The sequence below is a fragment of the Chelatococcus sp. HY11 genome (genome assembly GCF_018398335.1).
In the GTDB taxonomy this organism is placed as follows: Bacteria; Pseudomonadota; Alphaproteobacteria; order Rhizobiales; family Beijerinckiaceae; genus Chelatococcus.
Map to the genome: position 1 here is coordinate 4,303,375 of NZ_JAHBRX010000001.1, position 54,300 is coordinate 4,357,674.

Genomic DNA, 54,300 nt, shown 5'->3' on the forward strand with positions numbered 1-54,300 from the left:
TCGACCTTCTCGTCATCCTTGACGGGAACAGCCATGCCGGCCTCGATCATCCGCGTCGCCTCCTTGGTCGAGAAGCGATCCGTCTCCTCATTGGGAGACAGGGCGAAGTCAGTGCCGGCGATGCCGACGAGCATCTTGATCTTCATGGGGATCACCTCGGAAGGGGTTGGCGCCGCGATGTACGGCGCCAACGTTGGTTACGAAGCGGCGGTGATGAGGTGCTTCACCGCGGCAGTGTCGCCAAGCTCACCATCGAAGCGGATGAGGCCAGCGATGCCGAGATCCGGCCAAAAGCGCTCGCGAAGGACGCCAATGACGGGAGATCCGACCTTTCGGACGAAATACTTGCTGAAATCGCCAAAAAGCATGACCTTTTTGGCCGCTCCAAGCGAATCCATGTCGTCATTGATGCTGTAGCGGTAGCCAAGCAGGGTGCTGGGCTCGCCAGTGGTGATGTCCCCCATCTGCCAGAGATAATTACCCTGACCGTCCTTCAGCTTACGGATTGCCGCGAGGGTCGTATCCGCGAACATGAACCGGGACTTGGGAGAGCGCCGGTAGGCCGAATTCACCGAGTGAAGAAGATCGATGATCTCGTCGCTGGTGATCGCGGCGGTGGCGGCGGCGGTCTTGCCGAGGCTGGACGCCGTGACGATGCCGTTGGGGTCGCCAGTGCCGTCGCCGACCGTCAGCTCCTTGTTAGCCAGGCGGCCGAGGCGCTCACCGAGCAGGTCACCCAGCAGGGATTCGACGTTGAAGATCGAATCCTGCGCCAGCTCCATGGAGAAGCGGATGAACTCGGTGTCGTAGACGTAGGCGTCAAGGGACTTCTGCCCGAAGGTGACGTCCTTGCCGCCGTCGTCCGTGAGGGCCGTTGCTTCCGTATGCTTTTCAGCAGTGACGGCCGTGTCATCGACGGTCGGGATCTTGATCGGGTTGCCGCTCGACGTGTTGAGGACGGTGCAGATGTCCTCATCGTACATCGGCCCCCAGGCCTTCATCGTCTTGATGATGAAGCCGGCAAGCTCGGTCGGGACCGTGAAGCCGCCCGCGGTCGTCGTACCGGCCGTCTGAGCGCGAAACTCAGCCTTTGCCTCGGCGCCCCGGCGAAGAACGGCGCGCTCTTCCGAGTTCAGTTCGGACGGGTCGCCGCCAACCGCGAGGAACTTGTGGAATACCTGGCGATATTCCAGCGGGGTGCCGTCATCGGAGCCGCGGGCCTCCCCGTCACCGGGCGCCGGACGCATGCGGGCACGACGCTCCTCGTCACGCTTCTCGATCGCGGCAAGGGTCTCCTCGCGCTTGATACGAGCCTCGATCTGGTCATGCTCTGCCATCGCGGCGTCGTGCTGGCTCTCCAGCTCCTTGACGCGGGCCTCGTCCGTGGTGCCGTTGATCTGGTCGAGACGTTCGCGGGCCTCGGTGACAAGCTTCGCCTGCCGGTCCCGCAATTCCTTGATGCGATTGTCCATCGCCATCCTCCAATAAAAAAGCCCGCGCGAAGCGGGCCGGGTGTGCGGTTGGGCGGGGCTCAGGCCCGCGCTTTACTCCTCGACGTCAAGTCGAGGGTGACCTTCATGCCGAGGCGTCGAGCCGCGGCGTTGAAATTCTGCTGGCGGCGTTCCTTCCGGGCGGCGTCCAAGGATCTCATGGCGATCGACGTGCCGTCGTAGGCCGGTTCCGAGACGATCGACACCTCGTCCAAGATGACCTCACGAATGGTGCGGAGCGGCGTTTCGCCTGTCTCGTCCCACTCCTGTTTTGTCACGACGAAGCCGAAGGACATCCCGGAAATGTCGCCGCGCTCAATAAGGGTCCTGGCATCCCGGCCATCGGAGGTGTCCGGCAAGTCGATCTCGACAGCGAGGCCCTTCTCGTCTTCCCGAAGGCGTAGCGTGCCGGCCGATTTCCGACCGAGCACACGGCCGCGATCGTGTCCGAAGTAGGCGCGGACGTCCGACGATGCCAATGTCTTCTCAAAGGCGCCGCGCGTCAGCACTTCGCGGAAATGCCCCCCGATATCGGCGATCTCACCGAACACGGCAGCGTAGCCCGCCACTGTCATCTTGCCAGCATCGTCAGCGCGATGCTCGACGTCACGCACGAGCGAGCGGATTTCCGCTTCAGGCTGCTGCGGCATTCTGCTCTCCATTGTCGTCCAGAGGCGGCCCGCCGTTATCGCCAATCCCACGCTCGGGCTGTTGTCCCAAAACCACCGTGGCGCCCTGCACAAGAAGTTCGTCAGCGGCCGGGTTGCTATGCGCGGCACGCTCTTCAAGGGCGCGGGCTTCATTCGGCGTCATCTGCGCCGTCTGAACGGCACGGGCGATCGCCTCGATACGGGTCTTCAGATCACCGCGCATGATGCCGTCGAGGTTATGCCGCACATACCGCGAGCCGCGTCCACGCCCGAACAGCTTCAGGTTCATCTCGTCTTCGAGGGCGCCAGCCCAATGGCCGATGAGATGCTTGACGAGGTGCAGGTCCTGCTGTTCGGCGTTGGTGAAGGTCGCACGAGTGAGATCCTGCAGAAATACCGGGGGCAGCTGCCAAGCCCTGGCAAATTCCTCCACCTGGAAGCGGCGGGCATCGATCATCTGGCCTTTTGCCGGATCGAAACCGACAGGCTTCAGCTCGTAGCCTGGCGGGATCGCAAAAACGGGCTTGTCTGACTTCTTGGCGGCCTCGATCGCGCGCCAGGTGTCATCCATCGAACGCTTGATGCCATCAGCGCCAGCCGCAAGCGGACCCGTCAGAGCAAGCGGCGGCACACCTCCACCGGCAAAGAACTGGCTTCCGTAATCGTTCATCGCCAGAGCGAGCTGAATTGCCTTCGCGGCCATCTGGATCGGTCCATGATGCCCGGTCTGGTCATCCTTCAGCATGAACGCGACGTCGATGATGTCCTCTGCCGGGTACTCCTTGCCCTCGAACTGATAGACAAGCTTGAGACCGCGGCGCTTGATCGTGACCTTCTTCGCATTGATGGGCCAAATGTTCTCGACTGACGACCCGCTGCGCTCGATCCAGGCGAGCCCCCGCCCACCGGTGAACACCTGCTGCCAGAAATACTGCCGGAACTTAAAGCTGCCCATCTCCGGGTTCGGCGCGTCGCGCACGATCGTCTGAAGCTTGCCCCCGACCTTGACGGCGCCCTTGTCGGTGTCTCGATACGCGTGCAGCGGCAGGTAGGCCAGCGTCCGCGAGAGAAACGATACCGCCGCCAGCACCGCCGGCACCCGCAAGGCGCTGTCGATCGTGACGCTCGGCAGATTGGCTGACGACTGCCCGAAGAACGCGAGGAAGTTCTCTTCGCTAACTTTTACGGTCGGGTTCTCGATGCTCGCTGACCTCCACTCGGTCTGAACCGGTGGCGTCATGGGCTGTGAGCGGTTGAATGGCCACATCAGGCGGACACCAGGCTGAAGTTGGGATCGTCCCACGGTGATGTCATGATGACTTCCTCTTCGTGGGTCGCTGCCACGCTCATGGCCATTACCAGGGCGACCATTCCGTCAATGCGGCCTCGGCTCTTGGCCTTGGTCAGTTTCCGGTTTCCGGCTGGATCCGGCTGCACCACCGCGTTGGCGGCGCACATGGTCAGAACGGGGTGCATCCCGTGGACAAGACGCTCGTTCAAAAGCGCGGCCTCCAGGTCGCGAAGCGCTGGGCTCATCGACTGGAAGCCTTGGCCGAACTCAACGAATCGGGCCTCGATCTCGGCATCGCTGAAACCTGACTTGACCAGCCAAGGCTTGAGGTGCCGGAAGTTCCACCGGTCGAAGGCGATCTGGCGGACGTCGTAGAGGTCGCAGACGTGGCGCAGATGCTCGGCGACGAACTCGTAATCGACAGTCCGACCGGGCGCTGTCTGGAGGAAGCCCTGATCACGCCACACGTCATACGGAACGCGGTCTTTTCGGGCCTTCTCTCTCAGGTTCTCACCCGGTAACCAGAACGTCGGGCGGACGTGCCACTTGCCTTTCGATGGCGCCACCATGACGAAAGCCGTCAAGTCGGTCGTCTCCGATAGATCGAGGCCACCGAACACCGGAAGCCCTTCGAAATCAGCAACGCCGTCGCCCGCATTCGCCTGCCACACCGGGCGCGACACGAACGGCGCGAACATCTCGACGCGCCGGTTAAGGACAAGGTTCTCGAATTCCGGTTGCCGAGATGGCTGGCGCCTGGCGTCTTCCGCCATGGCCAACACTTCCACCTCGTTCTGGAAGTCGCCGAAAGCCGGGTTGGCTGCCCTGATGGCTTCCTCGCTGAATGTGTCCGCCGTCTCTGGCGCCGAGTACAAGAACAAGCGCACCCGAGGGTCTGCCTCGGTCCTGGCATCGTCGATCAGCACGGACAGAAGATCCGCATCAGTCGGCGCCTGCGTCGAGATGATGATCGAGAGCGGGTCACTCTGCGCGGCGGTCGCCGTCTCAAGCGCCTCGTACAGCTCCGACTTCGGCCCCTTCACCTGGCCAAGCTCGTCATGCACCGTGAACACGGGTGATAGCCCGTATGCGGTCGTAGCATCAGCCGACAAGGCTCGATAGATCGTGCCGAGTTCAGCGCATAGCAGCTGCTTGCTCGATTGGACTGGGTTCACATAGGCGCTGAGCGTCGGCGACAGGCGCACCATCTTGGCAGCCAGGTTGAACAGAATGCCCGCCTGCTCACGTGATTGAGCCGCGCTGTACAGCTGGGAATTCGGTTTCGCCTCTGGCCCGCACAGATGGAGCAGCAGAAGGAAGGCACTGAGCGCCGTCTTGCCGTTCTTACGGCCGAAGCTGATGATCGCGCGACGCGTCGGCTGGTCGTAGATGCCGCGAATGATATCGCGCTGCCACTCCCGGAGCTTGACCGGCTTCCCGACAAGGCGCCCCTCCGGCACCCGGCAATGTTCCTCTATCCATGCAATGTTGCGCTCGGCACGTGTCCGAACGGGTTTGGCCTTTACACGTCTTGCCACGGTGGCTTCATCGTCGTGGGCTTGCGTGCCTGTTCAGCGCGAACCGTTGCCTGCTGGCTGATGCGCATGCGCGTGGCAAGCGACGAGATGGCCCGCGATTGCTCCTCCTCCGATCGAAGGAGATCGCGATATTCCTTCACGTCGATATCCTCGGATGTCTCCAGCTTGTTGAGCAGCTGGGCGAGGCGTCGGGCTCGAACAACATGGCGGCAATATTGCGCCAGCATCCCGTGCGTCTCGCGGGGGAACCAGTCAACCGGCATGCGATTGACCACCGCCCACCACTCATCTGCCTGCTCGTCAGTCAGATCGTATGGGGCATCAGGACGCTCGATGGTCTCGATCGTCGGGATCGAGGCAACGGCCAATGACGCCGCCGGAACTCGGCCGCGTTTCGCCATGTGAAACCTTTTTTATACGGGTTTTGCTCAAGTCGGGGCCCCAGTCGGTCGGCGCCCCGGAAATGTTGCAAAAATGACCCGCCCCCTACCGCACCGCAACATCGACCGTTGTGCGGCGCAACATGACCCATTTTGACACGCCATAGATGGTTTCAGACGAAATGATCGGAAATGATTCAAAATGACACGATCAAATCGGTTGCGTCTGTAACTATCTCGAAGCCGGGGTCGGCCCGAACTCGGCACGTGGTTATGTGCGGTTCCACGGGTGATCGGCCGCGAGGGGCCTGCCGTTCACATCGTTGCCGATCGCGTAGCCTCGCATCTCTTCAGCCTTGACGATGCTGTCGTGACAGGCCTTGCACACGCTCTGATGGTTCGTCGGGTCGATGAACAGTGTCCAGTCGCCCTTGTGAGGCTTGACGTGGTTGACCGTGTCAGCCGGGGTGATGATGCCTCGCTGGTCGCATCGCTCGCACAGGGGCTTGCGTCTCAGCTGGTGTGCTCTCAGTCCCGTCTCAGGGTGACGCCATGCGGGGAGGCTGTACCAGGCTCGCCATGGTTGTTCGGCCCTGCGCTTCGCATCGTGCTCACGCTTGCGGCGAAGGCGCTGGTGATCAGAGGTCATGGGCCTCGATGGCAGTCCGAACCCGAGCGGCGACGAATGCGTCCCAACCGCTGTAATCCTCGAAACGGCGATACCACGCATCCTCAGCCTCGGTCAGTGTCTCGACCTTGGCCGCTCGACGGATGCGCTTCGTAAAGCCCCGCTTGATCTGGGGCAGGTTCCGCGGCCGGTTGTAGCAATGGCGGGTGCGGGTCAGGTAGTCGACCTCGTCGCCGTTAGTCAGCGGCTCGCGATGGCCCATCATTTCAGCCAGCCTGCCCACCACATGAGGCCCATCGTTGGGAGGATGGCGAGCCAGAGCACCACGCCAATGACCGACAGGATCTGACCGAGCACAACCATCGTGATGATGACGCCTTGCTTCATGTCCGTCCCCATAGCTCAGCCCATGCTCGATAGGTGGAGTGCCACCAGAGGGCGATGACGACAGCGTGCATTGGTTGCGGCCCTCGGGGTCGAACTATTGGGGCCGCGCGTACCCATGGTTTTGTAAGTGCCTGTCAAGATAGGCTGCGATTAACTGGATCCGCTCTTTCACAGCCAACGGCTTGTCACCAAGCATCCCGATCGCAACATTGCACGGCGAACAAAGGATCCCTCTCACTACACTCGTCTCGTGGCAATGGTCGACAACGAGCGGGGAACGTGCGCCGCATGCCTCGCAGCAACCGCCGCTACGGCTTTTCGCATTGATCACTTGGGAGACGGGGACGCGAAGACGGTTTGCTATAACCCTGTCCGGGTTGTCGCGCTTCCACTTGTTCGATGATCGTACCTGCTTCTCACGATTGGCCGGATACCAGACCGACTTCACATAAGCATTGTGGCACGCCTTGCACTTTGAGTGCCGTCCATCCGGAGACGCAGCTTTACGGGAGAAGGCTTCCAACGGATGTTGCAGCTTGCAGGAGCAGCATACCTTCATATGCAGCTCCAGGCAGTTAGACCGGGCAGCCCACCGGGGCTTGTGACCGCAGAAACTCACCCAATTTTCGTACACGAATATTCTTGACGCTTACCTATTTTTCGTGTACAAAAAATACATGATGATCACTTACGACGAAGCCAAGCGGCAGACCAACCTCAGAAAGCACGGGCTCGACTTTGCCGACCTCGATGTCGAGTTCTTCGCTTCGTCCATGGTGATCCCGGCAAAAGCTGGCCGCTTCATGGCTATCGGAGAATTCCGGGGCGAGATCATCATCGCCGTGGTGTTTCGCCCCCTCGGTTCGGAAGCGCTGTCGGTTATCTCGATGCGGTCGGCAAGCCGGAAGGAAAGGAGCATCCTATGACGAAGCGAACCAAGCACATCACCGATGTGGAAGAAGCCCGGATCCAGCGGCAGATCGCCAGCGATCCCGATGCACCCGAAGCAACCGACGAGCAGCTTGCTCAAGCCAAGCCGTTTGCGAAGGCTTTCCCGGACCTGATGGACAGCATCAAGCGTGCTCGGGGACGGCCAAGGGTCGCCGCACCGAAGGAGGCGGTGACCTTGCGCCTTGATCCCGCTACCGTCGCCCGGTTCAAAGCGGCCGGGAAAGACTGGCGGGTCAAAATGTCAGAGCTGCTGGAAAAGGCCAACGTCTAGGCCCGAAACGACAACGCCCGGAGCCGCATGAAGCGATCCGGGCGCAAAAATCCAAGTTCCTGATTTGTACCAATCTCGGTCGACCGTGTCAAGCGGCCTCGCTATCGCTTGATCCAAGCTCCCGCGCGGCACGCAACAGGCCATGTCGGGGGCCGGCAACGCCGCGATGTTCTGCCACCTCCCGCAACGCCTCGATCAAGCGGGCGGTCACGATCGCCTCTGCTGACTTTTGCCAGCGCGGCTTTCCGCCATCGGTCGTGATTACCGTCCGGCCCCATATCGCTGCGACTTCGGCGATAGCCTGCCCCTGACCCACGATCGACGTCAGCAACAAGTATCCCTCGCGCCGCACCACAGGCAGGATCGCTCGAAGATCGCGGCTGGCCTGCATCGTCGAATCGGAAAGGGGATCGCTGAAGCCGCCACCGTCAACCGGCTCTTTGGTCGGATCGAAGGCCGTCAGCGGGCCGATGGAAGCGCGCTCGTACACGGCCCGAAACCATTGGCCCGCCTCATACTCGGCATCGTCGATGCGGCGCCGTGATTTCAGGATCTCAAGCGGGCTCTCGCGGACGTTGATGGTGACGCGGAGGCGCTTGTCAGGTTCGTATGGATCCTTGACGTCCTTGTGCCCGATCTCGATACGGCCGTCGTTCCCGTGCAGATCCTCGCGGCGATGGCGACGACGGCGCATCGTGTTCGCCTCGTCCTTGCGCTCGCGGTTCAGCCTCGCGGTGGCGCCCTGGATGCGCTCGGCAAGACGATCCGCACCCCGCGCATAGGCGGACAGGGGCGCATATCGGTTCACCGCGCGCTTGGCCTTCGTGAGCAGCCGGAAGGCACGGGCGTGCAGGGCCTCATGCTTGACGGCGCGGTCATGATGCCCCTTCGCGCGGGCACGCTCGGCAGCAAGCCGGTGCCGGTCTGCGCTGCGCTCCCAGCGTTCCGCCTTCGCTTCTGCCTCTGCCTTGCGCTCATGGACTGTCTTCAAGCTGCTGCCCTTTCCATCATGAGAACGTCGTTCCAGTCGGTGCCGATGTCGCGGGGGATCTCGACAGACACGTCACGGCCGCTGTCCGCGAGGCGCCTTGCCAGAGAGAAGGCCATGTTCTGGCCCGCGTATTTCAGGTCGTTATCCCCGAAGATCACGATGCGCTTTGCCTCTTCAGGCGGCTGCCAGCCCGCTAGCTTCCCGGCATCCAAGGCAGACCAGACAGGCATGTTGAACAGGATCGATGCGGACAAGGCTGTCTCGATCCCCTCGGCTATCCCGAGCGTGTCGGTAAACTCGGCAAGCCGCACAGCCCCGCCATGGGGCGCCTGTCCCGGCATGAGCTTGCGCGGTGGCTCAACAGGCGCTTTCCGTCCGTCAAGCGTCAGGTATGTCCGGTGAAGCGTGCCGTTCTTCCCATCGACGGCGGCAGAAACAACCGCCACCATCCCCGGGTACAGGGTGCCGGCATCCGATGAGTGGAACATTTCTGTCACCGATCGGAGGCACGACGGGAACTCTTCCAGTGCGATTCCACGGGCTCTCAAGTACCGATCGACGTGGTCGCCGCGCTTGACCTCGGTCGTCGCCTTCCAAAGCTTGACGCTGGCATCGCGGCTTTCCTTGTCGTCGCGCTTTTGCTTGAACTCCTGCACCGGAATATCGCCGAGGATGGAGTCGATCTCATCGGCCGTCTGGCGGAAATCCCAGCCCTTAACCAGCATGACGAGGTTAGCGCCGTCTCCTGCCTCGCATTTCGAGCAGATGTAGGTTCCACGGCCGTCCTTGTTGTCGAAGCGGAACCTGTCCTTGCCGCCACAGATGGGACAGGGGCAGTGCTTGCCGGTCAGGAACTCAGGTGACACGCCCAGCTTCGGGAGGATGCCCAGCCACTTGCCGCGAGCCCGATCTCTGAATGTGGCCATGCTCATGCGGCAGCTCCACGTTCGGCGAGCTTCCGGCCCATGGACTTCCTGATGTTGTAGGATTTCACCCAGTTCAACACGGTGTTGCAGGGCTCCTGCGGCCTTACATCGTTGAGACGGGGGTCCTTCGGCTTCACGCCGAATTTCTCCACGTAGGCGTAGTAAGCCCAGCCGCCCTTGTATCCCCGACGCTCGGCATAGCCTTTGAGTTGGGCGTAGAAGCTGATCTTCTCGGCCATGGTGGCTTCCGTCTTCGATTTCGCCTTGCCGCGCGACGACAGCTCGATCAGCTCACCCGGCGCACATTCGATCTGGGATTGCCGTTGAGGGGCGAAGCCGCAGCTCGGGCAGACATGAACCTTCGCCGGCTTGAGGAAGGTGCAGCTCGGGCATTCTTTCGGCAGCGCCTCCGGCCTTTCTTCGCGCGTCGATCCCGACGACTTCTTCGGATCACCGTTGTCCAGATGCTCGTGGCGGATGTCCGTGACGAAGCCGAGCTTCAGGGTGGTGTCGCTGTGATCGAGAATCAGGCAGTCAGCCTTGCCTTCGGCCGTGCGCAGACCGCGCCCGATGATCTGGACGTAGAGCATTTCCGACTTGGTCGGACGGGCAAGGATGATGCACCGGACATCCCAGTCGATGCCGGTGGTAAGGCACCCGACGTTGCAGACGACCTGAATGTTGCCAGCATGGAAATCAGCTTCGACCTTCTCTCGATCTTCGATTTCGGTCCTTCCGTCGATGTAGCCGGTGCGAACGCCAGCAGCCTCGAAACGAGCCTGTAGCTTTTGGGCGTGAGCACGGTCGACACCGAAGCACAGGGTCGGACGATTCTCGCCACGCTCAAGCCAGGTCTGAACGATGTCGGCGGTGAGGGAGCCCTTATCCATCGCCTCGGATAGCTGACCCTCGTGGTAGTCGCCCGCGATAGTCTTCACGCCGGTCAGGTCGGGATGCGACGGCGCGAAGACGCGGAATGGCGACAGGTAGCCGCGCTCGATCAGGTCGCCGGTCGTCGCGGCGATGATGAGATCGTCGTAGTGCTTACCGAGGCCCCGCGCCCAGGGCGTGGCTGATAGCCCGATGAACGGGACCTTCTGCCAGTCCGCGTCATTCATCCACCGCCGGTACAGGTCATGCATGACGTGCGCCTCGTCGATGACCACCACGTCAGCGGCAGGCAACTGGCGGTTCCTCAACGTCTGGACGCTCGCGATCTGGATGGGCTGTGAAGGGTCGGTCCGTGGGTGGCTCGCTTGGATCACGCCGATCCCGGTAAGCCCCTCCTTCTCGAAGGCCTCAAGGGTCTGGTTGATGAGCGAAATCTGGGGGGCGCAGAAAACGACGCGGTTCCCTTTTCTCCGCGCACCATCGACGACAGCCGTCGCGAGAAGCGTCTTTCCAAAACCTGTCGGCGCTTGGAGCATGATGCGCTTGTTCCCTGCCATCAGGGACTGCCGCATCAACGCCAGCGCGCTCACCTGGTGGTCGTAGAGCGGCCTCATGCCCGCACCTCGATCTGCTCAGCGTCGCCGATGGAAGATCCCCAGCCAGAGGAAGCGAGGCCACCCGCCACCACCCGAAGCACCGGACGTCCGAGCCCTGCCTCTCGCGTACGTGGAGCCTCTTCCTGAAACGTCAGTTCCTCTTCTTGGCTAGGGTGTTTGTATATTTCCTGTAGTTTTCCCTGGCACTCCACTGCCGGGGGGTGCGGCACTACACTGCCGGTTACGGATTTCGCTGCCACCGGCACTGCACTGCCGGTTACGACGGGACGGGTAACCTTCCGGAGATCACCGCGACAGACATCGAACGTCTTGTCCAAGGCCAACGTAATCCGATCGGAGAGGCGACCCTTGTTCCCCGCGTTCCGTTGTTCCCTCGTAATGACGCCGAGCCGGGTCAGGACGGCGAGCGACTGTCGGACCTGTCGATCCTTCAGGCCAAGGTCCCGGGCGATGGTCGCCTGACTGACATAGGTCGATCCATCATTGCCGACGCGAGCGGCCAAGGCATTTAAGAGAGCATGGAGATGGGGGGCGCCGACTTTTTGTTGTCGTGCCCAGATCATGGCGGCGCCGCTCATACTTGCGCCTCACTTGCCTTTAGAGGCATAGCGCTGCATCGCCTCAATCAGCGAAGCCATGTTCTGGCGCGCCACAAAGATGCGCTGCTCCCCCATGTGCTGGCAGTCTTGGACTAGCGTGAACCCCTCTGTGTACACTTCGATCGCGATCGATTGCTGATGAGGCAGAATCTCGGTCTGCCCGCTGTCCGTGCTCATGTGAAATCCTTTGCTAGGATGCTTGCTGGACTGGCACCGGCTCGATGCCTTCAACCCACGCGCGGGCGCGGCGGTCGTTGATCTCTTCTTCGTAGGCAAGCACGACACGCTCCCGCTCAACGATGCGGGCCTGTAGCTGCTCGACCTGCCATCGAAGGGTCAGGATCTCGCGGCGCGCGCGTTCGGCGTCGGTGATCTTCGGATCAGATGCCCATGTTCCGGCCGCCGTCGAGATAGCCGCGTTCATGGCATCGCCAAGGGTGACGAATTCGCCTTCACGCGCGTGGCGCGCGTTGTGACACGGGGCCGCCATCAGGCGGTTACCCCGATCTCAGCACCGGGCGCGTCAAAGACGTCCGGGCAAAGTCTCCACTTTGGTATTGAGCCGTTGGTCGCTCGGTGTATGGCAGCAGCCAAGCGAGGCGACACGCGGCCCGCACGCTTTGCCTTCCAGATGGCAGCCTGCGACACGCCGCAAGCTAGTGCCAGCTTTGATTCTGAGCCCCGTATCGCGATGGCGGCGCGGATAAGTTCGTCCTGTTTCATGTCGGCCGTTAACCACTACTTTGAGTTTCGGTTTCCACAACTACCATATTCCGATATCGGTACGCAACTGGCTGTTGTAAAGGTTGTCGCCATGAAGTGGTTCGAGAAAATCCGCGAGCGCCGTATGGAGCTTGGCCTGTCGCAGGCCGAGCTTGCGCGGAAGGTGCGCATGTCGCAGGCATCGATCGACAAGATCGAGCGGGGGCGGGTTGAGCGTCCGAGGAAGCTCCCCGACCTCGTTGCTGTGCTCGGTATCGATCCGAAGGATATTGAAGCAGGGGGCGCCGAGTGGTTCGGCTTGGTGGCCCCGGCCTACCAACCAGGGCCTCCGGTGCATTCGGTCCCTTCGGGATCGATACCGGTCTTCGCCGCCGATGCAGAATTCGTCGCGCTACCCGCGCCACTGGATCGCGCAATAGAATTTATACCAGCATCACCGGGGATTCCCGCGCTTCCGGACGCCTATGCGTTGATGGTGGTCAGCGATGAAATGTTTCCTGCTTACCGAGCCGGCGACATAATCCTTATAAATCCTCGGCTTCCGCCCATCAGAGGCACCGACGTCGCCGTCTACGCGCGAGCGCACGGGAAACAGTCGTACAGCGCTATCATCGCCCGGTTTGAGAGACCGAGACAAGACGCTTACGTCTTGCATCAGTATAATCGGCCGAATGAAGACGAGGAAGATGAGGCGGACGATATGCGGCCTCTGATGGGCCTCACGTTCCCGGTCTTGAAGGCAAATGTGATAGCGGTCCACCGCGTAGTGGCGCGCATTATTCGATAGTGACGTAATTTGGTTGTTGACTATTAACCACCTTTGGATTTAAAACTTCTCCATCGCCACCCGATGGAGGCCGCCTTGTTCTCTCCCCAAACGATCACCGATGAGCCCACGCCAGCCGGCATCGGCCATCGGGAGCTTTGCTACCGCTACGCCGCCTTCCTGCATTCGGAGCTGCGCATGCTCCAGTACGAGATGGGGCTCGGGCGGTTCGTCCCGGCTGACAGTGTCGTCTTCGACGTCACCGAGCAGACGCCACCGAGTACCAGGGCGCTGGACGTTCTCTCCACGGCCGGTGTGTCTCTGGAGCCAGCGGAAGACTGGGATTTCGCGGATGCGCCGCTATGACCGGCCGCGATCAGACGCTCGCGAGCCTCTATGAAAAGCTCTCGCGCGAGCTTGCGACATTCGAGAGCAACCCGGACATGTCCGATGATGAGGGTGACGCGATCATGGGTCGGGTCCACGTCCTTGAGAAGGCGATCGTCAAAGAGCCGGCCGACACAATGAGCGGCTTCATGATCAAGCTGGCTGCCTTCGAGGAAGATATCGCAGAGCAGCTGAATGGCAGCGGCCTGCCGGAGCTGTTCTTCGCCGACCTCTGCAGAACTGTCCGTCGGCTTCACGGACAGGGTTTCGCTCCCCAAACGTAGCCTTGGTAAGTGTTTCCAACCCGACAAGCTGTCGCGAAGGAAACACATACCGCCAACCCGAATAAATGCTTCCCTCGCGACAACGTTGCCGCGACGCCAACACTTAAGGGCATATAGATGAGCCGAGGTCCGGGCCGAATTGAGCAGGCCATCGCCAAGACATTTGAGGACCACCAGGAAGAGACATTCGACGTCGAGGAGCTCGCACGCATCGTCTATCCCGGCATCAACCGAATTGAAAAGAAGCACCGCGTAGCCGTGCTCAGGGCCGCGCGTAAGGTCGCTTGGCGGATGAACTGGTCATACTGGTACCAGGAGGTCCCGAGCGCGCCCGCCGTGTTCGGCAACTTGCTAAATGTCAGATCCTACGGCCTCGCCATGGTCAGGTCGCAATATCGCTGGCGGCCGACCACGCTGGACCAGCACCGCGCACGCGTCGACGATCCGAAATCACACGATTCCCGATGGGCGTGGATCCAGCCGGGCGGTTCGTGGTGGCTCCACGTCGAGATCAACAAGGCCAAGGCCAACGGCGACGACGATCGCGCGGCCGATCTCAAGCGGCAGCTTAACCGGAGCCTTGTCCCGCAATTCATCCGTGCTGGCCTACGCCCGCCACCCGAGATCATGGAGAACGCAAAGTGAGTAGATCCCGGCCATACCACGGCAGGGCGCCACTGACCCGCTCTTGCGGCCGGCCGATCGATCCCGCTGTTCTGGAACTCGCACGAGCCCTTGCGCGGGCGGATGCCAGACGCGAATATGCCAACCAGCGAGAGCAAGCAGAACGAGCGCACCAAGCTGATGGGACAGGCAAGTAGACACGCAGCAATCTACGCGCGTTTTTCCAGCGATCTTCAGAAGGACCGCTCGATTGACGATCAGATTTCGCTTGCCAGGGCGTATTGCTCACGAAATGGGCTGTCCGTTGTCCGGGAATATTCCGACCGAGCTCGGTCCGGCGCCTCGCTGTTCGGCCGCGAGGGGCTCGAAGCCCTTATGCGCGACGCGAAAGGCGGGCTGTTCGATGTCGTCGTGGTTGAGGCACTAGACCGCCTGTCGCGAGACCAGGAAGATCTGGCAGGGATCTGGAAGCGCCTTCGTTTCATCGGCGTCGAGGTGGTGGCGGTGCACGAGGGCACGGCCGACGCGGTGCAGATCGGAGTGCGGGGCCTATTGGGCTCACTCTTTCTTGCGGATCTTGCCCATAAGGTTCGGCGGGGCCAATCTGGAATCGTGCGTGAAGGTCGCCATGCTGGTGGAAAAGCTTATGGATATCGCCCTGTTGCCGGCAAGCCAGGCGAGATGGAAATCGTACCGGATGAAGCGGACGTGGTGCGCCGCATTTTCACCGAGTATGCAGGAGGCAGGACGCCGCGCGACATTGCCGCCGGGCTCAACCGAGATCGCATAGCGCCGCCGCGTGGGCAGGTATGGAACGCCTCGACGATCAACGGCAACATGGCCCGTGGCTACGGCATCATCTTGAACGATATCTATGCCGGTAAGCTCGTTTGGAACCGGGTCCGAATGATTAAGGACCCCGACACTGGCAAGCGTGTCTCCAGGCCAAACCCTGAAAGCGAATGGCTCACGGCTGACGTGCCTCACTTGCGCATCGTGGAACAGGATCTTGTCGACGTTGCGCGGACACGAAAGCTGAAACGGTCCCATACACCAGCATCTCACAGACAGAAGCCAAAGCATCTCCTGTCCGGCCTGCTTAAGTGTGGGGAATGCGGATCCGGTATGCGTGTCCATGACAAGGACCGAGGGCGCCTTAGGGTGCGCTGCTCGCGCCACGTCGAAAGCGGTTCGTGCACAAATGGCCGCCGCTACTATGCCGACATAATCGAGAAGACCGTTGTCGAAGGCCTACGCGATGAAATGCGTGATCCACAGGTGATCGCGGAGTACGTCGCCACCTTCCACGCCGAGATGAAGAGGCTTTCCGCTTCCAGCCGGCGCAACCGGTCCGCCATCGAGCGAAAGCTTGGCGAGACCAAACGAGCGATGGACAGGATCATAGACGCTATCGCCGATGGATCTGTGCCGGCGGCGATGGTGTCGGACAGGTTGAGGGACCTGGAGGCTGACAAGCGGCGCTTTGAAGCTGACCTCGCCTTGGCCGACCAGGAAGACCAGGTGATCGCTCTGCACCCTGGCGTCCTGTCACGCTATGGCCAGCACCTCGACGACTTGGCGGCCAGCCTTGCCACCTCACTTCGGGATGATGAGGCCGGGCTTGAAGCGTTTCGATCATTAGTGGATAGCGTCGTAGTGCAGCCAAGCCGCCCCGGTGAGAACCTAACTGTCGATATCAAAGGAAGGCTATCAGCGTTGCTGGAACGCGATGTGTTCCCATCTGTTCGCGTTGCGGGGGTGCAGATGGTAGCGGAGGAGGGACTCGAACCCCCGACACGCGGATTATGATGCAACTATAAGTACTTATTCTTCAACGGCTTGATATAGACGTGTTGCACGCGTGTTGCATCAGCCGATCAACTTGCTTTCAACATTCTGGAGTACCGCGCGATCCTCGTCCAGGGTTGAGATCGCATAAGCGTATATTTGCATCGTCGTCGAGATATTGGCGTGCCCTAGCATTCTCTGCAATGCTTTCACGTCCATTCCCTCGCGCGCCAGGAGCGCTGCCGCGGAATGGCGGAGCGCGTGCAGCCCAAATTTGCCCTTCGCGACCTTGATCGGGTTCCCGTCCTTGTCCTCTCCGTCGACATATCGAACGACACGCGCGAGGACCTGTACGGGGCCTATCACGCGATTCGTCCAGTTGGCCAAGCTCTCTACCTTGCCCGCGCCGGTCGGGAAAACGAGATCGTCGTCCTTCTTGAAGGTGCTCCGCATCTTGTGCTCACGGAGCAAGGCGACAACCCCCGGCGTCAACGGGATGTCCCGAATTGCGGCAGCGGTCTTGGGAGCCCCTATAGCGTTGTATCGGTCGGCACGCTGGCGAATGTGCATCGCTCCGGCCTTCAGATCCACATCTTGCCAGCGAAGGCCGCGCAGCTCCGAAGCTCGGGCGCCGCTGAATAGGGCCGTGAAGATGAGGGCCCTGTGCGCCTCTGGAGCCACCTTGAGAATCGCTTTCAGCTCCGCTTGCGTCGGCCACTGCTTGGCTTCCTGGCCGCGTCGGGTTGAAGAGAGCTTCACCTCGCGCACGGGATTATAAGCGATCAACCCGCGCCGGGCGGCTTCGCTCACAATTGCTCCCAAGCTCGCGAGGATCTTCTTTTGCAGGGCAAGCGATCGGCCTTCGCGGAGGTTGTCGGCAAAGGAGTGCACCCCGGGGATTGTGAGCTTCGCGAGCTTGGTGCCACCGATCAGCGGCTTTATGTGAAGGTCAACGTGCTGCCGGTATTGTGCGGTTGTGGATGCCTCCAGGCCTTTCCGTTCGGCACGCTCAAGCCAGAGATCAGCTACCTCGCTGATCGTCAGGGAATCGCTTTCCGCGACGTGTAGCCCGAGTTGTACCTCCCGCTTTGCCTTCGTGAGCCAGGCGTCGGCGTCCTTTCGGCGATCGAACTGCTTCGCTCGCCTCTTGCCGCCAACGTCTCGGTAGTCTGCCAGCCAGCGGATTTCACCGCTGGGCAGGGTTCGCTTTCGGATTGTTGCCATCGTACCCCCTTGAAAAATATTGATGTGATGAGGGAGAAAGCAGGGTATCTAGATTTTATCGGGAACGATAGCAGAAAAAGCGCTTGACGTTCATCTGCGATGATTGCATATAAAAAGGACCGAAGCGATGGCACTCCTAACCGAACTTGTGAAGGCGATCGCAACGGTTGAGGGAATTGAAGAATCGTTCGTAACTGGCGTGGCCCGCTACCTTCGGGAGGCAGGGCTTATTAGCCAGGCTGGGCGCGGGCGTGGCGCGGCTAAGATGACCTATGCTGATGCCACGGCTTTACTTATTGGGGTGAATGCAACCTCAATGGCTAAGGATGCAGAGAATGTGGTTTCTGCATTTCGATCGCTTACTCGCACTTCCGAGAGTAATATTAAATCGGGCAATATCAGTATCAGCTCTTCCATCCCATTAAACGCGTCTTTTAGCAGTGCTCTTGAGCGTTTACTGATGATGGCGACGCCAAAGGCCGGCGATCCATTCCATTTTAATGAGCTTCAGCAGCAAATGAACAGCTCTTCTGAATGGCAAGGTGTGCCTACTTATGATGAAGTTGTCGAAATCACAGACAGGACATCGCTCATTGAAGTGGAATTCGAGCGACCTATAGCTAAGGCGTCGATTTGGCACTTGGCACGGGAAAGCGGCCATAGCGATCTCAATGAATATCGGCGTGGTTACGTCGTGAAGGATAAGCTTATTTTTGAATGTGCACGAAGCGACATTCAATTACACCGATCTGACCGCAGAGATACGTCATCATTTACGAACAAGACTATCTTTGCTGTCGTAGCAGCCCTGCTGAAATAAGCCATAGGTGAAGTAATGGAACATGACACACCGCGCCGCGATGGTGCGAACGGCGGAGCTTTGCCCGCGCTGAGCGATGACCTGCTCAACGGTGCCAAGGCAATCGCACAATTCATGTACGGGGAAGCGACGATCACGGCACAGAGGCGTGTCTATCACGCGGCTGAACACCTTGGAATGCCGACGTTTCGTATCGGAAAGACGATCTGCTCACGCCGCTCGACAATCCTCCGGTGGATCGAAGAGCAAGAACGCCGGTCGTCGGCGGCATGAGGCTCATGTGGCCGATGATCCGTCCTCGACGGCCTCTTTCACGAGCTGGAAGCTCGATATCCTGAACGGAATGGCATGCGATGACCGGATCACGGCCGTTCAATTCCGTATAGCATTCCGGGTAATGCAGGCCATCAACTCCGAAACCCGCATCGGGATCATCGGAGACGATACGATCCGGGATGAAGTTCCGGGGTGCAAGAGCCGCTTCACCTGCAACGAGACCCGCAAGCAATTGTCGCTTCTCGGCTGGTGGACCGTAGAGCCAGGACGCGGCGGAAAAGCCTCCCGATACCGCTTCAGCGATGCGCCGATAAACGCCATCCTGGACCGTCTTATAGAGGCACGCGACAAACGAATGGAGGGGCGTAAGGCTCGTCGACTGGCCCCCCAGATGAGAAAAGACGCGGTCCCATTACCACGTCCCAAGCGATCAGTAGACGTGGTTGTAGAACCACGTCCTAACAGAAGAGACGTGGTCCTAGAACCACGTAAGCCGAGGGGGGATGTGGTTGTAGAACCACCTTGCAACGTGGTCCTAGAACCACGTGTACACCTTATAGGTACACCTTCACTTTCAGAGCTACCAGTGGAGAATAGAGCTATGGCGCACGCACGCGCGAGGACGATTACGCCACTCCCTCCTCAAGGCAACGACGCGGGCCAGCAGCTCGCGCTTCTCGCAGGAGATGGCAGCTTCAATCGTGGCATGGACCTTTGCATGAAGCTCACGAGCTTCCGGGCCTGGCGACAGCGACTGGCTGAGCAAGGGCTGACTGAGGATGAGGTTTCCGAATTCCTGCAGGAGATCGAGAGGGCGGCTTGATGGCGAACGTCCATACATTTCGAAAGTCGGATGTCCCGGGTAATGACGAGGCGATCAACCGGCAGGATATCGTCAGGAGCCTCCATGACGCTCTGAATGGAGCACTGCGAGGGATCGATCAAATACCGATCTTTATGCGCGAAGCGTTCAAGCACCGCGTCTGGGAATGTGACCGGATCTTCGCAGGCGGCACGAAGCAGCCACCTATCAGCTTCCATGAGTTCGTCCACCTTCCATATCCTGTTGGCCTCGAAAGCACCTATGACACCGTCCGCCGCTTCCTCGTGACCGACGCTGCAACGCTGGCGTTGTGGGATAAGGCCGTGGCTGGGGTGCGGAAGCAAGGTGCCCGGACCGACCTCGTTGACAATGTACACGATGTCTCAACATCGCGCCCTGCCGGCAACTCCTCCCAATCCGCCATCCGCCGCCTCCGCAAAGCTTCCGAGTCCGGCGATGCCAAAGCGGTGGACCTTCTCGCCAAGGTCGAAGCTGGCGATGTGAAGCCAAACCGCGCTGCTATCGAGATGGGATGGCGGTCGAAGACAATCACCGTCGTCGATGACGCTGAGAAGATCCTGGACGAAGCGATCAAGCGGATCGGCCGTGTTGGCTGCATTGAGAAAATCGCCACTGGCATGACCACTGCCGAGCGTGATGTTATTGGCGAGACACTCACCGTTAAGCTGGTCGAAGATCTCAAGAAAAAGCTGAAAGCGGCAAATGATGCGGTCGAGAAAGCCCGCGACAAGAGAAGTAAGATCGAAGGTGATCTCGCGGTCACTCAGCGGATGTTGGCAGATGCCCGCGAGGATCGCGATAGATTTAGGAACGATCTTTCGGAGGCTCAGAGCAAAATCGCTTACCTAGAGCGCCTTCACCACGCCGGCCGGTAGTGGCGCTGTGGCAGTTCTTTCCGTGCCTCAGGGGCCTTCGGAGGCCTCCCACGTTTTGGGCGTGCTCTCAAGTTCTCCGGCGCTGAGAGCGTGCGAAGGTCGAGAAATTCCCCGTAACGGCTCACGAATTGCCTGACGCCTTCGGGGTCCCATGCGAGCTTGCCCATGGTCTTGATGGGCGCCGGTATGAGCCCGCGCTTCACAGCCAGGCGAAGCGACGCAGCGCACATCCCCGTTGCGATAGTGACGCGCCAAGTTGGCCAAACGACCGCTGTGGATAATTCATCGCTCTTTGCAGATGGTAGCATGTTTTCGCAATTCATCGCAGGTGGTATCAAATAATCGACAAGCGTAAATCAGGTGATGTCGGGCATATTTGCTTGACGAATGGAAAGATGGTACCGGATTTATTCAGCGAATCAGGCTGGATTTAATTTCAGTGAAATGGTTTTGGCAGAAAAATAGACCGAACGAGCAGCGATCGCTTGCGACGCCGTCTCCTTTGCTGCTCGAAATATTCGGCTCCAAGCCGACCGCCGCAGGAGTGTCCGTCTCTGCCACGACAGCCTTGCGCAGCCCGACCACGCTCGCGGCCTGCCGTGCTATTTCTGAATCGGTCGGATCTCTGCCATTTCACCTATTCCGTCGCGGCAACAGCGGAGCCCGAGAGCGAGACACGGATCATCCTGCTGCCGCGCTTCTGGCTGGCGATTGGTGCCCGTGGGCCGGCGGCGTTGAGACGCGCACCGCGCTCCAGCTCGACGGGCTTCTCCATGGCGCAGGCTATGCGCTTGTCATCCGCGTGAATGGACAGCCACGCGAGCTTCACCGGCTCATCCCTACCAGCGTGACCCGAGACACCACAGGGCCGGAGCCGCGCTTCCGCGTGCAGGACGGCAGCGTAGAGAAAATCTACCGTTGGCAGGATATCCTCTACCTGCCGACCCCTGGCAGCGCCGATGGCCGGCTCGTTTGCCTGATCGATCTCTGTCGCGAGGCCATCGCGCTTGATCTGGTGATGGCGGAACACCAAGCGCGCATCTTTGCGAACGGTGGCAGGCCGTCAGGTATTCTGAGCTTGCCCGGCAGTCTCGCCGGGGCTGCTGTTGAGCGCATTAGAAAGTCCTGGAAAAAGGCCTTCGGCGGGGAGCGTAGCGGCGACACAGCGGTTCTAGAGGCTGGGATCGACTTTAAGCCGCTCACATTCAGCAGCGTCGATCTCCAGTTCATTGATCTGCGCCGGCTAGCCGTTCAAGAGATCGCCCGCGCCTTCAAGGTGCCGGGCACCCTGATTGGCGATCTCGACCGCGCGACCTGGCGCAACGTCGAAGAGCTGATGCGCCAGTACATTCAGACCTGCCTGATGCCTTGGACAGAGATTTGGCAGTCGGCCTTGGAGCGCGCGCTTCTGACGCAGGAAGAACGCAGCGAGCTCTTCGTCGAGGCCGTCTTTGACGACATGTTGCGCGGCGACCTTGCAGCCCGCTTTACGGCCTATCGGCAGGCCAGCGGCGGGAGCTGGCTGACGCCGAACGAAATTCGCAGCTTCGACAATCGCCCGCCTATCGCTGGCGGCGATGAACTGATCCGGCAAGCCGGACAGGGCGGCGCGACCGAGCCGGAAGGAGCCGCAGCATGACACGCGAAACCCCTGACTTGTTAGCATCGGAGGTTCGCTTCGCTGTCGACGAGGCCGCGGGCACGCTTGAAGGCTATGCGGTCGTGTGGGACGATCATGTTCCGACTTTCAACGAAACCGTGCGGCGGGGTGCCTTCAGTCGCTCCCTTGTCGAGCACGGCCGGGCCGGCACCCGGCCGGTCATGTTGTGGGCGCACAATCCCCGCGAAATCGTCGGCGTGTGGACATCGGTCTCCGAAGACGAACGCGGCCTGAAGGTCGTGGGCCGGCTGATCACCGAGACGAGCCGCGGCGCGGAGGCGCGGGCCCTGCTGCTGGCTGGCGGTCTGTCCGGCCTCTCGATCGGCTTCTCTGTCCGCAAGGCTGAGCGCGACACACGAGGCGTCCGCGTCATCACGGATGCGGACCTCGCAGAGATCTCCCTCGTTGCTTTCCCCGCCTCGCCACGAGCGCGGGTCGTGTCCGTGCGAAGCGCGGGCGCAGCGGCCTTGACCGAGGCGGCCCGCCGCGCCGCACTTTCCATCAGGGGAACGACACGATGAAGCATATGCTTCCTCTTGAACTGCGATCGGCTGATCCGATCGAAACGCGCAACGAAGGCGGCGATGACATCGCTGCTGCCGTCCAGGCTGTCGATGAGCTCCGGTCCGCTGTCGACCAGCACCGGACCACCACGGACCAGCGCATCACGACCGAGTTGCGCAGCATCACCGAGCGGCTGGACGCGATCGACCTGCGCACCCAGCGCCCGGGCGGTGGCACCGCGACGACGGACGCCGCGGCCGCAGAGGTCCGGGAGGCCTTCGGAACCTATATCCGCCTTGGCAACCAGACCCCTGCCGAGGAGCTGCGCGCGCTCACTGTTTCGTCAGATCCGCAGGCCGGCTATCTGGCGCCGCCGGAGACGGTGAACGAGTTCATCCGTGACCTCGTGGAGTTCTCACCGATCCGTTCTGTGGCCTCGGTGCGCACCACCTCAGCACCCTCAGTCCGATATCCGCGCCGCGCCTCGATCACGTCAGCCCAATGGGAAGACGAATTGGAGGAGAGCGAGGAATCGACGGTCGGCTTCGGCATGCTGGAAGTGCCGGCCCACAAGCTCACAACCCACATTGATATCTCGAATGAGTTGCTGAGCGATAGCGCAGGGCAGGCTGAAGCGGAAGTGCGCCTCGCCCTTGCGGAGGATTTCGGCAGGGCGGAAGCACAGGCCTACGTCAACGGCAGCGGCTCCAAGCAGCCCGAAGGCCTGATGACGAATGCTGAGATCCAGCACACGGTGAACGGCAGCGCGACGGCAGTCAGCCCGGACAAGCTGATTGAACCGCTCTACGCGCTTCCGCCCTCCTATCGTAATGCACCTGGCGCCCGATGGGCGATGAACGGCAATACGCTTGCGGCTGTTCGCCAGCTTAGGGACGGCGCCGGCCTTTACCTCTGGCAGCCGAGTTACCAGGCGGGCCAGCCCGAAATGCTGCTCGGCAAGCCGGTGCTCGAAATGGTCGACCTGCCCGACATTGGCGCCGGCAAGTTTCCGATCATCTTTGGCGACTTCAGCGCGTACCGCATCATCGACCGGCTGAGCCTGTCGGTTCTGTCGGACCCCTACACGCAAGCGCGCCGGGGCGTCACGCGCATCCATGCGACGCGGCGCACGGGAGGCCGCGTGCTCCAGGCGGCGCGCTTCCGCAAGCTCAAGACGGCCACGAGCTGAGCCCCAGCACAGAAAGGACACCACGACAATGATGCGCGATCTTGCATCGAATATCGCTGTGCGGCCGGTCATCGTGCCAGCAGCCAACGCCGACCTCGGCAGCACGCCGTTGGTCGGAACCGTCATCGATGGGCTGGGCTTCAATAGCCTGGTCTACGCCATCGTCCTCGGCACTCTGTCGGACGCTGACGCCAGCTATACCGTCGCGATCGAAGAATCAGACGCCGCCGGCACCGGCTTCACGGCGGTTGACGACAAGTATTTGACCGGGACCGAGGCGGTGGCCGGCTTCGACTTCACCGACGATGGCGAAACCCGGAAGCTCGGATACCGAGGTTCCAAGCGCTACACGCGCCTCACCATCACGCCGACCGGCGCCGACAGCGGCAACAGCCCGATTGCGGCCATTGCGATCCTCGGCAACCCTGCTGTCGCTCCTGTCACCTGATCAGCCTGCGCTCCCATGAGGGCGGGCCGGGGCGTCCAATAACGATAGGCGGGATCGGCGCGCGGGCAAAGTTCTTGAGCCGTCAATCTCACCATCCCCGGCAATTGATTTCAGTGGTGGAGCCATGAAGCGCACGCCGAAAATCTGTTCATGCGGCCGTCTCCTCGCACCTGGCGCGGTGTGCCAGTGCCGGGCCGCGCGGAAGCGTGACGCGGATGCACGGCGGCCGAATGCGCGGCAGCGCGGCTATGACGGCGAATGGCAGGCGGTGCGCGCTCTGTTCCTTGCTGCTCATCCCATGTGCTGCCAGCCCGGCTGCACGGCGCGGGCGACCGAGGTTGATCACGTCATCAGCGTGCGGCAGCGACCTGACTTGAGGCTTTCATGGTCGAACCTGAGGCCGTTCTGCAAGCCGCATCATTCCGCTCGCACTGCCCGTGAGCAAGCTTTCGGGCGAGGAACACGATAATGGCCATTGCCCTTTCCAGCCTCCGGGTTTCAGCTGATCTGGACGCCAGCGGCTATGCCCGCGGGATGAAAGAGAAGACCGACGCTGATGCGGCGGGCGTGCGATCCTCCCAGCAAGTTGGGCAGGCCCTGGCGCAGCAAGACGCAGCATTGGGCAAGGCCGACAAGACTGTTTCCAGCCTCAGCCGCCAGTACATCGAGGGCTATTCCAAAGCCTCGCAGATGGAAAAGGCGATCAAGCAGCTCGGTTCCGCGCTGGATCGCGGGGCAATATCGGGCGAACGTGCTGAAGCGACCTATGCAGGCATCACCCGGAAATATGGCACGATGGCCAACGCGGCGGCGATCGCGTCCCGTGGTCATACTCAGCTCGCCAGCGTCGTCACCACGGTGAATGCGCGCCTCGCTGTGCAGGCAGGATCTGCCGATGCGGCATCGGCGGCCCTGTCGCGGTCGGCTGAGCGCACGCGGGCCGCAGCCGCGGCAAACGACAACATCGGCCGGAGCTTCAATCAGGTATTGATGGCTGCTCAGGCTGCGGTGCCCGGGCTCGATCGCTTCAGCATGGGCCTATCCGGCATTGGCGGGCTTGTCGGTGGTGTGGCGGCAGTTGCCGGGGCGGTTGCGGTCGCCGGTGGCGCAATTGCTGCCGCTGGTGACCAGTACACGCGATACGGCAACCTGTTGCAGGCGGCGGGCGTATCTGCTCAGCAGCTTGGCGACCGCCAACAGATGCTCGTCGACCTGGCGCTGAACACCCGCACCGCGCTCGAGCCGACCGTGACCTTGTATGCCGGCCTGTCGCGCTCGACCCAGGAGCTCGGCAAGACGCAGCAGGACGTTGCGCGCGCTACCGAGACAATCAACAAGGCCTTCAAGCTTGGCGGCGTGTCGGCGGAATCAGCGGCGGGCGCAATCCTCCAGCTTAACCAGGCGATGGCGGCCGGCGCCTTGCGCGGTGATGAGCTGAACAGCGTGCTTGAAGGTGCGCCACCGCTCGCCCGGCTGATCGCCAAGGAATTCGGCGTCGGCATTGGCGAGTTGAAGAAGCTCGGGGAGGAAGGCCGTCTCTCCGCTTCCCGCGTCTTCGACGCGATTGTGAAGGGCTCCGATGACATTGACAGCGCCTTCCGTGGCAGCAAGGTCACGATGAAGGATGCTGCCACCAATGGTGTTACCGCCTTCACCGAACTTGGCGCGGCGCTCGACCAGGTGCTTGGCATCTCGGCAAGCGTGGCGGGCGCCCTGTCCGCGATAGCCAATGAAGTCCATCGGATTGCGGCAGGCGTCAGGGCGATGCCTGGCGATATTGAGCTGAAGAAAATCCAGGGGCTTCTCAACCAGGCGAAGGAATCACAATCGCCGGCCGGCCGTGTCACGCAGGGCCTCGCGGCAGCGGGCGGCCTCTGGGGTGCTGATCTCTCAGGTGCGCAGGCCGCGGCTGAAGCTGATCGCCTTATTCAGCAACGTATTCGCGGCATGCTTGGCGTGCTTCCGGAGGTGAAGGATTTCCGCAGGGAGCTTGAGGAGCTGCCGACTAAGACCATCGATGCTATAGCCCGCCCGACTGAAGGCCTCGACGACATCAGCCGGAATATCGACCGCACCTTTGCTCCGATCAAGAAGCTTGCCGATGCCAATCGGGAGCTTGAGAAGACCAGTCAGGATGCTGTCCGCAACGGGTTGCGGCCGTTCGATCGGGCTGTATCGGATGCCCAAAAGAGCCTTGAGGCCCGCAAGAAGACGGCCGATGAGATGCGGGCCGCGGGCGTCGCTGAGGCTGACGTCAATATTTACCTAGCCAAGAGCCAGAAAACCTACGCTCAAGAGGTGGCGAACGCCACGGCGGCGGCAGCCAAGAGCGGATCGGCCCGTTCGGCCGCCAATCGTACAACCTCGGATTCCTACGACCGGCTTCTTGATCGGCTGCATAAGAGCAATGCCGATATGCAGATCGAGCTTGCGACGATCGGCGCTAGCACCGAAGAGGTGCTGAAGCTCAAGACCGCCCGAGAATTGGAGCGGGAGGCGATTGCCAGCAAGCGGCCCCTCACGGCGGACATGCTTCGCCAGATCGATGAAGAGGCCGGCCGTTATGCCCGGCTGAAGACTGAGATTGACGAAACCCGCCGCGCTCAGGACGCGCTCAACGATGCGCAGAATGCTCTCGGTGAGATGGGTGTGGACATTCTCAAGAGCCTCACTCAGGGCGCCGGCTCATTCGCCGAAGCCTTGGGCCGCGCCAGTTCCTCGCTTCAGGACATGCTGATCAACGCTGCCTTTATCGGTCAAGGCCCGCTCGCTGGCCTCTTTGGCATGCAGGCGAACCAGCAGGGGCAGACGGGCGGCGTCTTCGGCATGCTGATGGGCAATGACATCAAGGCCTTCCGCTCGGCTGTCTCCGACGGGACCCGGGCCGGACTGAAGGGCTTTGCCAATGATGCGGCGTCGAGCGGCGACGGCAGCAATCCTGCCTTCTCACTGTTCGGCATGTCCGGCAAGCAGCTCCTGCAAGGTGTGGTCGGCGTCGCTGCAATAGCTAGTTCGTACAGCATGGGACAACAGGCCGGCTCACCCATGATGGGAGCGGCCTCCGGCGCCTTGTCCGGTGGCCTGGGCGGCGCCTCACTCGCAACCGCGATCTTGGGCGCGAGCGCAATGGCGGGGCCGGTTGGATGGGCGATCGCCGGCGCGGCAGCGCTCATTGGAGGCGGTGCCGGTGCCTATGGCGGCCCAACTCAAAGAAAGAAGGATCGAGACCATGTCCGCGCTCAATATCGTCGTGAGTACGCAGCGCGCCTGGCTGCTTAGCGACTCCTCCATATACGATGCTGAAGGCGTCCTCACCAGATTCGACCGGAAGGCCATTCCCATTGAGAGTTGGAATGGTGTGGTTTCTTCGCGCGGTCATATATGGGGCATCGTCGCTGCCTTTGTTGTAGCTGAGCGTTTTCCGTCCTTCGATGCCTTCATTGCGCAGAGCGCGCCGCTCATCGAGCGGGAGCACCGCGCCGCCGTGCAGCGCGGCGAGTTACATGGGCAGACGATCATTAGCATCAGGGCCCTTGGATGGAGCGAACAAGTCGACAGGCCGCGCTCGTATACCCTGACATCGCCAAGCCCGCTCAGCGAAGACCCTTCCTATGTGTGGATTGATGACCTCGACGGCGACGTGAGCGGATATGTCTTTGGCCCGGGCCTGTCGTTGGCTGATGACTGGCGCCTCCATCGCGAGGGGCTGGAGCCGGGTAAAGACTGGCAGCCCGAAATCTTCGATCCGGTCCGGCACGGCATCCCGTTGATGGAAGCCCAGCGGCGCCAGCTCACGGCCCCTCGCGTCTTCCCGCGCCCCTTCCATTGCGTCGGCGGTGAGATCTGGTGTTCGACCGTTACGCGCGAGGGCGTGGAGCAAGAGGTCATCCACGAATGGCCTGACGAAGTCGGATTGCCGATTGAGCCCGAGGCCGACACCAAGGCCGCCCGCCTTCCTATCGTCGCACCGTCCTTCGTCAAGCGGAAGGATGAGGCGCTCTGGATCGAGCAATATCGACGCGGTGAGATCGGGCCGGACCTCTTGCCGCCCCGCCCCGCTGCCGCCCCGCTCAACCGCCAGCAGCGCCGCGCATTGGCGAGGGCCGGCCGATGAGCAGCGCCGCGCTTCGTCTGATCCGGGCCGCCGGCCGTGAGCATGGCCGGCAGGTTGCCGTCTTCGTCATGCGCCATTGCATTGCCGAGCGCCCGCCTAAAGAGTGGGATGTTCACCTCAAGGCGTTCTGGGAGGTGCACACCTGCATCGAGATGCCCAAGAAGGTGGCTGCGCTGAAGGAGCTCGGCGCCACCGACGATGAAACGCAGGCCTTCTGCGATGCCTCCTTCCGCGCTCTCACGAACACCATCGACAAGACGGCTGCCATGCTTGCCGAGGTCAATGTCAAGGCCAAGGCGGGGGGAGGTCAGAAACTTTGCGAAGGGGGGCAGGGACCGGCGGGGGGCTCTCGCGTGGGACACCCGGATGATTTTCCCTCGGCAGGATAAGGAAAAAATGAAGGCCATGGACGGGCTCACGTTGCTCACGCCGCCATCTGGCGAGGTCGTCGGCATCGACGAAATCAAGGCTCACCTCGACATCAAGAACGATGCGCGGGCGGATTTACTCGCCTCGCTCGCCAAAGCGGCGACCGCGAGCCTCGACGGTATCGGCGGCCTTCTCGGTCGCGCGTTGCTGCCCCAGCGGTGGCGGCTCGACCTCGATTGCTTCCCCTGTGAGATCATTTTGCCGCTGCCGCCGATCAAGGCGGTGGAAAGCGTCAGCTATGTGCCGCCCTCGGGCGGTATCAACGCCACCCTGCCGACAAGCGAATATCAGGTGATCGGCAGCGACAAGGCGCGGATTATTCCCGCCTTTGGCCATCAATGGCCGGCAACGCGATGTTATCCCGCATCGGTGTCCGTCACCTTTGAGTGCGGCTACGCCGATGCCGCGGCCGTGCCGGAGCCTATCCGCGAGGCGATCCTGCTCATGGTGGGGCAGCTCTACCTGCTTGCCGACAAGAGCGCGGACATGCGGAGCAGTGAAATCGACGGCGTGGGAAAGTGGGAATATTTGGATCCGCGTACGGTATCGAACATGTCGCGGGACATCGTGAATTCCCTTCTCATGCCCTATCGGCAGATGGCTTTCTGAGGGGCGGGGATGGCGAAGGTTGTCGCGTTGAGAGGCCGCAAGCGGAAGGGGCCGCCGCCACCGGCCTGGCTTACCGATGAGGTCGCGCGCACCGAGTGGCTGAAGCTCGCGGCGGGCCTCGCTGAGCGGGGCATTCTCACCGACGTGACGGAAACGACCTTCGCGGAATATTGCAGCACGGTCGCACTGATCCGGCGCATGGATGAGGCTTTGCAGAGCGAGCCGCTCATGATCACGGGCCGGGATGGCATTCCCAAGCCGCATCCGCTGATCGGCGGGCGCAACAAGGCTTCCGCTCAAATGCTCCAGCTTGGCAAGCGGCTCGGCATCATCGGCAATGGCGATGCCAGCCCGCCAAAGGCCGGCAAGGGCGATCCCTATAGCTCACTGGGGATCGAATGATGACGGCGCCGGCATGGGTATTCGACGATAGCCCGATTCCTGACCCTGACGGCAGGGCTGCGCGCGTGCTCACCTTCTCTGAGCTTCTGCGGCACCCGAAATCGGAGGCCGCGGGGCAGCGGCTGGTGCTCACGCGCTGGCAGCGGCGTATCTTGAGCCGGATCTATGGTCCGTCCGATGACGCGGGCCGGCGCCAGGTGCGCACCGTGTTCCTGATGCTGCCGCGCGGCAACCGCAAGACCTCGCTCGCCAGCGTGATCGCCCTGGCGCATACTATTGGTCCGGAGCAGGTGCCGGCCGGGCAGGTTATTTCGGCCGCCTCCGATCGGTCGCAGGCCCGCATTGCCTTCGACGAGGCCAAGGAATCGGTGCTTCTCGACGAGCGCATTCATAAAGCCTGCCGCGTCCGCGACACGAAAAGCCGGATCGAGCACCCGAAATCCCGATCGGTCTATCAGGCCATCAGCGCGGACGGCGATGCGCAGCACGGCAAGACGCCAACCGTGGTGCTCGCGGACGAGGTGCATGTGTGGAAGGGCTATGAGCTCTGGAGCGCCCTGAAAACCGGCCTCTCGAAGGTGCCCGGCAGCCTTCTCATCGTCACCACGACCATGGGACCCGAGGAGGGCGTCAACCCGCTGTTCGATGAGCTCTACGCCTATGCGTTGAAAGTCGCGGCCGGTGAGATCGATGATCCATCCTTCCTCCCGATTCTCTTCTCGGCTCCCGATCATCTCGCTTGGGATGACGAAGAGGGCTGGCGCCTTGCCAATCCCGGCCTAGTCGAAGGCGATTTCCCCGACCTGCCATCCCTGCATGACGAGGTGCGCCTTGCTCGTGAGATCCCGCGCATGCGGATCGAATTCGAGCGGCTCCACCTCAACCGGCGGCCGAAGACGAGCGCCACGGGCGGCTTGATCGATATGGCGGTGTTCGATGAATGCCGCGAGGCGATCGATCCCGCCGACCTGGAGGGCGAAGCTTGTTGGATCGGGCTCGACATGAGCCGGACCTACGACCTCACCGCCATCGTCGTCTGCTTCCGCCGCGGGGAAGACTTCCTCATCCTGCCGTTTCCGATCCTGCCGGAAACAGCGTTGCGCAAGCGCCAGGCTGAAACCAGCCTGCCTATGCGCCAATGGGAGAGAGACCAGCATCTCACCGTGCTACCCGGCGATATCATCGGGGATGACGCGATCGAGGCGAAGCTTCGCGAGCTGAATGCGCTCTACGACGTGCAAAGCATCGCCTATGATCCGAAATTCGCGGTGCGCCTGGCCTCCCGGCTCGCTGAGGATGACCTTCCCATGGTGGAGTTTCCCCAGCTTCGCAGCTTGCTGGGACCGGCCTATGCCATCCTGCAACGCCTCTTCATCGCCCGCCGCATTCGCCATGACGGCTCCCCCGTTCTCCGCTGGAACATACAGAGCGCCCATGTCGATATCTCGGACGGCACCTCGCTGCCCTTCATCCGCAAGACCAAAAGCAAGGGTTCGGTTGACCTCATCGTGGCGGCGGCCATGGCCGTGTCGCAGGCTGAGGCGGGCGAGAGCAACGCCTTGCGCATCTATGAGACTGAGCGCCCGGACGGGCTGCTATTCCTATGAGGTCGCCCATGCTCCCGCTTCACGAGCGCAGCTTTCGCCGGCCGGAGGTTGCCGCAATCCTTGGCGTGACTGAGCCCGTGGTCGGGCATCTCGTGCGTATTGCTCTCGATCCTGGCGAGGGGCAAGGCCGCTATCGTCGCTATAGCTTCCGGGAGCTCGTGCAACTGGCGGTGACGCGGGCTCTATCCCGCTCGGAGATCTCGCCAGCCGGCGCCGGCAAGGCCGTTATCGAGACGATCGCGGCCATCATCAGCATTCACCACCTCGAGCAAGGCCAAGCCCTGCGCCTCTATGACCTCAGCCGGCCGCTTTGGGTGGCGCTTGCCATGGGCCGCGATGGTGACGCGGAGGTGATCCATATCGATGCCAGCCGCTCGCTCGACGCATTCGATGAGCTGCCGACCGTCAGCGTTCTTCTCGACGTGGCCCGCCTCGGGCGTTGGCTTGCGGAGAGGATCGCGCTGATGGACGAGCGCAGGGCCGCGTGAGGCACGGAACGCAATTCTACGTTCCGTGTGCGATATCAAGGGCTTGCCCGTGAGCGCAATTTTGCGCCGTTCGAAATCAATGACTTGCAGCCACCCTTTGACGCGGCTCATACCGTTTTGTCGTTCCGGATGAAGTTGACGCCGGCTTTCCCGAAGGTTGAGTGATTTTCTTCGCCACCTTCATGAGCGGACCGCTCACGCGCATGGAATGCCCGGACACGGCGCCTTGCGCGTACACTTCCACCAACACGTTCGCATCACGAACGATTTTAGCCTTAACGACTCGGACAAGGCTAAAATCAAGATCGTGGCGATACATCCAGTGAGCGACCTCAGCCCAATCCCAAAGCGGGCTCTCCGTCGTGACGCGTGCAACTGGGGGAGGAAAGTTAGACCCCCGCTTGCCCGTGGTGTAATGAGAAACAGCGCTTCGCGTGAGGCTCGCGCGACTAGCAATTTCTGATGTACTTACTAAGTTGTCGGGCTCAATGCGTTCCGCTCGCGCGCCTGCTTTCATTACATCCCTTATTGCCGTGATCACGGCAGAAATAAATGTCTTAGCTTCTCTCGAAAAATCGAGAACAATAGCCCCTTTTTGAATTGATATAGTCGCGTCACCGCAGCCAGCCTCATAAAAGCGGTCCTCGAAATCCGCTGCTTCCGGATCGAGGCCAGAGGCGATGATAGTGAATTCATGCGTTTGCATCGTCCCCCTCCTCATGGTCACATTTATCAACGGTGCGTTTAATGGCCTTAGCGTGATTGAATGGGTTCGTTGGCGTCGAATAGACAGAAATCCGGCATCCCTCTCTTGTGGCGTGTGCACAGAAAAGCCTACCCCAACAGTGATTTTCGCCTTTTACGAACCGCCATCCTTTGCCCTCGGCATAAGCAACAGCTTCCTCAACGTGCTTGTCAGGATGTCGTGGCCGTTTCGCCATGTTATAACCGATGCCCCCCGGTGTGTAAACATATGTCAACACGTAGCACGCTGCATAAATGGTCGCAGCGTGCGATCCCTCACCCGTCGTTCTCCGCGCTCAGCTCGTCCGGCTTCAGGCCTTCCGCCGAATGCGCGATGCGCTGCCGCGCGGCGGCGAGCTGGAGATGATAATCAGCTGCCAATGGGGCGCTTAGCGTCGTTTCCAGATCGCACACCATAGCCGAGAGAACACGGCGTTCAGCGTCACCTGCCACATGGCTGAGCTCTCGCCTATCTAAAACCTGGCTGAGAAATTCAAAGAGAACCAACGCCTCATCCGATGTCAGTGCTAGGTGCACGGATGGCCCAGGCTGATCTCCATTGGTCATGCGTCGCTCCTCAGCCTCACCCCTGGCCCGCCTGTCGATGTCTCCCCGTCAGCGAGGAAGACGACGCCAGCGGCCTCAAGGGCATGGCGAATAGCGTCAACGGTGCGCTCTTTGAGTTCCTCGCCCGCTTCCAAACGGGTGATGGTGTTCGTGCTGACCTTCGCGAGGTCGGCTAGCTCTCGAACGCCTAGACCAAGGCCGGCGCGTGCCATCTTGCATTGAGCTGGTGTCATTTCGCTACCTTATCATATTTTCGACTTTACGTAGCGAAAATATGCGTTATCATTAACACACAGTAGCGAAATCAATTCACAGAAGCAATCTCAATGCCGAACCGTACCGTTCCGGCAGCCGCCCGAGGCTTGCCCAAATTCCTGATGCCCGAAGAAACGCCAGCGGAGGCCATGGAGGCTGACGGGGCGAAATATGCCACCGGTCTAGCAGGGCAACGAAAGAAGCCGCGCGGCATGCCTGACGACAGCCGCAAACGGTATGCCGTGAGCTCGGTGGATCTGGAGGCCACGCTTTGCGACCTGTGTCACGTGACACGACTCGTTGAGATGCTGACGATCGAGCGTGAGCGCTTCGAAGGGGACGCTCAGAACGAAGCTGCCATCATCTGGAGCGCGCTCCAGGCCAACGGGCTGGCCCGTAAGGCCTTGGTGCTGTTCTCCCAGCTCCGGGAGGCGCGGCCATGACGAGCGAGCCCAAATATGACGGCCCCGGCTATTATGAGATTGCCCAATGGGGGAGCCCAAGCTTCATCGCCTATGTCCGACCCTGTGTGTACAGGCGGGCGGGCTATCCCGATGAACCCGGGCTGGAGCTATTCGCGAGCGAAGGCCAGGAGGCGGGGCTTCAACTGCCGAGGAGGACGGTCGAGCGGGGCGTCGTCAGAAAGTTGGGGCGATGAGGCGCCCCATTTCGGCTGCCTTTCTCCCAAGAACGCATAGCGAACAAATGTCGCCTTTCGTGTTGCACCGGTGTTGCGTGGAGGAGCGGACACCCCTCCGTAACGTATTGAAAAATATGGTAGTGCGTTGCAGGAGCCTGCAACACGCTTTTTCGGCCTTTCAGGCAATGAAAAACCCGCCAAACCATTGATTTGGCGGGTGAATTGGTTGGTAGCGGAGAAGGGACTCGAACCCCTGACACGCGGATTATGATTCCGCTGCTCTAACCAGCTGAGCTACTCCGCCAAACGATGCATCCGCATCGACGCGGATGCGATATAAGGAAGGGGCGGGGTGGCTGTCAATCGCTTGGTGGGGGAAAAGTTGGGACAGTCGGGCGGGGAGCCCGCAGGGATGGCCAGCGCGGGTCTGAATGAGGGTCCATGGATTTGCCGACGGGCGAGGAATAACTCTCTGAGGTCCGAGTTCCATCGTATCTCACATCACGAGGCACGCGCATGCTCAAAGATTGCGCGCGCCGCTTTGCCGGCCTGCCGGAAATTTTCCCCCTATTGGCAGAGGGTTGGCGGGTATTCGCCGCGCCCCGCAGGCCGCTCTGGCAGGGGTGATGCCCAAAATCCCGCCGGCATGCGCATGCGGCTTGATCATCGCATTTCATGATATCGAATGCCCGGATTTATAATTGGACGCTTTTTCTTGATCGATCCACAGTTGAAGCCGGATGGAAGCTACCGGATCTTGCTGCGGATTGATCAATGGCCTGTGCTCAAACACATGATGTCGAAGTTGTCAGTGATGAACGCGAGGCGCTTGATCCCGTTCATCTGCAGATTCTCTGGAATAGACTGATCTCGATCATGGATGAGGCGGATGTCGCGCTCCTCCATTCGGCCTTTTCGACTATCGTCGCGGACTCCCGTGACTATGCGGTTATTTTGCTGGACAGGCACGCGCGGTCGATCGCCCAGGCACAGATCTGTGTGCCCGCCTTCACTTGCTCCCTGCCGAGCGCCGCACGCACCATGCTGCAGCAGTTTCCGGCCGAGACCTTGAAGCCCGGTGACGTGCTGTTCACCAATGACCCGTGGATCTGCCACGGCCATCTGCCCGACTTCTACGTCATCAAGCCGATCTTCCACGGCAGCGAGATCGTGGCCTATTACGCGGCTGCCGCCCATGTCTCGGATGTCGGCGGGCGGATGGATGAGCTCATCGCCCGCGACGTCTATGAGGAGGGAATCCGCCTTCCTCCCTGCAAGATCTACGAGGCCGGCCAGCCCAACCGGCCGATCATGAACGTCATCGCGGCCAACACCCGCCACCCACGGCTGGTGCTGGGCGACCTCGGCGCGATGACCGGAGCGGCGACGGTTGTCGAGGAGCGGATCGGTCAGTTCATCGCCGACTATGGAGTGAACGCACTGGACGGGGTCGCGGAGCAGATCCTGTCACGCTCCGCGCGGGCCATGCATGATGCCATCGCGGCACTGCCGGATGGAGACTACCCATACGAAATCGAATGTGATGGCTTCCGCAAGCCGACGCGGATCAAGCTCAATCTCCAGGTGCGCGGCGACGCCATGGTCCTGGACTACACCGGTTCGGATGATCAGCGCGCCGATGCTTCCATCAACTGCGTGCTGAACGTCACCCACGCCCATTCGATGTTCGCCGTGAAATGCGCGCTCGTTCCCAATGTTCCCAACAACGAGGGGTTGTTCGGGCCGGTGACCACCGTGGCGCCGGAGGGCTCTATCCTGAATGCCCGGTTCCCTGCGCCGGTGCGCGCTCGGTCGATGACGAGCTTTCATCTGCACAACGCCATCTTTGGCGCGCTCAGGCCCTTCGTGCCGGACCGTGTCCAGGCGGGGTCGGGCTCCTTCTGGTGGATGACCTGCTCTGGGCGCGATGCCGCGAACGAGCCGTTCTCGGTGCATGTGCTGCCTAATGGCGGAACCGGCGCGGTCCAGGGCAAGGATGGTTTCCCGACCATGGCCTTCCCCGGCAATGGCAGCCTCACGCCCATCGAAATCATCGAGAATCGCGCGCCCCTCGTCGTCACCGAACGCTCGATGGCTCCGGATTCGGGCGGCGCGGGTGAATTCCGCGGTGGGCTCGGGCAGGTGATCCGCGTTCGCACCCTGCGCGGCCCGGCCAATCTCACGCTACGCCCGGACAAGGTGGTCTTTCCGCCGCCAGGCCTCGATGGCGGACTGCCCGGCGGCAAGGGAGAGTTCCTCATCGATGGCGAACAGGCCCCCTTCGAGCCCTTCACGCTGCAGGAGGGGCAGGAGTTGACGCTGAAACTGCCCGGCGGCGGTGGCTACGGCGATCCCGCGCGGCGCGATCCGGCCGCGCTGGCCGCCGACATTCGCAAGGGCTTCGTCAGCCGTGGGAAGGCGGAAGAGCTTTACGGCGTCGTTCCGGAGGCCGAGTGAATACCATGACCAAGACATTGCGCCTCGGCTTCGATATCGGCGGCACATTCACGGATTTCGTTCTGCTTGATCCGGCAACCGGCCGGCAGAGCATCGCGAAATGCCTCACGACCCCACACGATCCGGCGGAAGGTGTGCGCCAGGGGCTCTCCGAGCTCTTCGGCAATGCGGATGTCGATGCCGACGCCCTGGAGATCGCGGTTCACGCCACGACTCTGATCACCAATGCGCTTATCGAGCGCCGCGGCGCGCGTACGGCGCTCATCGCGACAGCCGGCTTCCGTGATACCGTCGAGATGGCCACCGAGCTTCGCTACGATAATTACGACGTGCGGATGGATATGCCGACGCCGCTGGCGGACCGCGATCTGCGCTTCGACGTGGCGGAACGGCTGGACCGTGACGGAAACGTGCTGGTGCCGCTGGACGAGGACGCCGTGCGCGCCCTGGCGAAGACGCTCGCCGCCGAGAAGGTCGAGGCCGTCGCCATCGTCTATCTGCACGCCTTCCGCAATGCGGCGCACGAGCGCCGGACGGCGGAGATCCTCAGGGAGGAATTGCCGGATCTCCTGATCAGCTGCTCGAGCACGGTTTCACCGGAAATCCGCGAATATGAGCGCAGCATGACCACGCTGGCGAACGCCTATGTGCAGCCGATCGTTGGTCACTATCTCGATGCGACGACGGAGACGCTGCGCGAGCGGGGTTACGAGCGGCCGCTCCACATCATGGTGTCGTCGGGCGGCGTGTCCAGCGCCGAGACGGTGAAGCAGCTGCCGATCCGCATGCTGGAATCAGGCCCGACGGCCGGCGTGCTAGCCGCGATCGAATATGGCCGGCGCATGGGCATGCCCAATCTCGTGACGTTCGACATGGGCGGCACGACAGCCAAGATCGGCCTGGTCATCAATCACGAGGCCAAGAAGTCCAATGTATTCGAGGTGGGGCGGGTCTCGCGCTTCCAGAAGGGCAGCGGCCTGCCCATCCGCATCCCGGTGGTGGAGCTGATCGAGATCGGCGCGGGAGGCGGCAGCATCGCCCAGGTCGATGGTCTTGGCCTTCTGGCGGTCGGCCCGCGCAGCGCCGGCTCGGCGCCCGGGCCGGCCTGCTACGGGCGCGGCGGCAGGGCGCCCACCGTGACCGATGCCAATCTGGTGCTCGGCTATCTCAATCCCGACAATTTCCTCGGCGGCGACATGAAGCTCGATGCCGGCGCGGCCTGGGGCGCTGTCGAGACCGGGTTGAGCCGGCCTCTCGGCATGAGCGTCGAGCGCTGCGCGGAAGGCGTATTCCGCGTCGTCAACGAGAACATGCTGGCGGCCTGCAAGGTGCACATCGCCGAGCGTGGTGAAGATCCCCGCAACTTCTACCTGTTCTCCTTCGGCGGGGCAGGGCCGGTCCATGCCTACGAGCTGGCGCGGGCGCTGGGGATGAAGGGCGTGGTGGTGCCGCCAGGGGCGGGGGCTGCCTCGGCCTATGGTCTCGTTGCCAGTTCGGTGGCCTTTGATCTCGCCCGCTCGCATGTCACGAGCCTGGACAAGGCCGATTGGTCCAGCGTGATTGCCGTCTATGACGACATGCGCCAGGAGGGCATCGCCATTCTGGCGGAGGCGGGCATCGGTGATGATGATGCTCCCGTCATTCGCCGCTTCATGGATTTGCGCCATCTCGGCCAGGGCCGTGAGGTCGCGGTTGAGATTGACGAGGCCACGTTCGCGGCGGGCGACCTCCAAGGCATGGCTCAGGCGTTCTATGCCGCGCACCGTCTGCGCTACGGTCATGCCCATGACCACCTGCCTGTCGAGCTCATCACCTGCCGCATGACTATCTCGGGACCAGCCGTTCTGCAGGCGGGAGGAGCTGAGCCACATCCCGCTACGCCAGCGGCAGCGCCCGAGGTCAAGGGCAATCGCCCGGTCTTTTTCCCCGAACTCGGCCGCTATGTGGAGACGGCGGTCTATGACCGCGCCCAGCTCGCACCCGGCGCGAGCTTTACGGGGCCGGCGGTGATCGAGGAACGGGAATGCACGATCGTCGCCGGCCCGTCGGCCTCGGTGCGCATCGATCCGCATGGGGCGATTTTCCTCGACCTGAAGCAGGCCAAGGGAACGCGCTGACGCGGCCTAAGGCAACCACGGCAAAGAAGCAAAAGGGGAACAGGCATGAAGATAAACAGGCGTACCTTTAATGCGGCGCTTGCCGGGCAGGCGTTGATGGCAGCGATCCTCGGGCGTGGCTCATCCGCCATGGCTCTGCCGGCGGGTACCTTGACCGTCGCGCAAGGCTTCGATCCGGTTTCCCTGTGGCCGAATTTCTCGACCACGCAGGAACAGATCAACGTTGGCAGCGCGATCGTCGAGTCGTTGTTCTGGGTGGACCCCAAAACCGGCAAGACCGAGCCGGTGCTCGCCGAGAGCTACGAGCTGACGGATCCCAAGACGGTCAAGATCGTGCTTCGGAAGGGCGTTAAATATACGAATGGCGAAGATTTCAACGCGGACGCGGTCGTCAATACGTTCAAAATATTCACGGACGTCAAGATAACGCCTGCCTATGGCCGTTATGCCGCGCCAATCGACCGCGCCGAGAAGCAGGATGACCATACGGTCATGCTCTATCTCAAGCACCCGTATCCCGCGCTACACCTCATCCTCAGCCAGATCTTCATTGTGCCGCCGAAGTATTGGGCCGAAGCTGGCGGAGCCGAGGGCTTCGGCAGGAAGCCGATCGGCACCGGCCCTTATGTGCTGACGGAATGGGTGCGAGACAATCGCATCGTGATGGATGCCAATGCGAAGTACTGGGGCAAGGTGCCGGCGGGCATCAACAAGCTCGTCTGGCGCCCAGTGCCTGACGACACGGCCCGCACCAACGGCCTGCTTGCCGGCGAGTTCGACATCGCCACCAACATCCCGATCTCGGCTGCAGCCCAAATCAAGGCACAGAAAGGCTTGCGTGTCGTTTCCGTGCCGAGCTACCGCATCTTCACCATCGGCCTCTCAAACCTGCCGGAGCATCCCGGCGCCCTGCATGACAAGCGCGTGCGCCAGGCGCTCAATTATGCGATAGACAAGCAGGCGATCCTCGACAGCCTTCTCCAGGGTGAGGGGCGGCTCCTCAGCGGCCAGATCCTTCGGAAAGAGCAGATCGGCTTCGATCCCTCTATCAAGGACTATCCCTTCGATCCCGCGAAGGCCAAGGCGTTGCTCGCCGAGGCTGGCTTTCCCAACGGTCTGACGATCACCTTCAAGTTCCCCACCGGCCGCTATGCCCAGGATCGTGAAGTCGCGGAAGCTGTCGCGGGCATGCTCGCGGAAGTCGGTGTGAAGGCCGAGATGGTCTCGCTGGAGGCAGGCGAGTTCCTGCGCCAGCTGAGCGCCCGCGAACTCGCGCCGATGGGTTTCGTCGGCCTCGCACCGGCTGATGATCCCGACCTGCAATGGGCCCAGTATCGATCGGATTGGCGTTACTCTTACCTCGCAAATCCTGAAATCGACACGTTGATCGACGCCGGTGCCAAGGAAGTGGATCCCGCCAAGCGCGCGGAGATCTACAAGAAGGCCGCTCAGATCATGCATGACGATGCGTCGGTTCTGTTCCTTTACCAGGCGGTCGATCTTTATGGGGTGACTGACCGTGTGAAGGACTTCCTGCCGCGTGGCGATCAGCGCTGGGCGCTCTACGGCATGTCCATGTCCTGAGCGACGTCCTGGTCGACGCTGACTTCCCTGTCCCGGCGGCGTCCCGGGGCAGGGCCGACATCCCAGCCAGCTCTGTCTTTTCAGGCCGGCTGCTTTCAAGCCTCGTGAGAAGAGGGCGCCATGCTCGGCTATGTGATCAGACGGATCCTCTACACGCTGCCATCGCTCTTCTGCATCCTGATGGCGTGCTTTCTGCTGACGCGGTTGAGCGGCGATCCGGTCGAGCTGTTCTTGCCGATCGATGCCTCCGAAGAAGCGCGGCAGGCCTTTCGGGAGCAGAACGGGCTCGACAGGCCTGTCGTGGAGCAGTTTTTCGTCTTCACCGAACGCGCGATGCGCGGTGACTTCGGTAATTCGCTGCGCTTTCAGGAGCCGGCGGTCGATCTCCTCATCGAGCGTCTGCCGGCCACGCTCGAATTGGCTCTCGCGACGTTGGCACTCTCAGTGATCATCGGAATTCCCGCTGGCATTGCTTCGGCTTACTTCCGTAATTCGCCGCTGGATTTCACGGTGCGAGGCGTGACGGCTTTTGGCCAGGCGGTGCCGACCTTCTACTGGGGTATCCTGTCGATCATCATCTTTTCCGTCTGGCTGCGCTGGCTGCCCAGTACAGGCAGTGGCACGATCTGGCATCTCATCCTGCCCGCGACCACGCTCGCCTCGACCATGCTGGCGCTGGTGACGCGCGTGATGCGCTCGACGCTGCTGGAAACGATCCGTCAGGACTATGTCCGCACGGCGCGCGCGAAGGGCCTGACGGAAATGGCCGTGCTCCTGCACCACGCCGTTCGCAATGCCTTGATCCCGGTCGTCACCGTCGTGGCGCTGCAGTTCGGCGTGCTGATGGGAGGCGTGATCGTGACCGAAACCGTCTTCGCATGGCCGGGGGTCGGCCGGCTGGCGATCCAGGCCATCTATGCCCGTGACTATCCGGTGGTCCAAGCCGTCGTCTTCTTTTTCGCGGTGATCTTCGTGCTGTCGAATCTGGCGGCCGATCTTCTCCATGCTGTCCTTGATCCACGCGTGAGGCTGAGATGAGCGCCGTGACCCTGACCGTCGGACGGTCGCGCAATCCCAAGCTCATCGCCCTCGGACGCCAGCTCCGCTCCCCCGTTGCACTGATCAGCCTGCTGTTCCTCGCCGTCGTTCTGGTTTGCGCCTTGTTCCCAAGCCTGATCGCGCCGTTCGATCCCTACCAGCAAAGCATTGTCCGGCGACTGCGTCCTCCGTCCTTTCTGACCGGCCAGGGCAGTAATTGGCTGGGCACGGACCAGTTGGGCCGCGATATCCTCTCGCGCATCATCTATGGCACGCGGGTAACCCTTGCGATCTCGCTGGCGGCCGTCATCATCGCCTGCGTGATTGGCGCCCTGATGGGCCTGATCGCCGGCTATGCCGGGGGATGGGTCGACGCACTGGTGTTGCGCGCCATCGACGCGCAGCTGTCGTTTCCCGTTATCCTTCTCGTCATTGCCGTCACGGCCGCGATCGGCGCATCGGTTCCGGTGCTGATCCTGCTGATGGGCATATCCGCCTGGCCCCAGATCGCCCGCATCGTGCGCGCGGATGTCATTTCCGTGCGCGAACTCGAATATGTGGAGGCCGCGCGCGCCATCGGCGCCCCGCCGATACGCATCATTCTCAAGCACATCGCGCCGAATGTCCTGTCCGCCCTGATCGTCGTGGCTACCTACGAGCTCTCGCGCATGATCCTCATAGAGGCGACCCTGAGCTTTCTTGGGCTTGGCGTGCAACCACCGACCCCAACCTGGGGCGGCATGATCAGCGAAGGCCAGAAATACGTGCAGACGGCCTGGGCGAGTTCGGTCTTCCCCGGTGCTGCGATCACCTTCACCATCCTTGCCATCAACATGCTCGGCGATGCCTTGCGCGACGCGCTCGATCCCCGGCTGGCGAACGAGCAGACGTGATGGCCCACCGCTAGACCCGACGACCGCGCCGGACACATTCAGGTCGCCCGGCTCACCCCCTGTACCATCGATTGTTGAAAAGCCTCATGGAGGAAACGATGACGCATGCCCACAAGCCGACCGGCCCCCTGATCATCGACGGTCTCAACTGCGCGGCAGTGACGCGCGAACAGATGCAGCGCACGCTGGCGGGCGGGGTGTCCGCCATCAACCTCACGGCCACGCGTCCCCAGGCCGGGCTTCATGATGCCCTGCTCCAGCTTGAAGAGTTGCGTAGCGCCGTCGCCGCCATGCCGGATCTGGCCACCATCGTGACGAGCGCGGCCGAGATCGAGGCGGCCCATGCGGCCGGTGTCGTCGGCATCATCATCGGCTCGCAGAACTCGTTGATGGTGGAGGGCGACGTCGCATTGCTCGGCACCTTCAAGCGCCTCGGCATGCGCATCATGCAGCCGACCTACAACGAACGGAACGCTTTCGGTTACGGCGCGTCCTTCGTCAATGACGGCGATCGCGGCATCACCGAGGCCGGCCGCGCCTGGCTCGACGCGATGGAAGCGCACGGCATCATCGTCGATCTCTCGCATTCGGGGCTCACGACCAGCGCAGGCTACATCGCCGCCGCGAAGCGCCCCCTCGTGTTCAGCCACGCGAATGCCTATGCGCTGCATCCGAGCCCGCGCAACAAGACCGATGATCTCATCCGTGCGGTGGCCGAGAAGGGCGGCCTGACTGGCGCCGTGGCCTGGCCGCCGCTGCTGCGCTTCGATAGGATGCCGACAGTCGAGGATCTGGTCGACCACTTCATGCATCTCATCAAGGTCGCCGGCGTCGAGCATGTCGGTTTCGGTGGCGACATTCCGGAAGGCTTCCCGGCCAATCCCGCCGGGTGGGCCAAGATGTGGGGCCAGCACGGCATCTATCCGAACGTCACCGGCCCCATGGGCGACTGGTACACCTACGAGAACCGCGCCACGGACGGCATCGACACCATGAGCAAGGTCGGCGCCATGTTCGATCGCCTGAAGGCCAGGGGGGTCGCCGAGAGCGACGTCGAAAAGATCATGTCGGGCAACTGGCTGCGTATCATGCGGGATGTTTGGGGCGAATAATCGCCGCGTCCCCGGCGACACGCTTGGCTGCCCTGCGCGCGGGCGCGACCACTTTCGTAGTGGGACGACCGCGCGCCCGTTCCGCAATGACGGGCACGCCAAAGCCCCGCTGGCCCAGCGCCGTGATTTCATCGGCAAGCATGGCATGGAAAGTCTTTCCGGCTTCCGACAGGGGCCTGTTGGCGCAGACGGACATGATGCGGAAAACCGGCGCGTCCGGCAAAAGCTTCATCGCGACGAGGTCGCGGTCCGAGTCGGCTGAAACGATGAGGCCGGGCAGGATTGAACACCAGTCGGAGTTTGTCAGCACCTTGATCGCGGCGGATAAGGAGGTAATCTCAATGGCCTGGCGGGGCTCGCAACTGTTGTCGGCGAGGTAGCGATCCACCACCTTGCGCCAGCGGCTCCAGCTCGACGACATCACGAGCTTGACGCGCGACAGCTGGCCGGGCAGCTCGACATCGGGCAGATCCGCCTCGCGGCTGCGGCCATAGGCGAGATAGGCGGGGCTTTCCAGGAGAACCGTGGGGTTCTCCGCAAGGTCGGTCTCCGGCATTACCACGAAGGAGAATTCGCCGCGTTTCACTCGTTCGGCGAGGGAGTGGTTCTCATCCTCGATGATGATCAACGAGACATTGGGATAGACGCTGACGAAGCTATCGAGTGCGGCCGGCACCACATGACGGGCGATCCAGGGTGTGACGCCAACCCGGAGCTCGCCTTCCTCCCCGCGAAAGCGTTGGAGATCGCGGAGGGCGTCGGCATGGGAACGCAACAGTTCCACGCAATGCCTGTAGTAGGCCTCACCCGCCGGGGTCGGCACCACGCGTTTGCCGCGACGGTGGAACAGGCGGACCTTCAAGCTCTCTTCCATGCGCTGGATGTGCTGCGACACGCCCGATTGGGTGGCATTCTCCCGCCGGGCCGCCGCTGAGAAAGAGGCTTCCTCGAAGGCAGCGACGAACAACCGGAATTCCTTCAGTCGGCACATGCCACACACTCCCACGCGTTGCCCTAGCCGCAACGCAAGAAACTTGCCGTCGCGGCGATGGGAAACACGCAGGCTCATTCATGGAAGGGCGAGCTGTCAACTCGGACGCGTTCCGCCCTTCGCCTTCGGCCGAGGGAGGGGCGCAAGAGCGGGCAGCCGGGCAGGTCCGATCAGGTGACGCCTTCCGTCCGCCGCAAGTGCAGGAGCGGATAGGGACGGCCGTCATGGTCTCGGGAGGAGCGGCCCATCTCGACGAAGCGGAGCCGTTCGTAAAACAGCCGGCCGCCCTCGTTTTGCTCGTTGACGTCAACGGTCAGGGTTGATCGGCTGCGCGCCGCCCATTCCACCAGCGCCCTGCCGCCGCCTTGGCCGTGATGGCCAGGATGCACGAAGAGGCTGTCGATGTGGCTGCCGTTCAGCCCGAGGAAGCCGAATGCCTGACCGCCTTCGTCGACGATGACCGCGAGCTTGGCCGTGGGCAGATAGTGATTAAGCACCATATCCGCGATCGCCGCCAGATCGCGCGGCGCCAGAAAATGGTGCGTCGCGCGGACAGCGGCGTCCCAGATCGCGAAGAGTCTCTGCCGGTCGTCGGGCGTTGACGGCCGGATCTGGGGCCGGATCAGCATGGTCCGGGCGTCACGCCCATTCGCCCTTGCGGAATACCGGCGTGCGGCTTCCATCCGCGCCGATGCCGTCGATATCGATGTCGTCAGAGCCGATCATCCAGTCGATATGGATGAAGCTCTTGTTGCCACCCTTGGCGGCGACCTCCTCCGGCGTCAGCTTCGCGCCGTCTATGAAGCACTTGGAATAGCACTGGCCGAGCGCGATGTGGCAGGAGGCATTCTCGTCGAACAGCGTGTTATAGAACAGGATGCCGCTCTTCGAGATGGGGGAGGAATGGGGAACAAGCGCCACCTCGCCGAGGCGCCGCGCGCCCTCGTCGGTGTCGAGCACCTTGTTCAAGACCTCGGCGCCACGGCTCGCGGTCGCCTCCACGATGCGGCCGCCTTCAAACTTGACGGCGATGTTGTCGATCTGCGTGCCTTGGTGTGACAGCGGCTTGGTGCTGCGGACATAGCCGTCGACCCGGCGCGCGTGGGGCGTGGTGAAGACTTCCTCGGTCGGGATGTTCGGGTTGCAGATGATGCCGTTCTTGGCCTTGGAGGCGCCGCCCTGCCATTCGTGATCATCGGCGAGGCCGATCGTCAGGTCCGTGCCCGGTCCCTTGAAATGCAAGGCGCTGAAACGACGCTCGTTCAGCCAGCGGGTGCGGGTGTTGAGCGCGGCGTTGTGCGCCGCCCAGGCGGCCACGGGATCATCGGTGTCGACGCGGGAGGCCGCGAAGATGGCATCCGCGAGCCGGCCGACCGCTGTTGCCTCGTCCTCGCCCGGGAAGACCTGCGCGGCCCAGGAGGCGCCGGGGAACGCGACGATGTTCCAGTTGATGTCGAACCCGGCGATCTTCTCCAGCGCCGGCTGGTAGGCGACGGAGTTGGCCTTGTTGGCGCGCGCGACCTTGCCCGGGTCCTCGCCCGAGAGAAGCATGGGGTTGTCGCCGACGATGGCAAGGCGCGCGGTGTTTTCGCCGAAGGCCTTGGCGATGCCCTCGTAGAGCCAGCCCGGGGCCTTGTCGAAGCTCTCATCCGCGGCGAAGCGGTAGCGCGCGAGTGTCATCGCCTCGTCGGAGAAGAACGGTGTCACGAGGCCGGCGCCGGCCTTGTAGGCATGCTCCGCGATCCGCCGGACGAGCGGCAGCGCCGTGACGGGTGCGGTGAGGAAGAGGTTCTGGCCCGGCTGCAGCCCCAGACCGACCTTCACGGCCACTTCGGCCAACTTGTCGAGCTTTACGGGATCGATCGAGGAGGGGGCTTTCGTTTCTGTGGTCATGGGCGCTCAACCTGAAATTGTCCGGACATCGACACATAACCCGCCCCGGCATGACGCGCGACGGGAAATGAGGCGGCGGGAAGCATTGTCGAGGAAGCGGCTTCCCGTCAACTTGCCGTCAACTTGGCGTGAGACCCGCCGTGATTGCAGCCTCGACACACGATTTCGCCATAAACGCGCCCTCAATCGGTTGACCATGGACCGCAGGATATTTCTCGCCTCCGCCTTGTTGATCACCGCAACGCCTCTTCGGGCCGAGGAGGGGCATCCGGCCGCGCCCGCCGGAGGCGACGCAAAGCCGCAAGCCTCATCGCCGCAAGCCTCACCGCAGCGAACCGATCCGCCGCAAGCCGATCCGCCGGAAGTCGCGCGGTCCCTCGATGCCGTGCTGAGCGGACTTCTGGACAAGGCCGGGGAACTCGAGGCCCTGGAAACCGTGCTTGTCGCGCGTCGCGGTGAAATCTTGGCCGAGCGCGGCTATCGCGGCCATTCGCCCACGCGTCCCACCAACATCAAATCAGCGTCGAAGTCGGTGATGTCAGCTCTCGTCGGCATTGCGATCGACAGGCGCATTCTTGAAGGTCCAGACCAAGCGATCGCCCCGTTGCTGCTGCGCGATCTGCCGGGCGATCCCGATCCACGGCTGGCGCGCGTGACCATCGGCCATCTGCTGTCGATGCAGGCGGGGCTCGGGCGCACGTCCGGTCCCAACTATGGGCGCTGGGTAGCGAGCCGCAACTGGGTGCGCTATGCGCTGGAGCAGGATTTCGACGACGAGCCCGGCGGTGCGATGTTGTACTCGACGGGGTCGACCCATCTTCTCTCGGCTATCCTCACCCGGGTCACGGGTCGTTCCACGCTCGCTCTCGCGCAGGAGTGGATGAAACCCGTGGAAGGCTTCGCCATAGCCTCCTGGGCGCGCGACCCGCAGGGGATCTATCTCGGCGGAAACCAAATGGCGATGACGCCGCGCGCACTGCTGGCCTTCGGCGAGCTCTACCGCAATCGGGGGCGCAATCGCGCCGGTGCGACAGTGATCTCCGAAGGCTGGATCGACCAGTCCTGGACGCCGCGCACGGCCTCGCGCTTCACGGGTGACGCCTATGGCTATGGCTGGTTCCTGCGCCGGATGGCGGGGCAGGATGTGCGCTACGCCTGGGGCTATGGCGGGCAGATGCTCTATATCGTGCCGGCGCTCGGTCTGAGCGTGGTGATGACCTCGGATGAGGGCAACCCATCCGCGCGCACCGGCTATCGCGACCAGCTCAACGGCCTGATGCAGTCCATCATCATGGCCGTGGGGGACGGCGGTGGCGACCGGGATGGCTGAAGCCTGTTGGCATCAGGCCGGGACCCGCGCCCCGGTCGCCGCCACAAGTGCTCGGACGTCATGGCCGAGACGGGCTACGAGCGCGTCGTGTTCAGGCTGACCGGCCAGCTGGCAGTTGCTCGCGAATTTCGCCAGGATGAAGTCCTTCCCGACAGGCCGGTCCTCGGATCCGAGGTTGATGGCGACGCGATGCGTCAAGACGCGGCCGTCGTCGAGCGAGATCGCGACCTCGCCGCCGTAATAGCGCGGAAAGTCCAGCGTGGCGTCTCCCGTGCATGTGACGCGTCTGGCGAGATCGAGAATAGCCGGGTCCGCGAGGGTTTGCGGCGTCAGCTCTCCGAGCCCGAAATGCCGTGCCCTGAGGGCCGTGGCAACCAGGAAAGGCAGCGCGAATTGCGCAGCTGAGACATCGGCAGGTTGCGCCTTTGCCGCATGGGGCTCGGCGATCTTCGGCAGGACTGGCGGGGGCACGCGGGCCTCGACGCGGACAATGCGCGTGATATCGATGACGTTGGCGAGCGCCAGGTCGATCGCCGCTTCGATGCATGCATGGGTGTAATAGGCTGCCGGATATGGCTTTACCGCGACGGCCAGGGTCTCCCAGGAACTGCCGAGCGCGGCCAGGACTGTCGCGGCCTTGGCCTTCGACACCGGCTGGCGGGTGAAGCTGGCAAAAAGACCGTGCTGGCCCTCGAACGCTCCTTTCGCGCCGGCGATGCCCTCGCGTGCCATCGATGCGGCGACGAGGCCGCATTGCGCGGCCCAGCCGGCATGGAAGCGCTTGCCGACGCCGCCACCTTGCAGGAACTGCATGGAGCCGGAGGCCATCGAGAGCGCCAGCCCCTGTGCATCAACCAATTGCGGGACCGTGAGGCCGAGCAGCTTGCCGGCGGCGAGCGCGGCGGCGAAGATGCCCACCACGCCGGTCGGATGAAAGCCCGCCGCCTGGAAGAGGCCCGGCGCCAGCGCACCGACGCGCGTGCCGCATTCAAGCCCGGCGATATAGGCGGTGACGAGGGCATCGTCTGCCGCGTCCGTCATCTCCGCTGCTGCAAGGGCTGCCGCGAAGGCCGTCGCCGTGGGATGCAGCACGGCGCCCATATGGGTGTCATCGAACTCGAGGCTGTGGATCACGAGGCCGTTCAGGAGCGCCGCGTCGCGCGGCGCAAACCTCTCCGTCCTGCCGATGACGGGACATGTGCCGCTTATGCTCAAGGGCGCGAGGGCCGCGATGAATGCGTCGCCCATGCGGCGCGCATTGGCCGCGAGGGCGGTGCCGATGCCATCGAGGATGAGATGGCGTGCCCGCTCGTTGACGTTCGTCGGAACGGCCGAGGGCGTGAGGTCGCGCACGAACCGGGCAAGGTCTTCAGCGATGGTCGGCGCTGTCATCGCGGTCTCGCTTTCTCCACGCCACGCTGGCGCTTCACTCACTCGTGGCGCAGGCGCGGGTCGGTTGCGTCACGCAGCCCGTCGCCGAGCAGGTTCAGCGCGATCATGACGATGAGGATCGCGATGCTCGGGAAGATGACGAGCCATGGTGCATCGAGCATGTTCTCGAAACCGTCGCGGATCATGCCGCCCCAGGTCGGTGTGGGCGGACGCACGCCGAGCCCGATGAAGGAGAGCGAGGCTTCCGTGCGCACGGCCGTCGCGAGCCACAAGGTGCCGAGCACGACGACCTCGTCGGCGATGTTCGGGATGATGTAGCGCACCATGATCCTGAGGTCGGAAAATCCAATAGTGCGGCCCGCCTCGACGAACTCGCGGTTCTTGATCGACAGGGTCGGGGCACGGGCGATGCGCGCGAAGGGCGCGATGGCGGTGAATGCGATCGCGATGATCAGGTTCAGCATCGTCGGCCCGAGCACGGCGACGACGAGCAGGCCCATCACCAGGCTTGGGAAGGACAGAAGGACGTCCATGCAGGCCATGATGATGCGATCGGTGCGGCCGCCGAAATAGCCGGCCACCACGCCGAACGCGCCGCCGATGATCATGGCGAGCGAGATCGACGTGAGGCTGACGAAGAGCGACACGCGCGCCCCCCAGATGATGCGCGACAGCGTATCCCGACCATAGGTGTCGTTACCGAGCCAGTGTTCGGCCGTGGGCGGCCCCAGGTTCAGGATGATGTTCTGCTCGTCCGGGTCATAGGGCGCGATCCAGGGCGCAAGGATGGCGGACAGCGTCACGATGACCATGATGGCCGCGCCGAGCGAGGCCGCCTTGTTGCGGCGAACCCATCTCCAGACCTTGCTGCTGGCCGACCTGCGGATCTCGGGAACTGCGCTCATTTGTTGCGAACCCTCGGATCGATGACGCCATAGACGAGGTCAGTCAGGATGTTGGCCAGGACGATGAAGACGGCATAGATCACCAGCATTGCCTGCAACGTCGGATAGTCGCGCTGGTTGAGCGCAATGACGATGAGTTTACCGAGGCCAGGCCTGTTGAAGACGATTTCTGTCAGGACGGAATTGCCGATGAGCACGCCGAGATAAAGGCCGATGACGGTGACGATCGGGATGAGCGCGTTGCGCAGGGCGTGGCGGCCGACGACCATGCCCGGCGGCACGCCCTTGGCTTGCGCGGTGCGGATGTAGTCCTGGTTGATGACCGCGAGCATGCTGGAGCGGCTGACGCGGGTGATATAGGCCACCATGATCAGGCCGAGGTTCAAGGCCGGAAGCACGAGCGCTCGCAGGCGTTGTGCGGGATCGGCATAGCTTGCCTCGCCGATCACCGGGAAGAGCGGGATCGTGATCGCGAAGGCGAGGAGAAGCAGGATCGCGGAAATGAATGCGGGGAACGACAGGCCGAGCAACGAGAAGAAACGGACGATATAGTCCGCCCAGCCATTGCGATAACGCGCCGAAATCACGCCAAGCGGAATCCCAAAGATGATGCCAATCAGAAGTGCGGCCCCGGTCAATTCAAAAGTGTAGGGCAATACGCGCCAGACTTCGGTGAGCACAGGCTGATTGCTGATCATGGAACGACCAAGATCACCTTGCAGCACTGATCCGAGGAATGAGAAATACTGCTCGATAAGCGGCTTGTTCAGCCCCAGCTGTTCCCGCAGCGTCTCGAGCGCCTGGGCGTTGGCGGACTCGCCGAGAATGACGATGGCGGGATCACCGGGGGCCACGCGTACGACGAAGAACACGACGGTCAAAACGCCGAGCAGGGTTGGAATGGCCACAAGCAACCGCTTGAGAATGAAGGTCAACACGGATGTGGGCCTCGTCTTTCCCCACGGCGTGGCGCCGCCTTGCGGCAACCGCGGCCGCAAGGCGAGCGGAAGGAGCGTGAGCGCATGTACCACCGATAGCTGCGAATGGCGGCCACCTTAGGGGCGCGGTGATGCCATCGTCAATATGAAAATTTCACTTGAATGATGAGGTCACAAATGCGAGCGTTTCACCATCATGACGGCTCCGGGTTTGGGAGATGGAAGGCAAAGTGACGACTTATGAAGCGCGTAGCGTCGCCGACCTGTGGCTCGGGCAGCAGATTCGGCAGACGCGGAAGAAGCGTGGCCTTTCCATCTCAAGCCTCTCGCAGATGTGTGGGCTCTCCGTCGGTCTCGTCAGCCAGATCGAGCGGGGCCTGAGTTCACCGTCTGTCAGGGTGTTGCGGCTTATCGCCGACGCGCTGGAGGTTCCGTCCGAGACGCTGTTGAAGTTTGGCGAGGCGCCGACAGTTGACGAGAAGGGCATCGTCGCGCGTGCCGGCAGTCATCCGTCGCTCAATGCGCCGGAAAAGGGCATCGAGAAAGTGATCGTCACGCCGCAGCCTTCGGCGGGCATCAACGTTTACCGCGCTTATATCGAGCCGGGTGGTTCGACGGGCGAGGAGCTCTTCACGATAGAGCGTGGCGAGCAGGTCGGTCTTGTTCTTGAGGGGCAGCTCGAACTCTGGATCGAGGACAAGGCCTTCATGCTCAATCCTGGTGATAGTTTTCGCTATCACAGTAAAGCGCCCCATAGGTGGCGTAATCCCGGCCAGACAAGGGCGGAAGTTATTTGGGTCGTGGCCGCTGTTCCCTTGAGCAGCGACTAGTTCTTCACAGGGGTGGACATAATGCGATTTAAATCGGCGATCATCGCGCTTGGCTTGACCATCAGCGCGACGGCTCTTCTTCACGCCGTGCCAGCGTTGGCGCAGGACAAGGTGCTCACCGTGGGCATGGCGGCGTCCGATCTCGGCACGCTCGATCCGCACCGTGGCGCGGCCACGCAGGAGAAAATCCTGCTGGCCTGGATGTTCGACGGTCTGGTGCGCTTCAAGCCCGGCTCGGTGAGCCTCGACGATATCGAGCCCGATCTCGCCGAAAGCTGGACGGTCTCCGATGACAAGAAGGTCTGGACTTTCAAGCTGCGCGAGGGCGTCAAGTTCCACGGTGATTTCGGCACGCTGACGGCCGACGACGTCGTGTTTTCGCTGCAGCGCGCGGCGGACCCGAAGCGTTCTTCGTTCTCCTCCGACTTCGCGAATATAGAGAGTGTCGAAGCCGTCGACCCCCTCACCGTGAAGATCACGCTCAAGAAGCCATCGTCTTCATTGCTCTACTCGCTCGTCAACTTCCAGGGCGGCTTCATCGTCAGCAAGAAGGCGGTCGAGCAATACGGCGACGATTTCCGCACCAAGGCCGTTGGCACGGGTCCGTTCGCTTTCGATGACTACAAGGCGAGCCAGTCTGTCAGCTTGAAGGCCCACAAGGATTATTTCCGCGGCACGCCGAAGATCGACAAGATCGTCTACCGTTATATCCGTTCCGACGCGAGCCGTGACCTCGCTTATACATCCGGTGAGCTTGATCTCGTCTATGGCCGTCAAGACCAGAAGTGGGCGGAGCGCATGAAGGGCCAGAAGGATACGGTCCTTGACGTCATGGAGCCTGCCTATCAAGGCACCGCTTATCTCAACATGACGCACAAGCCTCTCGACGACCTTCGCGTCCGTCAGGCGATAGCCCATGCGATCGACACCCAGCAGGTGGTCGATTTCAAGGGCCGGCTTGTGTCGACGCTGCCGACCACGATCTTCCCGACGGCGACGCTCGGCGCCGATCCGGATGCGAAGCTGCCGGCCTACGATCCCGAGAAGGCGAAGCAGCTCCTGAAGGAAGCAGGCTTCGGCGACGGCCTCAAGCTGAAGGTCATTGCGAGCCAAAACGTCACCAGCCTCGGTCCGGCGCAGATCGTGCAGGCTCAGCTCAAGAAAGTCGGAATCGATATCGAGATGGATGTGGTCGAACACGCCACTTACCATCAGCAAATTCGGCAGAATCTCAGTGATATTGTTGTCTACGGGGCGTCGCGCTTCCCCGTTGCCGAGAATTACCTGAAGGAATTCTATCATTCTGGCAGCTCGGTCGGCACGCCGACGGCGGTCACGAACTTCTCGCATTGCAAGGTCGCCGACAAGGAGATCGACCAGGCTGCCAACGAAGTTGAGCAGGCCAAGCAGATTGCGCTGTGGGAGACCGCGCAGGAGAAGATCATCGCCGATGTCTGCGCGGTGCCGCTGTTCGAGCAGAAGCTGGTCTGGGCCCGACGCGCCGGCCTTGACTATGGCTATAAGCTCGATGGCTCGCTGTCCTACGGGCCGCTGATCACCGAGAAGACGACGCTGACCAAGTGATCGCTGGCCAGCAATTTGAGCGAGTCAAACATAGCAGACTAATGTAGTGACCGAATAGAACCATGCGATCGTCTTTGGCATCACTGGATCGCCGCCGCTTCGACATAGTCGTCGTCGGCGGCGGCATAAACGGCGCGGCGGCAGCCCAGGCGGCTGCCGCGCAGGGCTATGCGGTCGCGCTGTTCGAGAAAGGCGATTTCGGCTCGGGGAGCACGGCGCGCTCCAGCCGGCTCCTGCACTGTGGCCTGCGCTATCTCGTGCCGGGCGGGCCATTGACGACTTTTCTCTGGCACCCCGATCGTTTCATCAAGGCGGTCAATACGGTGCGCCGCTCTATGGAGGTGCGCAGCGATTTCGTGAAGACGCAGCCCGAGCGCGTCCGCAAGATCCGCATGCACTATCCGATCTATCACGGCGGACCCTATGCGCCGTGGCAGGTGGACAGCGCCTTTCTCCTGTTGCGCAGCCTCGGCGAGGGCGGGGTGCCACTCGATTACGAACGCGTGTCGGCGAAGAAGGCGCTCGCCGAGCTGCCTTTCGTGCCGTGGCTCCGGGATCTCGATAAACTGCGCGCGGTCTCCTGCTATACCGAATACCAGATCGACTGGCCCGAGCGTGTGGCGGTCGACATGGTGCGTGACGCCGAACGGCTCGGCTGCATTGCGCGCAATTACACGCCGGCGGTCAGTATCCAGCGCGACGGTGAGACGTGGCATGTGACGCTGGCTGATGCTGCCACGGGCGAGAAGGCGATGGTTTCCGCGCCCGTGGTTCTCAACCTCGCCGGCATCTGGGTCGATGACGTGAATGCGCTGACCGGCCAGGCCGTATCGCCCAAGATCACGGGGACGAAGGGCGCGCACATCATCGTCAAGCTGCCGCCGGAATGCCGGGGCCACGGCGTTGCCGGCGTTACCCGCGCCGGGCGGCCGTTCTACTGCATGCCTTGGCGCGACCTGCATTTCTTCGGCCCGACGGAGACACTCTACGAAGGCGATCGCGACGCCATCGCCGTCGATGCCGCCGATCTTGAATTCCTGCTCGCCGAGACCAACCATCTCGTGCCGGGGCTCGGCATCACGCGAGACAATGTGTTGTCCACCTGGGCGGGTGTGCGGCCGCTGACCTACGAGCCGGGCGTGCCCATGGGCGCCCGCAATCGCAAGATCCACGACCTGTCGGCAGAGGGGTTGCCGGGCGTTTTCGCGCTTACCAACGGGTCGCTCGGCGCGCACCGCGCCACGGGGCAGGATCTTGTCGCCGCCGCCGCACGTTTCGCGAAGCCGTCGGGCCAGCCCGGAATCCTGTCGCGGGCCGCGCTGCACTTCCCCGAGAATACCAACACCGCGCGCCTCGATC

The 54,300-nt window shown here is 62.3% G+C and carries 62 protein-coding genes and 1 tRNA gene (2 of these 63 cut by a window edge); 35 read left to right on the forward strand and 28 right to left on the reverse strand.

Translation table 11 applies throughout. The annotated features are described in order from the left end of the window. The 10 genes from KIO74_RS19600 to KIO74_RS32700 all read right to left on the reverse strand — a co-directional run. Positions 1–146: the 5' portion of a hypothetical protein gene (locus KIO74_RS19600; RefSeq protein ID WP_213333512.1), read on the reverse strand. Its footprint begins 40 nt before the window's first position; 146 of the gene's 186 nt are visible here — the first part of the coding sequence; the start codon lies at positions 144–146; its stop codon lies off the left edge, out of view. A 51-nt stretch (positions 147–197) separates the two neighbouring features. Continuing rightward, positions 198–1,472, reverse strand: a complete 1,275-nt coding sequence (locus tag KIO74_RS19605; RefSeq protein WP_213333514.1) for a phage major capsid protein — start codon at positions 1,470–1,472, stop codon at positions 198–200. A gap of 59 nt (positions 1,473–1,531) precedes the next feature. After that, a complete protein-coding gene (locus KIO74_RS19610) occupies positions 1,532–2,140 on the reverse strand; it encodes an HK97 family phage prohead protease (protein ID WP_213333515.1) in 609 nt (202 codons plus the stop codon). Further along, positions 2,124–3,380: a phage portal protein gene (locus KIO74_RS19615; RefSeq protein WP_249729461.1), complete on the reverse strand. Its 1,257-nt coding sequence runs from the start codon at positions 3,378–3,380 to the stop codon at positions 2,124–2,126. Before KIO74_RS19615 ends, KIO74_RS19610 begins: the two co-directional genes overlap by 17 nt. Positions 3,381–3,406: 26 nt before the next feature. Continuing rightward, positions 3,407–4,969 (reverse strand): terminase large subunit, encoded by a 1,563-nt coding sequence (locus KIO74_RS19620; RefSeq protein ID WP_213333516.1) that lies wholly within the window; start codon positions 4,967–4,969, stop codon positions 3,407–3,409. Then, a complete protein-coding gene (locus KIO74_RS19625; RefSeq protein ID WP_213321431.1) occupies positions 4,954–5,370 on the reverse strand; it encodes a hypothetical protein in 417 nt (138 codons plus the stop codon). Before KIO74_RS19625 ends, KIO74_RS19620 begins: the two co-directional genes overlap by 16 nt. Positions 5,371–5,620: 250 nt before the next feature. Continuing rightward, entirely contained in the window at positions 5,621–5,998 is a 378-nt protein-coding gene (locus KIO74_RS19630; protein WP_213333517.1) for an HNH endonuclease, read from the reverse strand. After that, complete coding sequence (locus tag KIO74_RS19635) at positions 5,988–6,263, reverse strand: hypothetical protein (RefSeq protein WP_213333518.1); 276 nt, start codon at positions 6,261–6,263, stop codon at positions 5,988–5,990. The genes KIO74_RS19630 and KIO74_RS19635 overlap by 11 nt, the downstream gene beginning before the upstream one ends. Continuing rightward, positions 6,239–6,364: a hypothetical protein gene (locus KIO74_RS32280; RefSeq protein WP_283772135.1), complete on the reverse strand. Its 126-nt coding sequence runs from the start codon at positions 6,362–6,364 to the stop codon at positions 6,239–6,241. Before KIO74_RS32280 ends, KIO74_RS19635 begins: the two co-directional genes overlap by 25 nt. 94 nt (positions 6,365–6,458) lie before the next feature. After that, on the reverse strand, positions 6,459–6,923 hold the full coding sequence (locus tag KIO74_RS32700) for an endonuclease domain-containing protein (protein WP_213333519.1): 465 nt from the start codon (positions 6,921–6,923) through the stop codon (positions 6,459–6,461). 118 nt (positions 6,924–7,041) lie between these two features. Here KIO74_RS32700 and KIO74_RS19645 point away from each other — a divergent pair, with 118 nt between their 5' ends. Both KIO74_RS19645 and KIO74_RS19650 read left to right on the forward strand, forming a co-directional pair. Then, on the forward strand, positions 7,042–7,290 hold the full coding sequence (locus tag KIO74_RS19645) for a BrnT family toxin (protein ID WP_213333520.1): 249 nt from the start codon (positions 7,042–7,044) through the stop codon (positions 7,288–7,290). Further along, complete coding sequence (locus tag KIO74_RS19650) at positions 7,287–7,586, forward strand: BrnA antitoxin family protein (protein WP_213333521.1); 300 nt, start codon at positions 7,287–7,289, stop codon at positions 7,584–7,586. The genes KIO74_RS19645 and KIO74_RS19650 overlap by 4 nt, the downstream gene beginning before the upstream one ends. Before the next feature lie 88 nt (positions 7,587–7,674). Here KIO74_RS19650 and KIO74_RS19655 read toward each other — a convergent pair whose 3' ends face one another. The 7 genes from KIO74_RS19655 to KIO74_RS32705 are packed head-to-tail and all read right to left on the reverse strand — an operon-like array spanning position 7,675 to position 12,258. Beyond that, positions 7,675–8,577, reverse strand: a complete 903-nt coding sequence (locus KIO74_RS19655) for a hypothetical protein (protein WP_213333522.1) — start codon at positions 8,575–8,577, stop codon at positions 7,675–7,677. Then, a complete protein-coding gene (locus tag KIO74_RS19660; protein ID WP_249731075.1) occupies positions 8,574–9,509 on the reverse strand; it encodes a toprim domain-containing protein in 936 nt (311 codons plus the stop codon). The genes KIO74_RS19655 and KIO74_RS19660 overlap by 4 nt, the downstream gene beginning before the upstream one ends. Further along, positions 9,506–11,008: a DEAD/DEAH box helicase gene (locus KIO74_RS19665; protein WP_213333523.1), complete on the reverse strand. Its 1,503-nt coding sequence runs from the start codon at positions 11,006–11,008 to the stop codon at positions 9,506–9,508. The genes KIO74_RS19660 and KIO74_RS19665 overlap by 4 nt, the downstream gene beginning before the upstream one ends. Beyond that, the gene (locus KIO74_RS19670) at positions 11,005–11,589 is read right to left on the reverse strand and encodes a helix-turn-helix domain-containing protein (protein ID WP_213333524.1); all 585 of its coding nucleotides are present in this window, start codon (positions 11,587–11,589) and stop codon (positions 11,005–11,007) included. Before KIO74_RS19670 ends, KIO74_RS19665 begins: the two co-directional genes overlap by 4 nt. 9 nt (positions 11,590–11,598) lie before the next feature. After that, entirely contained in the window at positions 11,599–11,787 is a 189-nt protein-coding gene (locus KIO74_RS19675; RefSeq protein WP_213333525.1) for a hypothetical protein, read from the reverse strand. 13 nt (positions 11,788–11,800) lie between these two features. Beyond that, positions 11,801–12,100: a hypothetical protein gene (locus tag KIO74_RS19680; RefSeq protein ID WP_213333526.1), complete on the reverse strand. Its 300-nt coding sequence runs from the start codon at positions 12,098–12,100 to the stop codon at positions 11,801–11,803. Further along, positions 12,100–12,258 carry a hypothetical protein gene (locus KIO74_RS32705; protein WP_363317692.1) on the reverse strand — a complete coding sequence of 53 codons (159 nt, stop codon included), beginning with the start codon at positions 12,256–12,258 and terminating at the stop codon, positions 12,100–12,102. The genes KIO74_RS19680 and KIO74_RS32705 overlap by 1 nt, the downstream gene beginning before the upstream one ends. Here KIO74_RS32705 and KIO74_RS19690 point away from each other — a divergent pair. The 5 genes from KIO74_RS19690 (at position 12,191) to KIO74_RS19710 (ending at position 16,203) form a co-directional block, all read left to right on the forward strand. Then, a complete protein-coding gene (locus KIO74_RS19690; RefSeq protein ID WP_249731076.1) occupies positions 12,191–13,120 on the forward strand; it encodes a helix-turn-helix domain-containing protein in 930 nt (309 codons plus the stop codon). The two genes, KIO74_RS32705 and KIO74_RS19690, sit on opposite strands and share 68 nt — an antisense overlap. Before the next feature lie 75 nt (positions 13,121–13,195). After that, on the forward strand, positions 13,196–13,465 hold the full coding sequence (locus KIO74_RS19695) for a hypothetical protein (RefSeq protein WP_213333529.1): 270 nt from the start codon (positions 13,196–13,198) through the stop codon (positions 13,463–13,465). Next, positions 13,462–13,770, forward strand: coding sequence for a hypothetical protein (locus KIO74_RS19700; RefSeq protein WP_213333530.1), 309 nt, complete (start codon positions 13,462–13,464; stop codon positions 13,768–13,770). Before KIO74_RS19695 ends, KIO74_RS19700 begins: the two co-directional genes overlap by 4 nt. Positions 13,771–13,887: 117 nt before the next feature. Further along, the gene (locus tag KIO74_RS19705) at positions 13,888–14,415 is read left to right on the forward strand and encodes a hypothetical protein (RefSeq protein WP_213333531.1); all 528 of its coding nucleotides are present in this window, start codon (positions 13,888–13,890) and stop codon (positions 14,413–14,415) included. A 117-nt stretch (positions 14,416–14,532) separates the two neighbouring features. After that, the gene (locus tag KIO74_RS19710) at positions 14,533–16,203 is read left to right on the forward strand and encodes a recombinase family protein (RefSeq protein ID WP_249731077.1); all 1,671 of its coding nucleotides are present in this window, start codon (positions 14,533–14,535) and stop codon (positions 16,201–16,203) included. Positions 16,204–16,263: 60 nt separating this feature from the next. Here KIO74_RS19710 and KIO74_RS19715 read toward each other — a convergent pair whose 3' ends face one another. Beyond that, positions 16,264–17,406 (reverse strand): tyrosine-type recombinase/integrase, encoded by a 1,143-nt coding sequence (locus KIO74_RS19715; RefSeq protein ID WP_213333532.1) that lies wholly within the window; start codon positions 17,404–17,406, stop codon positions 16,264–16,266. 127 nt (positions 17,407–17,533) lie between these two features. Here KIO74_RS19715 and KIO74_RS19720 point away from each other — a divergent pair, with 127 nt between their 5' ends. The 16 genes from KIO74_RS19720 to KIO74_RS19795 all read left to right on the forward strand — a co-directional run bounded on the left by KIO74_RS19720 (position 17,534) and on the right by KIO74_RS19795 (position 31,671). Beyond that, positions 17,534–18,226 carry a hypothetical protein gene (locus KIO74_RS19720; protein WP_213333533.1) on the forward strand — a complete coding sequence of 231 codons (693 nt, stop codon included), beginning with the start codon at positions 17,534–17,536 and terminating at the stop codon, positions 18,224–18,226. Positions 18,227–18,241: 15 nt separating this feature from the next. Beyond that, positions 18,242–18,499 (forward strand): DNA-binding protein, encoded by a 258-nt coding sequence (locus KIO74_RS19725; protein WP_213333534.1) that lies wholly within the window; start codon positions 18,242–18,244, stop codon positions 18,497–18,499. Positions 18,500–19,103: 604 nt separating this feature from the next. Beyond that, a complete protein-coding gene (locus KIO74_RS19730; RefSeq protein WP_213333535.1) occupies positions 19,104–19,325 on the forward strand; it encodes a hypothetical protein in 222 nt (73 codons plus the stop codon). Then, positions 19,325–20,221 carry a hypothetical protein gene (locus tag KIO74_RS19735; RefSeq protein ID WP_213333536.1) on the forward strand — a complete coding sequence of 299 codons (897 nt, stop codon included), beginning with the start codon at positions 19,325–19,327 and terminating at the stop codon, positions 20,219–20,221. Before KIO74_RS19730 ends, KIO74_RS19735 begins: the two co-directional genes overlap by 1 nt. Before the next feature lie 544 nt (positions 20,222–20,765). After that, positions 20,766–21,860, forward strand: coding sequence for a phage portal protein (locus KIO74_RS19740; protein ID WP_213333537.1), 1,095 nt, complete (start codon positions 20,766–20,768; stop codon positions 21,858–21,860). Then, positions 21,857–22,402 (forward strand): HK97 family phage prohead protease, encoded by a 546-nt coding sequence (locus KIO74_RS19745; RefSeq protein ID WP_213333538.1) that lies wholly within the window; start codon positions 21,857–21,859, stop codon positions 22,400–22,402. The genes KIO74_RS19740 and KIO74_RS19745 overlap by 4 nt, the downstream gene beginning before the upstream one ends. After that, positions 22,399–23,574: a phage major capsid protein gene (locus KIO74_RS19750; RefSeq protein WP_213333539.1), complete on the forward strand. Its 1,176-nt coding sequence runs from the start codon at positions 22,399–22,401 to the stop codon at positions 23,572–23,574. Before KIO74_RS19745 ends, KIO74_RS19750 begins: the two co-directional genes overlap by 4 nt. Before the next feature lie 28 nt (positions 23,575–23,602). After that, entirely contained in the window at positions 23,603–24,022 is a 420-nt protein-coding gene (locus tag KIO74_RS19755; protein WP_213333540.1) for a hypothetical protein, read from the forward strand. A gap of 298 nt (positions 24,023–24,320) precedes the next feature. Further along, positions 24,321–24,491, forward strand: coding sequence for an HNH endonuclease signature motif containing protein (locus tag KIO74_RS31925; protein WP_249731399.1), 171 nt, complete (start codon positions 24,321–24,323; stop codon positions 24,489–24,491). Beyond that, on the forward strand, positions 24,491–27,301 hold the full coding sequence (locus KIO74_RS19765) for a tape measure protein (RefSeq protein WP_213333542.1): 2,811 nt from the start codon (positions 24,491–24,493) through the stop codon (positions 27,299–27,301). The genes KIO74_RS31925 and KIO74_RS19765 overlap by 1 nt, the downstream gene beginning before the upstream one ends. Beyond that, entirely contained in the window at positions 27,252–28,136 is an 885-nt protein-coding gene (locus tag KIO74_RS19770; RefSeq protein ID WP_249731078.1) for a hypothetical protein, read from the forward strand. The genes KIO74_RS19765 and KIO74_RS19770 overlap by 50 nt, the downstream gene beginning before the upstream one ends. After that, complete coding sequence (locus tag KIO74_RS19775) at positions 28,133–28,525, forward strand: hypothetical protein (protein WP_213333543.1); 393 nt, start codon at positions 28,133–28,135, stop codon at positions 28,523–28,525. Before KIO74_RS19770 ends, KIO74_RS19775 begins: the two co-directional genes overlap by 4 nt. A 7-nt stretch (positions 28,526–28,532) precedes the next feature. After that, the gene (locus tag KIO74_RS19780) at positions 28,533–29,174 is read left to right on the forward strand and encodes a head-tail connector protein (protein WP_213333544.1); all 642 of its coding nucleotides are present in this window, start codon (positions 28,533–28,535) and stop codon (positions 29,172–29,174) included. Positions 29,175–29,183: 9 nt separating this feature from the next. Then, on the forward strand, positions 29,184–29,576 hold the full coding sequence (locus tag KIO74_RS19785) for a phage terminase small subunit P27 family (RefSeq protein ID WP_213333545.1): 393 nt from the start codon (positions 29,184–29,186) through the stop codon (positions 29,574–29,576). After that, entirely contained in the window at positions 29,576–31,183 is a 1,608-nt protein-coding gene (locus KIO74_RS19790) for a terminase large subunit (protein WP_213333546.1), read from the forward strand. The genes KIO74_RS19785 and KIO74_RS19790 overlap by 1 nt, the downstream gene beginning before the upstream one ends. An 8-nt stretch (positions 31,184–31,191) precedes the next feature. Next, positions 31,192–31,671, forward strand: a complete 480-nt coding sequence (locus KIO74_RS19795; RefSeq protein ID WP_213333547.1) for a hypothetical protein — start codon at positions 31,192–31,194, stop codon at positions 31,669–31,671. 76 nt (positions 31,672–31,747) lie between these two features. Here KIO74_RS19795 and KIO74_RS19800 read toward each other — a convergent pair whose 3' ends face one another. From KIO74_RS19800 to KIO74_RS19810, 3 genes are all read right to left on the reverse strand, one after another. Next, entirely contained in the window at positions 31,748–32,377 is a 630-nt protein-coding gene (locus tag KIO74_RS19800) for a hypothetical protein (protein WP_213333548.1), read from the reverse strand. 314 nt (positions 32,378–32,691) lie between these two features. Further along, on the reverse strand, positions 32,692–32,982 hold the full coding sequence (locus tag KIO74_RS19805) for a hypothetical protein (protein WP_213333549.1): 291 nt from the start codon (positions 32,980–32,982) through the stop codon (positions 32,692–32,694). Further along, positions 32,979–33,215: a helix-turn-helix domain-containing protein gene (locus KIO74_RS19810; RefSeq protein ID WP_213333550.1), complete on the reverse strand. Its 237-nt coding sequence runs from the start codon at positions 33,213–33,215 to the stop codon at positions 32,979–32,981. The genes KIO74_RS19805 and KIO74_RS19810 overlap by 4 nt, the downstream gene beginning before the upstream one ends. A gap of 93 nt (positions 33,216–33,308) precedes the next feature. On the opposite strand from KIO74_RS19810, the gene KIO74_RS19815 reads away from it, so the two are divergent. Together KIO74_RS19815 and KIO74_RS19820 are read left to right on the forward strand one after the other, a co-directional pair. After that, positions 33,309–33,680: a hypothetical protein gene (locus KIO74_RS19815; RefSeq protein ID WP_213333551.1), complete on the forward strand. Its 372-nt coding sequence runs from the start codon at positions 33,309–33,311 to the stop codon at positions 33,678–33,680. Next, complete coding sequence (locus KIO74_RS19820; protein ID WP_213333552.1) at positions 33,677–33,895, forward strand: hypothetical protein; 219 nt, start codon at positions 33,677–33,679, stop codon at positions 33,893–33,895. The genes KIO74_RS19815 and KIO74_RS19820 overlap by 4 nt, the downstream gene beginning before the upstream one ends. A gap of 209 nt (positions 33,896–34,104) precedes the next feature. On the opposite strand, the gene KIO74_RS19825 is transcribed toward KIO74_RS19820, so the two are convergent. Next, positions 34,105–34,181 (reverse strand) — tRNA-Met (locus KIO74_RS19825). A 470-nt stretch (positions 34,182–34,651) separates the two neighbouring features. On the opposite strand from KIO74_RS19825, the gene KIO74_RS19830 reads away from it, so the two are divergent. The 6 genes from KIO74_RS19830 (at position 34,652) to KIO74_RS19855 (ending at position 43,078) form a co-directional block, all read left to right on the forward strand. Continuing rightward, positions 34,652–36,334: a hydantoinase B/oxoprolinase family protein gene (locus KIO74_RS19830; RefSeq protein ID WP_213333553.1), complete on the forward strand. Its 1,683-nt coding sequence runs from the start codon at positions 34,652–34,654 to the stop codon at positions 36,332–36,334. 5 nt (positions 36,335–36,339) lie between these two features. Then, positions 36,340–38,451, forward strand: coding sequence for a hydantoinase/oxoprolinase family protein (locus KIO74_RS19835; RefSeq protein WP_213333554.1), 2,112 nt, complete (start codon positions 36,340–36,342; stop codon positions 38,449–38,451). A gap of 45 nt (positions 38,452–38,496) precedes the next feature. After that, positions 38,497–40,035, forward strand: a complete 1,539-nt coding sequence (locus KIO74_RS19840; protein WP_213333555.1) for an ABC transporter substrate-binding protein — start codon at positions 38,497–38,499, stop codon at positions 40,033–40,035. 120 nt (positions 40,036–40,155) lie between these two features. Further along, positions 40,156–41,073, forward strand: a complete 918-nt coding sequence (locus tag KIO74_RS19845) for an ABC transporter permease (RefSeq protein ID WP_213333556.1) — start codon at positions 40,156–40,158, stop codon at positions 41,071–41,073. Continuing rightward, positions 41,070–41,966: an ABC transporter permease gene (locus tag KIO74_RS19850; protein ID WP_213333557.1), complete on the forward strand. Its 897-nt coding sequence runs from the start codon at positions 41,070–41,072 to the stop codon at positions 41,964–41,966. Before KIO74_RS19845 ends, KIO74_RS19850 begins: the two co-directional genes overlap by 4 nt. A 98-nt stretch (positions 41,967–42,064) precedes the next feature. After that, positions 42,065–43,078: a dipeptidase gene (locus KIO74_RS19855; RefSeq protein WP_213333558.1), complete on the forward strand. Its 1,014-nt coding sequence runs from the start codon at positions 42,065–42,067 to the stop codon at positions 43,076–43,078. Here the strand turns inward: KIO74_RS19855 and KIO74_RS19860 are convergent. The 3 genes from KIO74_RS19860 to KIO74_RS19870 all read right to left on the reverse strand — a co-directional run bounded on the left by KIO74_RS19860 (position 43,053) and on the right by KIO74_RS19870 (position 45,962). Then, positions 43,053–44,069 carry a LysR family transcriptional regulator gene (locus KIO74_RS19860; protein WP_213333559.1) on the reverse strand — a complete coding sequence of 339 codons (1,017 nt, stop codon included), beginning with the start codon at positions 44,067–44,069 and terminating at the stop codon, positions 43,053–43,055. The two genes, KIO74_RS19855 and KIO74_RS19860, sit on opposite strands and share 26 nt — an antisense overlap. Positions 44,070–44,239: 170 nt before the next feature. Then, positions 44,240–44,698, reverse strand: a complete 459-nt coding sequence (locus KIO74_RS19865) for an acetyltransferase (protein ID WP_213333560.1) — start codon at positions 44,696–44,698, stop codon at positions 44,240–44,242. Between the two features lie 10 nt (positions 44,699–44,708). Next, positions 44,709–45,962, reverse strand: a complete 1,254-nt coding sequence (locus KIO74_RS19870) for an aminopeptidase (protein WP_213333561.1) — start codon at positions 45,960–45,962, stop codon at positions 44,709–44,711. A 196-nt stretch (positions 45,963–46,158) separates the two neighbouring features. On the opposite strand from KIO74_RS19870, the gene KIO74_RS19875 reads away from it, so the two are divergent. Continuing rightward, positions 46,159–47,292 carry a serine hydrolase domain-containing protein gene (locus tag KIO74_RS19875; protein WP_213333562.1) on the forward strand — a complete coding sequence of 378 codons (1,134 nt, stop codon included), beginning with the start codon at positions 46,159–46,161 and terminating at the stop codon, positions 47,290–47,292. A gap of 12 nt (positions 47,293–47,304) precedes the next feature. On the opposite strand, the gene KIO74_RS19880 is transcribed toward KIO74_RS19875, so the two are convergent. From KIO74_RS19880 to KIO74_RS19890, 3 genes are read right to left on the reverse strand one after another with little or no spacing between them, the layout of a single operon-like run. Beyond that, positions 47,305–48,684 carry an MmgE/PrpD family protein gene (locus KIO74_RS19880; protein WP_213333563.1) on the reverse strand — a complete coding sequence of 460 codons (1,380 nt, stop codon included), beginning with the start codon at positions 48,682–48,684 and terminating at the stop codon, positions 47,305–47,307. Between the two features lie 38 nt (positions 48,685–48,722). Beyond that, on the reverse strand, positions 48,723–49,589 hold the full coding sequence (locus tag KIO74_RS19885) for an ABC transporter permease (RefSeq protein WP_213333564.1): 867 nt from the start codon (positions 49,587–49,589) through the stop codon (positions 48,723–48,725). Next, positions 49,586–50,527: an ABC transporter permease gene (locus tag KIO74_RS19890; RefSeq protein ID WP_213333565.1), complete on the reverse strand. Its 942-nt coding sequence runs from the start codon at positions 50,525–50,527 to the stop codon at positions 49,586–49,588. Before KIO74_RS19890 ends, KIO74_RS19885 begins: the two co-directional genes overlap by 4 nt. 230 nt (positions 50,528–50,757) lie before the next feature. Here KIO74_RS19890 and KIO74_RS19895 point away from each other — a divergent pair, with 230 nt between their 5' ends. The 3 genes from KIO74_RS19895 to KIO74_RS19905 all read left to right on the forward strand — a co-directional run. Then, positions 50,758–51,357, forward strand: coding sequence for a helix-turn-helix domain-containing protein (locus KIO74_RS19895; protein WP_213333566.1), 600 nt, complete (start codon positions 50,758–50,760; stop codon positions 51,355–51,357). Positions 51,358–51,378: 21 nt separating this feature from the next. Then, on the forward strand, positions 51,379–52,941 hold the full coding sequence (locus KIO74_RS19900) for an ABC transporter substrate-binding protein (protein WP_213333567.1): 1,563 nt from the start codon (positions 51,379–51,381) through the stop codon (positions 52,939–52,941). A gap of 62 nt (positions 52,942–53,003) precedes the next feature. Beyond that, on the forward strand, positions 53,004–54,300 hold the 5' portion of the coding sequence (locus KIO74_RS19905) for an FAD-dependent oxidoreductase (protein ID WP_213333568.1). The gene runs 299 nt beyond the window's last position; only the first 1,297 of its 1,596 coding nucleotides appear in the window; it begins with the start codon at positions 53,004–53,006; its stop codon lies off the right edge, out of view.

Coding starts and splice junctions, on each gene's coding strand:
- KIO74_RS19605 (WP_213333514.1), bottom strand. CDS start 1,472: ATGGACAATCGCATCAAGGAATTGCGGGACCGGCAGGCGAAGCTTGTC.
- KIO74_RS19610 (WP_213333515.1), bottom strand. CDS start 2,140: ATGCCGCAGCAGCCTGAAGCGGAAATCCGCTCGCTCGTGCGTGACGTC.
- KIO74_RS19615 (WP_249729461.1), bottom strand. CDS start 3,380: ATGACGCCACCGGTTCAGACCGAGTGGAGGTCAGCGAGCATCGAGAAC.
- KIO74_RS19625 (WP_213321431.1), bottom strand. CDS start 5,370: ATGGCGAAACGCGGCCGAGTTCCGGCGGCGTCATTGGCCGTTGCCTCG.
- KIO74_RS19630 (WP_213333517.1), bottom strand. CDS start 5,998: ATGACCTCTGATCACCAGCGCCTTCGCCGCAAGCGTGAGCACGATGCG.
- KIO74_RS32280 (WP_283772135.1), bottom strand. CDS start 6,364: ATGAAGCAAGGCGTCATCATCACGATGGTTGTGCTCGGTCAGATCCTG.
- KIO74_RS32700 (WP_213333519.1), bottom strand. CDS start 6,923: ATGAAGGTATGCTGCTCCTGCAAGCTGCAACATCCGTTGGAAGCCTTC.
- KIO74_RS19645 (WP_213333520.1), top strand. CDS start 7,042: ATGATGATCACTTACGACGAAGCCAAGCGGCAGACCAACCTCAGAAAG.
- KIO74_RS19650 (WP_213333521.1), top strand. CDS start 7,287: ATGACGAAGCGAACCAAGCACATCACCGATGTGGAAGAAGCCCGGATC.
- KIO74_RS19660 (WP_249731075.1), bottom strand. CDS start 9,509: ATGAGCATGGCCACATTCAGAGATCGGGCTCGCGGCAAGTGGCTGGGC.
- KIO74_RS19665 (WP_213333523.1), bottom strand. CDS start 11,008: ATGAGGCCGCTCTACGACCACCAGGTGAGCGCGCTGGCGTTGATGCGG.
- KIO74_RS19670 (WP_213333524.1), bottom strand. CDS start 11,589: ATGAGCGGCGCCGCCATGATCTGGGCACGACAACAAAAAGTCGGCGCC.
- KIO74_RS19675 (WP_213333525.1), bottom strand. CDS start 11,787: ATGAGCACGGACAGCGGGCAGACCGAGATTCTGCCTCATCAGCAATCG.
- KIO74_RS19680 (WP_213333526.1), bottom strand. CDS start 12,100: ATGGCGGCCCCGTGTCACAACGCGCGCCACGCGCGTGAAGGCGAATTC.
- KIO74_RS19690 (WP_249731076.1), top strand. CDS start 12,191: ATGGCAGCAGCCAAGCGAGGCGACACGCGGCCCGCACGCTTTGCCTTC.
- KIO74_RS19700 (WP_213333530.1), top strand. CDS start 13,462: ATGACCGGCCGCGATCAGACGCTCGCGAGCCTCTATGAAAAGCTCTCG.
- KIO74_RS19705 (WP_213333531.1), top strand. CDS start 13,888: ATGAGCCGAGGTCCGGGCCGAATTGAGCAGGCCATCGCCAAGACATTT.
- KIO74_RS19710 (WP_249731077.1), top strand. CDS start 14,533: ATGCCAACCAGCGAGAGCAAGCAGAACGAGCGCACCAAGCTGATGGGA.
- KIO74_RS19715 (WP_213333532.1), bottom strand. CDS start 17,406: ATGGCAACAATCCGAAAGCGAACCCTGCCCAGCGGTGAAATCCGCTGG.
- KIO74_RS19720 (WP_213333533.1), top strand. CDS start 17,534: ATGGCACTCCTAACCGAACTTGTGAAGGCGATCGCAACGGTTGAGGGA.
- KIO74_RS19725 (WP_213333534.1), top strand. CDS start 18,242: ATGGAACATGACACACCGCGCCGCGATGGTGCGAACGGCGGAGCTTTG.
- KIO74_RS19730 (WP_213333535.1), top strand. CDS start 19,104: ATGGCGCACGCACGCGCGAGGACGATTACGCCACTCCCTCCTCAAGGC.
- KIO74_RS19735 (WP_213333536.1), top strand. CDS start 19,325: ATGGCGAACGTCCATACATTTCGAAAGTCGGATGTCCCGGGTAATGAC.
- KIO74_RS19745 (WP_213333538.1), top strand. CDS start 21,857: ATGACACGCGAAACCCCTGACTTGTTAGCATCGGAGGTTCGCTTCGCT.
- KIO74_RS19750 (WP_213333539.1), top strand. CDS start 22,399: ATGAAGCATATGCTTCCTCTTGAACTGCGATCGGCTGATCCGATCGAA.
- KIO74_RS19755 (WP_213333540.1), top strand. CDS start 23,603: ATGATGCGCGATCTTGCATCGAATATCGCTGTGCGGCCGGTCATCGTG.
- KIO74_RS31925 (WP_249731399.1), top strand. CDS start 24,321: ATGTGCTGCCAGCCCGGCTGCACGGCGCGGGCGACCGAGGTTGATCAC.
- KIO74_RS19765 (WP_213333542.1), top strand. CDS start 24,491: ATGGCCATTGCCCTTTCCAGCCTCCGGGTTTCAGCTGATCTGGACGCC.
- KIO74_RS19770 (WP_249731078.1), top strand. CDS start 27,252: ATGTCCGCGCTCAATATCGTCGTGAGTACGCAGCGCGCCTGGCTGCTT.
- KIO74_RS19775 (WP_213333543.1), top strand. CDS start 28,133: ATGAGCAGCGCCGCGCTTCGTCTGATCCGGGCCGCCGGCCGTGAGCAT.
- KIO74_RS19780 (WP_213333544.1), top strand. CDS start 28,533: ATGAAGGCCATGGACGGGCTCACGTTGCTCACGCCGCCATCTGGCGAG.
- KIO74_RS19785 (WP_213333545.1), top strand. CDS start 29,184: ATGGCGAAGGTTGTCGCGTTGAGAGGCCGCAAGCGGAAGGGGCCGCCG.
- KIO74_RS19790 (WP_213333546.1), top strand. CDS start 29,576: ATGACGGCGCCGGCATGGGTATTCGACGATAGCCCGATTCCTGACCCT.
- KIO74_RS19795 (WP_213333547.1), top strand. CDS start 31,192: ATGCTCCCGCTTCACGAGCGCAGCTTTCGCCGGCCGGAGGTTGCCGCA.
- KIO74_RS19800 (WP_213333548.1), bottom strand. CDS start 32,377: ATGCAAACGCATGAATTCACTATCATCGCCTCTGGCCTCGATCCGGAA.
- KIO74_RS19805 (WP_213333549.1), bottom strand. CDS start 32,982: ATGACCAATGGAGATCAGCCTGGGCCATCCGTGCACCTAGCACTGACA.
- KIO74_RS19810 (WP_213333550.1), bottom strand. CDS start 33,215: ATGACACCAGCTCAATGCAAGATGGCACGCGCCGGCCTTGGTCTAGGC.
- KIO74_RS19815 (WP_213333551.1), top strand. CDS start 33,309: ATGCCGAACCGTACCGTTCCGGCAGCCGCCCGAGGCTTGCCCAAATTC.
- KIO74_RS19820 (WP_213333552.1), top strand. CDS start 33,677: ATGACGAGCGAGCCCAAATATGACGGCCCCGGCTATTATGAGATTGCC.
- KIO74_RS19830 (WP_213333553.1), top strand. CDS start 34,652: ATGGCCTGTGCTCAAACACATGATGTCGAAGTTGTCAGTGATGAACGC.
- KIO74_RS19835 (WP_213333554.1), top strand. CDS start 36,340: ATGACCAAGACATTGCGCCTCGGCTTCGATATCGGCGGCACATTCACG.
- KIO74_RS19840 (WP_213333555.1), top strand. CDS start 38,497: ATGAAGATAAACAGGCGTACCTTTAATGCGGCGCTTGCCGGGCAGGCG.
- KIO74_RS19845 (WP_213333556.1), top strand. CDS start 40,156: ATGCTCGGCTATGTGATCAGACGGATCCTCTACACGCTGCCATCGCTC.
- KIO74_RS19850 (WP_213333557.1), top strand. CDS start 41,070: ATGAGCGCCGTGACCCTGACCGTCGGACGGTCGCGCAATCCCAAGCTC.
- KIO74_RS19855 (WP_213333558.1), top strand. CDS start 42,065: ATGACGCATGCCCACAAGCCGACCGGCCCCCTGATCATCGACGGTCTC.
- KIO74_RS19860 (WP_213333559.1), bottom strand. CDS start 44,069: ATGTGCCGACTGAAGGAATTCCGGTTGTTCGTCGCTGCCTTCGAGGAA.
- KIO74_RS19865 (WP_213333560.1), bottom strand. CDS start 44,698: ATGCTGATCCGGCCCCAGATCCGGCCGTCAACGCCCGACGACCGGCAG.
- KIO74_RS19870 (WP_213333561.1), bottom strand. CDS start 45,962: ATGACCACAGAAACGAAAGCCCCCTCCTCGATCGATCCCGTAAAGCTC.
- KIO74_RS19875 (WP_213333562.1), top strand. CDS start 46,159: ATGGACCGCAGGATATTTCTCGCCTCCGCCTTGTTGATCACCGCAACG.
- KIO74_RS19880 (WP_213333563.1), bottom strand. CDS start 48,684: ATGACAGCGCCGACCATCGCTGAAGACCTTGCCCGGTTCGTGCGCGAC.
- KIO74_RS19885 (WP_213333564.1), bottom strand. CDS start 49,589: ATGAGCGCAGTTCCCGAGATCCGCAGGTCGGCCAGCAGCAAGGTCTGG.
- KIO74_RS19900 (WP_213333567.1), top strand. CDS start 51,379: ATGCGATTTAAATCGGCGATCATCGCGCTTGGCTTGACCATCAGCGCG.